General features: G+C 59.7%; 43 protein-coding genes, 1 tRNA gene and 1 rRNA gene (1 of these 45 only partly in view). 22 read left to right on the forward strand and 23 right to left on the reverse strand.

All coding sequences use genetic code 11. The annotated features are described in order from the left end of the window. The 4 genes from CRO59_RS25075 to CRO59_RS25090 form a co-directional block, all read left to right on the forward strand. Positions 1 to 162 carry the 3' end of a dihydrodipicolinate synthase family protein gene (locus CRO59_RS25075; protein ID WP_027613817.1) on the forward strand. It extends 786 nt beyond the left edge of the window, so 162 of the gene's 948 nt are visible here — the last part of the coding sequence; its start codon lies off the left edge, out of view; its stop codon occupies positions 160 to 162. 58 nt (positions 163 to 220) lie between these two features. Further along, entirely contained in the window at positions 221 to 1,798 is a 1,578-nt protein-coding gene (locus CRO59_RS25080) for an aldehyde dehydrogenase (NADP(+)) (protein ID WP_097089975.1), read from the forward strand. A gap of 2 nt (positions 1,799 to 1,800) precedes the next feature. Further along, on the forward strand, positions 1,801 to 3,066 hold the full coding sequence (locus tag CRO59_RS25085) for an FAD-binding oxidoreductase (RefSeq protein WP_097089974.1): 1,266 nt from the start codon (positions 1,801 to 1,803) through the stop codon (positions 3,064 to 3,066). 68 nt (positions 3,067 to 3,134) lie between these two features. Continuing rightward, positions 3,135 to 4,097, forward strand: a complete 963-nt coding sequence (locus CRO59_RS25090; RefSeq protein ID WP_097089973.1) for a Dyp-type peroxidase — start codon at positions 3,135 to 3,137, stop codon at positions 4,095 to 4,097. 27 nt (positions 4,098 to 4,124) lie between these two features. Here the strand turns inward: CRO59_RS25090 and CRO59_RS25095 are convergent, their stop codons facing one another. The 13 genes from CRO59_RS25095 to CRO59_RS25155 all read right to left on the reverse strand — a co-directional run bounded on the left by CRO59_RS25095 (position 4,125) and on the right by CRO59_RS25155 (position 23,638). Beyond that, on the reverse strand, positions 4,125 to 6,113 hold the full coding sequence (locus CRO59_RS25095; RefSeq protein WP_097089972.1) for a U32 family peptidase: 1,989 nt from the start codon (positions 6,111 to 6,113) through the stop codon (positions 4,125 to 4,127). 217 nt (positions 6,114 to 6,330) lie between these two features. Continuing rightward, positions 6,331 to 6,711: a RidA family protein gene (locus CRO59_RS25100; RefSeq protein ID WP_003224376.1), complete on the reverse strand. Its 381-nt coding sequence runs from the start codon at positions 6,709 to 6,711 to the stop codon at positions 6,331 to 6,333. A gap of 172 nt (positions 6,712 to 6,883) precedes the next feature. Then, a tRNA-Gln gene (locus CRO59_RS25105) sits at positions 6,884 to 6,958 on the reverse strand. A gap of 137 nt (positions 6,959 to 7,095) precedes the next feature. Then, a complete protein-coding gene (locus CRO59_RS25110; protein ID WP_097089971.1) occupies positions 7,096 to 7,479 on the reverse strand; it encodes a DUF1801 domain-containing protein in 384 nt (127 codons plus the stop codon). A gap of 24 nt (positions 7,480 to 7,503) precedes the next feature. Continuing rightward, positions 7,504 to 7,899: a hypothetical protein gene (locus CRO59_RS25115; RefSeq protein ID WP_097090104.1), complete on the reverse strand. Its 396-nt coding sequence runs from the start codon at positions 7,897 to 7,899 to the stop codon at positions 7,504 to 7,506. Positions 7,900 to 7,948: 49 nt separating this feature from the next. Continuing rightward, positions 7,949 to 8,188 (reverse strand): hypothetical protein, encoded by a 240-nt coding sequence (locus CRO59_RS25120; protein WP_238547102.1) that lies wholly within the window; start codon positions 8,186 to 8,188, stop codon positions 7,949 to 7,951. Further along, positions 8,188 to 12,891, reverse strand: coding sequence for an RHS repeat-associated core domain-containing protein (locus CRO59_RS25125; protein ID WP_097089970.1), 4,704 nt, complete (start codon positions 12,889 to 12,891; stop codon positions 8,188 to 8,190). Before CRO59_RS25125 ends, CRO59_RS25120 begins: the two co-directional genes overlap by 1 nt. 124 nt (positions 12,892 to 13,015) lie before the next feature. Next, positions 13,016 to 13,279: a PAAR domain-containing protein gene (locus tag CRO59_RS25130; RefSeq protein WP_097089969.1), complete on the reverse strand. Its 264-nt coding sequence runs from the start codon at positions 13,277 to 13,279 to the stop codon at positions 13,016 to 13,018. A 59-nt stretch (positions 13,280 to 13,338) separates the two neighbouring features. After that, a complete protein-coding gene (locus tag CRO59_RS25135; protein ID WP_097089968.1) occupies positions 13,339 to 13,821 on the reverse strand; it encodes a DUF4265 domain-containing protein in 483 nt (160 codons plus the stop codon). Continuing rightward, positions 13,811 to 18,496 (reverse strand): RHS repeat-associated core domain-containing protein, encoded by a 4,686-nt coding sequence (locus tag CRO59_RS25140; RefSeq protein ID WP_097089967.1) that lies wholly within the window; start codon positions 18,494 to 18,496, stop codon positions 13,811 to 13,813. Before CRO59_RS25140 ends, CRO59_RS25135 begins: the two co-directional genes overlap by 11 nt. Further along, the gene (locus tag CRO59_RS25145) at positions 18,493 to 21,399 is read right to left on the reverse strand and encodes a type VI secretion system tip protein VgrG (protein WP_097089966.1); all 2,907 of its coding nucleotides are present in this window, start codon (positions 21,397 to 21,399) and stop codon (positions 18,493 to 18,495) included. The genes CRO59_RS25140 and CRO59_RS25145 overlap by 4 nt, the downstream gene beginning before the upstream one ends. Before the next feature lie 127 nt (positions 21,400 to 21,526). Beyond that, positions 21,527 to 22,042, reverse strand: coding sequence for an Hcp family type VI secretion system effector (locus CRO59_RS25150; protein WP_027613808.1), 516 nt, complete (start codon positions 22,040 to 22,042; stop codon positions 21,527 to 21,529). A gap of 315 nt (positions 22,043 to 22,357) precedes the next feature. Beyond that, positions 22,358 to 23,638 carry a hypothetical protein gene (locus CRO59_RS25155; RefSeq protein ID WP_049827939.1) on the reverse strand — a complete coding sequence of 427 codons (1,281 nt, stop codon included), beginning with the start codon at positions 23,636 to 23,638 and terminating at the stop codon, positions 22,358 to 22,360. Between the two features lie 110 nt (positions 23,639 to 23,748). On the opposite strand from CRO59_RS25155, the gene CRO59_RS28835 reads away from it, so the two are divergent. The 3 genes from CRO59_RS28835 to CRO59_RS25170 are packed head-to-tail and all read left to right on the forward strand — an operon-like array spanning position 23,749 to position 26,491. Then, complete coding sequence (locus CRO59_RS28835) at positions 23,749 to 24,879, forward strand: perilipin family protein (protein ID WP_218274161.1); 1,131 nt, start codon at positions 23,749 to 23,751, stop codon at positions 24,877 to 24,879. Between the two features lie 11 nt (positions 24,880 to 24,890). Next, positions 24,891 to 25,934, forward strand: coding sequence for a hypothetical protein (locus CRO59_RS25165; RefSeq protein ID WP_097089964.1), 1,044 nt, complete (start codon positions 24,891 to 24,893; stop codon positions 25,932 to 25,934). After that, positions 25,871 to 26,491, forward strand: a complete 621-nt coding sequence (locus CRO59_RS25170) for a hypothetical protein (protein ID WP_143503315.1) — start codon at positions 25,871 to 25,873, stop codon at positions 26,489 to 26,491. The genes CRO59_RS25165 and CRO59_RS25170 overlap by 64 nt, the downstream gene beginning before the upstream one ends. An 89-nt stretch (positions 26,492 to 26,580) precedes the next feature. Here the strand turns inward: CRO59_RS25170 and mug are convergent, their stop codons facing one another. Beyond that, a complete protein-coding gene (gene mug / locus CRO59_RS25175) occupies positions 26,581 to 27,096 on the reverse strand; it encodes a G/U mismatch-specific DNA glycosylase (RefSeq protein WP_097089962.1) in 516 nt (171 codons plus the stop codon). A gap of 87 nt (positions 27,097 to 27,183) precedes the next feature. Between mug and CRO59_RS25180 the strand changes: the two genes are divergently transcribed. Continuing rightward, positions 27,184 to 28,128 (forward strand): LysR family transcriptional regulator, encoded by a 945-nt coding sequence (locus tag CRO59_RS25180; protein WP_097089961.1) that lies wholly within the window; start codon positions 27,184 to 27,186, stop codon positions 28,126 to 28,128. A 44-nt stretch (positions 28,129 to 28,172) separates the two neighbouring features. Here CRO59_RS25180 and CRO59_RS25185 read toward each other — a convergent pair whose 3' ends face one another. The 3 genes from CRO59_RS25185 to CRO59_RS25195 all read right to left on the reverse strand — a co-directional run bounded on the left by CRO59_RS25185 (position 28,173) and on the right by CRO59_RS25195 (position 34,934). Then, positions 28,173 to 28,424, reverse strand: coding sequence for a DUF2790 domain-containing protein (locus CRO59_RS25185; RefSeq protein ID WP_027613803.1), 252 nt, complete (start codon positions 28,422 to 28,424; stop codon positions 28,173 to 28,175). 295 nt (positions 28,425 to 28,719) lie between these two features. After that, positions 28,720 to 34,203, reverse strand: coding sequence for an ATP-binding sensor histidine kinase (locus tag CRO59_RS25190; RefSeq protein WP_097089960.1), 5,484 nt, complete (start codon positions 34,201 to 34,203; stop codon positions 28,720 to 28,722). Positions 34,204 to 34,262: 59 nt separating this feature from the next. Continuing rightward, positions 34,263 to 34,934 (reverse strand): response regulator transcription factor, encoded by a 672-nt coding sequence (locus CRO59_RS25195; RefSeq protein ID WP_097089959.1) that lies wholly within the window; start codon positions 34,932 to 34,934, stop codon positions 34,263 to 34,265. A gap of 198 nt (positions 34,935 to 35,132) precedes the next feature. Here CRO59_RS25195 and CRO59_RS25200 point away from each other — a divergent pair, with 198 nt between their 5' ends. From CRO59_RS25200 to CRO59_RS25230, 6 genes are all read left to right on the forward strand, one after another. Beyond that, complete coding sequence (locus CRO59_RS25200) at positions 35,133 to 36,152, forward strand: GlxA family transcriptional regulator (protein WP_027613800.1); 1,020 nt, start codon at positions 35,133 to 35,135, stop codon at positions 36,150 to 36,152. Between the two features lie 129 nt (positions 36,153 to 36,281). Then, complete coding sequence (locus CRO59_RS25205; RefSeq protein WP_049827937.1) at positions 36,282 to 36,653, forward strand: response regulator transcription factor; 372 nt, start codon at positions 36,282 to 36,284, stop codon at positions 36,651 to 36,653. Between the two features lie 309 nt (positions 36,654 to 36,962). After that, positions 36,963 to 38,165 (forward strand): NAD(P)/FAD-dependent oxidoreductase, encoded by a 1,203-nt coding sequence (locus tag CRO59_RS25210; RefSeq protein ID WP_027613798.1) that lies wholly within the window; start codon positions 36,963 to 36,965, stop codon positions 38,163 to 38,165. 41 nt (positions 38,166 to 38,206) lie between these two features. Continuing rightward, positions 38,207 to 39,136 carry an MBL fold metallo-hydrolase gene (locus CRO59_RS25215; RefSeq protein ID WP_097089958.1) on the forward strand — a complete coding sequence of 310 codons (930 nt, stop codon included), beginning with the start codon at positions 38,207 to 38,209 and terminating at the stop codon, positions 39,134 to 39,136. A gap of 216 nt (positions 39,137 to 39,352) precedes the next feature. Further along, the gene (locus tag CRO59_RS25225) at positions 39,353 to 39,514 is read left to right on the forward strand and encodes a hypothetical protein (protein ID WP_177325658.1); all 162 of its coding nucleotides are present in this window, start codon (positions 39,353 to 39,355) and stop codon (positions 39,512 to 39,514) included. Between the two features lie 358 nt (positions 39,515 to 39,872). Beyond that, complete coding sequence (locus CRO59_RS25230; RefSeq protein ID WP_027613796.1) at positions 39,873 to 40,235, forward strand: DUF6124 family protein; 363 nt, start codon at positions 39,873 to 39,875, stop codon at positions 40,233 to 40,235. A 138-nt stretch (positions 40,236 to 40,373) separates the two neighbouring features. Here the strand turns inward: CRO59_RS25230 and CRO59_RS25235 are convergent, their stop codons facing one another. After that, complete coding sequence (locus CRO59_RS25235) at positions 40,374 to 41,120, reverse strand: SDR family oxidoreductase (RefSeq protein WP_096796887.1); 747 nt, start codon at positions 41,118 to 41,120, stop codon at positions 40,374 to 40,376. 134 nt (positions 41,121 to 41,254) lie between these two features. Here CRO59_RS25235 and CRO59_RS25240 point away from each other — a divergent pair, with 134 nt between their 5' ends. Then, on the forward strand, positions 41,255 to 42,142 hold the full coding sequence (locus tag CRO59_RS25240; RefSeq protein ID WP_177409056.1) for a LysR family transcriptional regulator: 888 nt from the start codon (positions 41,255 to 41,257) through the stop codon (positions 42,140 to 42,142). Between the two features lie 157 nt (positions 42,143 to 42,299). Then, positions 42,300 to 43,268, forward strand: a complete 969-nt coding sequence (locus tag CRO59_RS25245) for an AraC family transcriptional regulator (RefSeq protein WP_097089956.1) — start codon at positions 42,300 to 42,302, stop codon at positions 43,266 to 43,268. A gap of 543 nt (positions 43,269 to 43,811) precedes the next feature. Here the strand turns inward: CRO59_RS25245 and CRO59_RS25255 are convergent. Further along, positions 43,812 to 45,731, reverse strand: a complete 1,920-nt coding sequence (locus tag CRO59_RS25255; protein WP_097089954.1) for a tyrosine-protein phosphatase — start codon at positions 45,729 to 45,731, stop codon at positions 43,812 to 43,814. A 377-nt stretch (positions 45,732 to 46,108) separates the two neighbouring features. On the opposite strand from CRO59_RS25255, the gene CRO59_RS25265 reads away from it, so the two are divergent. Continuing rightward, positions 46,109 to 46,585: a hypothetical protein gene (locus tag CRO59_RS25265; RefSeq protein WP_027613790.1), complete on the forward strand. Its 477-nt coding sequence runs from the start codon at positions 46,109 to 46,111 to the stop codon at positions 46,583 to 46,585. Positions 46,586 to 46,994: 409 nt separating this feature from the next. On the opposite strand, the gene CRO59_RS25275 is transcribed toward CRO59_RS25265, so the two are convergent. Continuing rightward, entirely contained in the window at positions 46,995 to 47,483 is a 489-nt protein-coding gene (locus tag CRO59_RS25275) for an ATP-binding protein (protein WP_027613789.1), read from the reverse strand. 88 nt (positions 47,484 to 47,571) lie between these two features. On the opposite strand from CRO59_RS25275, the gene CRO59_RS25280 reads away from it, so the two are divergent. Further along, positions 47,572 to 47,853 carry a hypothetical protein gene (locus CRO59_RS25280; protein ID WP_027613788.1) on the forward strand — a complete coding sequence of 94 codons (282 nt, stop codon included), beginning with the start codon at positions 47,572 to 47,574 and terminating at the stop codon, positions 47,851 to 47,853. A gap of 507 nt (positions 47,854 to 48,360) precedes the next feature. Here CRO59_RS25280 and CRO59_RS25285 read toward each other — a convergent pair. Further along, complete coding sequence (locus CRO59_RS25285; RefSeq protein ID WP_097089953.1) at positions 48,361 to 50,565, reverse strand: OsmC domain/YcaO domain-containing protein; 2,205 nt, start codon at positions 50,563 to 50,565, stop codon at positions 48,361 to 48,363. Positions 50,566 to 50,804: 239 nt separating this feature from the next. Here CRO59_RS25285 and proP point away from each other — a divergent pair, with 239 nt between their 5' ends. Further along, a complete protein-coding gene (proP, locus tag CRO59_RS25290; RefSeq protein WP_027613786.1) occupies positions 50,805 to 52,307 on the forward strand; it encodes a glycine betaine/L-proline transporter ProP in 1,503 nt (500 codons plus the stop codon). Positions 52,308 to 52,356: 49 nt separating this feature from the next. On the opposite strand, the gene CRO59_RS25295 is transcribed toward proP, so the two are convergent. Then, on the reverse strand, positions 52,357 to 53,223 hold the full coding sequence (locus tag CRO59_RS25295) for a LysR substrate-binding domain-containing protein (protein ID WP_097089952.1): 867 nt from the start codon (positions 53,221 to 53,223) through the stop codon (positions 52,357 to 52,359). A 99-nt stretch (positions 53,224 to 53,322) separates the two neighbouring features. Between CRO59_RS25295 and CRO59_RS25300 the strand changes: the two genes are divergently transcribed. Genes CRO59_RS25300 through CRO59_RS25310 form a run of 3 tightly spaced genes read left to right on the forward strand, consistent with a single transcriptional unit; the run spans position 53,323 to position 56,526 of the window. After that, the gene (locus tag CRO59_RS25300; protein ID WP_256578479.1) at positions 53,323 to 54,255 is read left to right on the forward strand and encodes a DMT family transporter; all 933 of its coding nucleotides are present in this window, start codon (positions 53,323 to 53,325) and stop codon (positions 54,253 to 54,255) included. A 47-nt stretch (positions 54,256 to 54,302) separates the two neighbouring features. Next, complete coding sequence (locus CRO59_RS25305) at positions 54,303 to 55,559, forward strand: MFS transporter (RefSeq protein WP_027613784.1); 1,257 nt, start codon at positions 54,303 to 54,305, stop codon at positions 55,557 to 55,559. Positions 55,560 to 55,596: 37 nt separating this feature from the next. Continuing rightward, positions 55,597 to 56,526, forward strand: coding sequence for an alpha/beta hydrolase fold domain-containing protein (locus tag CRO59_RS25310; protein WP_097090103.1), 930 nt, complete (start codon positions 55,597 to 55,599; stop codon positions 56,524 to 56,526). A gap of 81 nt (positions 56,527 to 56,607) precedes the next feature. Here CRO59_RS25310 and rrf read toward each other — a convergent pair. Continuing rightward, positions 56,608 to 56,723 (reverse strand): 5S ribosomal RNA (gene rrf / locus CRO59_RS25315). Positions 56,724 to 56,789 lie beyond the last annotated feature (66 nt).

A 56,789-nucleotide genomic window follows, 5' to 3' on the forward strand; every position in this document is an offset into this window, starting at 1 on the left:
TATTACAAGCACCTGATGGTGCTCAACGGCGACCGCGAATACGCCCTGCACTTCAACGAAACCGACGCCTTGAGCGATGCCCAGCGCCGTTACGCCGAGACCCAGTACGCGCTGTTCCGCCAGTGGTACAAAAACTGGTCTGCCGAACAGAACCTCGCCTGACCGCAACCCCTGCCCCGGTGTGATGCCGGGGCTTCACCTCTTTTATCAAGGAAGCGTCATGACTCTGACAGGCCACATGTTGATCGGCGGCCGAGCTGTTGCCGGCAGCCGTGAAGCGATCCGCGCGATCAACCCCGCCACCGACGCAGTGCTGGAACCGGCCTATGCCGGTGGCACTGCAGAACATGTCGAACAGGCCTGCGCACTGGCGTGGCAGGCTTTTGATCGTTATCGCGAGACGTCCCTGGAGGCGCGCGCCGAATTTCTCGAAACCATCGCCAATGAGATCGAAGCCCTTGGCGATGCTCTGATCGACCGTGCCGTGGCCGAAAGCGGCCTTCCACGCGCACGGATTCAAGGCGAACGCGGACGCACCTGCGGGCAATTGCGCACCTTTGCCCGCACCGTACGTGCCGGCGAATGGCTGGATGTGCGGATCGACAATGCTCAGCCTGAGCGTCAACCCGCTGCGCGTGCGGATCTGCGCCAGCGGCAGATTGCGCTGGGGCCAGTGGCGGTGTTCGGCGCCAGCAACTTTCCGCTGGCCTTCTCGGTAGCCGGCGGCGACAGCGCTTCGGCGCTGGCCGCCGGTTGCCCGGTGATCGTCAAGGCGCACAGCGCGCATCCCGGCACCAGTGAACTGGTCGGCCAGGCGCTGGCTCGCGCGGTGAAAAAATGCGGTTTGCCTGAAGGCGTGTTTTCGCTGCTGTTCGGCTCCGGCAACGAGGTCGGCATTGCGTTGGTCAGCGATTGGCGCATCAAGGCTGTGGGCTTCACCGGCTCGCGCAGCGGCGGCCTCGCTCTGAGCCGAGCGGCGCAAGCGCGGCCAGAACCGATTCCGGTGTACGCGGAAATGAGCTCGATCAATCCGGTGCTGCTGTTTCCCGCAGCGCTAGCCGCTCGCGGTGAGGCGTTGGCGCAGGGTTTTGTCGCCTCGCTGACTCAGGGTGCCGGGCAATTCTGTACCAATCCCGGGCTGGTCATTGCGCGCCAAGGGGCAGCGCTGGACGGTTTCATCGCGGCTGCCGCCAAACTGATCCAGCGCAGTCCGGCGCAGACCATGCTTACGCCGGGGATCTTCCGAGCCTATGAAACAGGCGTCGGCGCGCTGGCCGAACATCCGCAGGCGCACCGCGTGGCGAGCGGTCTCGCGACTGAAGGGCCGAACCAGTGCCAGGCGCAATTGTTCGTCACTCCGGCGCAAGACTTCATCGCTGACGTGCGTCTGCAAGGTGAAATATTCGGCTCGGCATCGCTGATCGTGCGATGCGCCAACGACGATGAAATCCGTCAGATCTGCGAACACCTCGAAGGCCAGTTGACCGCCACCCTGCACCTGGATGACGCCGATCTGGATCAAGCCCGGGCCTTGTTGCCGACACTGGAACGCAAGGCCGGACGCCTGCTGGTCAACGGCTGGCCGACCGGGGTCGAAGTGTGCGATGCGATGGTGCATGGCGGGCCGTTCCCGGCCACCTCGGATTCGCGCAGCACCTCGGTCGGCACGGCGGCGATCCTGCGTTTCCTGCGGCCGGTGTGTTATCAGGATTTCCCCGACAGCCTGCTGCCGCCGCCGCTGAAACAGGCAAATCCGCTGCAGCTACGACGCTTGCTCGACGGCCAGAGGGAAGCCTGAACATGCCCGACAACCTCACAACGGACAACGCCGACATCGCGGTGATCGGCGCCGGCATCATCGGCGTCGCCTGCGCTCTGCAACTCGCGCGTCAGGGTAAACGGGTGGTGGTCATCGACAAGCAGCCGCCCGGTCATGGCGCCTCGTTCGGCAACGCCGGGCATCTGGCCACCGAGCAGGTGTTTCCGATTGCCGATGCGTCGATCCTCAAGCGTCTGCCAGCGATGCTGATGGACCCGATGGGGCCGCTGCGCCTGGACTGGAAGTACCTGCCGTGCGCCGTGCCGTGGTTCAGCCGCCTGCTGCTGAACCTGCGCCCAGCTCCGTTTCAGCGCACCGTGGCCGGTTTGCGCGCGCTCAACGAAAGCAGCCTCGACGCCTGGAAGCGCCTGCTGCACAGCATCGCCCGCCCCGACCTGCTCAAGGAGGACGGCTCGCTGCTGGTGTTCGAGCGCGCCGAGTCGCGGCAAGCGATCGACGCCTTGCAGACTCGCATGCGTCAGCAACAGGTGCCCGTGGACTTCTGGTCGGCCAGCGCCGTGCGGGACACCGCGCCGCAGCTCAGCGAACAGATTCAGGGCGGGTTGTTCTACCCGCGCACCGGGCATTTTCTCGACCCGTATCAGGTGGTGTGCGAACTGGTGAGTGCGGCCAAAATGGCCGGCGTGCAGTTCATTCAGCAGGAGGTTCAGGGCGGCCAGTTGCAGGCGCATGGCGTGTCACTGATCACCGATCAGGGGCGTTTCACCGCGCGGCAGGTGCTGATCGCCTGTGGCGCGCATTCGGCGAAGCTCACCACTGCGCTGACCGGTAAACGCGTGCCGCTGGACACCGAGCGCGGCTATCACCTGATGTTGCCCCACGAGCACGAGCGACTGCCGTTCGCCGTCACGTCGCTGGAGCGCAAGTTCATCATGACGCCGATGGCCGGCGGCTTGCGCCTGGCCGGCACCGTTGAGTTCGCCGGTCTGGAGCGCCCGCCGTTTATGGAACGCGCCTGGCAGTTACACCGTTTGAGCAAGGGCTTATTCCGCCGTGATTTGAACGCTGAAGACGCGACGCCGTGGATGGGCTTTCGTCCGTCGCTGCCGGACTCGCTGCCGGTCATCGACAAGGTCGGCGACGGTAAAGTGCTGCTCGCGTTCGGGCATCAGCATTTGGGGCTGACGCAGGCGGCGGTGACTGCGCAGATGATTGCTCAGTTGGCGTCTCCCTCGACCAATGCCGGCGTGCCGACGATGGATGCCTATCGACTGGGTCGCTTCTGAGATACCGATGAAACGTTTTTGGTTTCATACTGAGCGCCGACCTTGGCCCCGCGCATATGGAACCGACTATGACCTCATCAATGGATACCCCCGAGCCACAAGCGATCTGCAACCCGATCACCAGCAGCGCGATTTTCATCGTCGCCACGCTGCTGCCCGGCAGCGACGCCGCCAGTCAGGTGCGCGGCTGGTGCGGCGACATCGCCGCCCTCACCCGCTCGGTCGGCAAACGTGTGCCCAACGGCAACTTGTCATGTGTCTGCGGTTTCAGCGCCAACGCCTGGGACGCCTTGTTCGGCAGCCCGCGCCCGGCGTCGCTGCATCCGTTCCGCGAGTTCGGCGTCGAGGGCCGTCGTGCCGTCGCAACGCCGGGCGACATCCTGCTGCACATCCGTGCCGACCAGATGGATCTGTGTTTCGAACTGGCGACCCAGTTGTGCAGCGCACTCAATGGCGCGATCACCGTGGTGGATGAGGTGCAGGGGTTCCGCTACTTCGACATGCGCAGCATCATCGGTTTCGTCGATGGCACCGAGAACCCGGTGGGCCGCAAGGCAGACCACTTCACCCTGATCGGCAACGAAGACCCGGCGTTCGAATCCGGCAGTTATGTGCTGGTGCAGAAGTACCTGCACAAGATGGAGGCGTGGAATGCGCTGAGCGTCGAAGCTCAGGAAAAGGTGATCGGCCGCACCAAACTGGCCGACATCGAACTCGGTGAAGAGGTGAAACCGAGCAATTCCCACAGCGCCCTGACCACCATCACCAAGGACGGCCAGGAGCAGAAAATCCTGCGCGACAACATGCCGTTCGGCCGCCCGGGGGCTGGCGAATTCGGCACCTACTTCATCGGTTACGCGCGCTCGCCGGAACCGATCGAGCAGATGCTGGAGAACATGTTTGTCGGCAAACCCGTCGGCAACTACGACCGTTTGCTGGACTTCAGCACCGCGGTCACCGGGGGGTTGTTCTTTGTGCCGTCAGCCGACTTGCTTGAAGACCTCGCGGAGCGCGAGCCCGAGCAGGCGTGACACCGTAGCGCCACGCCCGCCCGTCACTCAGTGTGGCGCGCGCGGGATGGTTTTCAGCAGGTCTTCGGGGCTGATGTGGCCGACCACGCTGCCCGGTTGCGGCATGTTGAGGATGTGGCCTTTCATCTTGCCGATGATGTGCATCTCGCACGGCTTGCAGTCGAACTTCAGGGTCAGCACTTCGTCGCCGTGGATCAGCTGCATCGGCGCGACCTTGGTGCGCACACCGGTCACGCCTTTGGCCTGTTTCGGGCACAGGTTGAACGAGAAACGCAGGCAGTGTTTGGTGATCATCACCGGCACTTCACCGGCCTCTTCGTGCGCCTCGTAGGCCGCATCGATCAGCTTCACGCCGTGACGGTGATAGAAGTCGCGGGCCTTCTGGTTGTAGACGTTGGCCAGGAACGACAGGTGCGACTCCGGGTACACCGGCGGCGGCGTGGTTTCGGCCTTGCGGCTGCCACGCGGGTGCGCCGCAACGCGGGCGGCGGTCAGCGCTTCGATGACTTCACGGCGCAAGGCTTTGAGCTGCGAGTTCGGGATGAAGAACGCCTGCGGTGCGTCCAGTTTCACGTCGATGGCGTGATATTGGGTAGTGCCGAGCTGGCCGAGCAGATCCTGCAATTGCTCCAGCGCCTGCTCCGGCTTGTTGGCCATCCCGAACGGGCCGTTCAGGGTCACGCTGGCGCTGATGCCCTCTTCACTGGTGGCAGTCAGTTCCAGCTGCTCTTCACGCAGACGCGCCACCCAGCTCAGGGCCACGCGGCGTTCGGCGGAGGTCTTCAGCAGTGCCTGTTGCCAGTTGTGGTCGAGGTTGCGGTTCAGCGGATGGTTCGGGCGCAGCTTGTACAGGCCTTCGGGCATTTCGTTCGGCTCGACGCGGTAGCGGTAGCGCTTCTCGCCGTCTTCTTCGAACTCGCCCTTCGGCTCGGCGATGTTGGCGCGGAAACCCACCACTTCCCGCTTGACCAGCACGTTGAGGCCATCGCCGTTGGACAGCGGCTCCTGCGTCACCACCTGCATGTCACGCTTGCCGACTTTCTCGACGGTGCCCACGGGCAGGCCGGTGAAGGTCGGCGAGTCGAACGCGCCGATGTCGATCTTGCGATCGGTGACGAAGTAGTCGGTGCTGCCACGGTGGAAGGTCTTTTCCGGGTCCGGCAGGAAGAAATGCGCGGTGCGGCCGCTGGAAGCGCGGGCCAGATCCGGACGGTCTTCGAGCACATCGTCGAGGCGCTGGCGGTAATAGGCGGTGATGTTCTTCACGTAGCCCATGTCCTTGTAACGACCTTCGATCTTGAACGAGCGCACACCGGCCTCGACCAGCGCGCGGATGTTGGCGCTCTGGTTGTTGTCCTTCATCGACAGCAAGTGTTTTTCGTAGGCGATCACCCCACCCTTTTCGTCTTTGAGGGTGTACGGCAAACGGCAGGCCTGCGAGCAGTCGCCACGGTTGGCGCTGCGCCCGGTCTGCGCGTGGGAGATGTTGCACTGCCCGGAGAACGCCACGCACAGCGCGCCGTGGATGAAGAATTCGATGGCGGCATCGGTTTCGTCGGCGATGGCACGAATTTCTTTCAGGTTCAGCTCGCGGGCCAGTACCAGTTGCGAGAAACCGGCCTGATCGAGGAATTTCGCCCGCTCCAGGGTGCGGATGTCGGTCTGGGTACTCGCATGCAGCTCGATCGGCGGAATGTCCAGTTCCATCACGCCCAGGTCCTGGACGATCAGCGCGTCGACGCCGGCGTCGTACAACTGGTGGATCAGCTTGCGCGCCGGCTCCAGTTCGTTGTCGTGCAGGATGGTGTTGATGGTGGTGAAAATGCGCGCGTGATAACGGCGGGCAAACTCCACCAGCTCGGCAATTTCGCTCACCTCGTTGCAGGCATTGTGGCGCGCGCCGAAGCTCGGGCCACCGATGTACACGGCGTCGGCGCCGTGCAGGATCGCCTCGCGGGCAATCGCCACGTCACGGGCGGGGCTGAGCAATTCCAGATGATGCTTGGGCAAGGACATAGTTTTTTTAGTCAGGCTGTCACGGTTAAGGCGCGCATTGTAGCCGCGAAACGCCCGAGCGGCACGCCTGTGCTGCCAAGTGGCAGATGACCTCGCTCCAATCCGACACGAGAGTCTCCTGTAGGAGTGAGCCTGCTCGCGATGATGGTGGCACAGTCAACGTTGATGGTGGCTGATTTACCGCTATCGCGAGCAGGCTCACTCCTACAGGGGGCGGTCAGGCCTTGGCGGCCATTGCGGTGACTTCCACACGCATGCCTTCCACCGCCAGCGACGCCACGCCCACAGCGGCGCGCACCGGCCATGGCTTGGCGAAGAAGCGCTTGTAGACTTCGTTGAACGCCGCACGGTCGGCCATATCGGTGAGGTAGATGGTCAGGTGCATCACGCGATCCATCGAACTGCCCGCCCGCTCCAGCGCCACTTTCAGCGCCTGCAGGGTGCATTCGCTTTGCAGGGTGATGTCGCCCAGCTCCAGACTGCCGTCGGCGCGGGTCGGGATCTGGGTCGAAACCAGAATGCCGTTGAAACCGACAACGTCGGAGGAAATCGAATCTGCATCCGGATCAGGGGTGAAGCTGAGGTCTTGATTAGCCATGAAAGTCTCTTGTCTGGAGAGATTGAGGGTCGCCGGCCAATAACCCGCCGGGACTTTCGCGCGGGCAGTTTACATCAGTCCCCCGCTCCGGCTCAGGCAACTGTCAGCCCCAGCCACAAATCGCGCGCATAAAAAAACGCCAGCCCTTTCGGACTGGCGTTTTTTCTGAATATGGCAGGGGCGGCTGGATTCGAACCAACGCATGGCAGGATCAAAACCTGCTGCCTTACCGCTTGGCGACGCCCCTGTATCTCAAGCTCTGTAACAAGCTCTGCGAGAATGGGCCGCAATTTACCAACCTTTTTTTGATCTGGGAAGCCCTGAGTGCAAAAAAATTTGTTTTAAAACAGCCAGTTATTTCTGAGCCGAGGCAAACGCCACGATTCACTTCGACAAATTCAGCGCAATCGCCTCGCGAATCAGCGCTTGCAAGGCCTGTTCATCGATCGTGTCGCCCTCATGAAAATCAATCGCCCGGCGGGTGTTGCCCTCAAGGCTGGCGTTGAACAACCCCGCAGGATCGGCCAGCGCCGCGCCCTTGGCGAAGGTCATCTTCACCGCCGTCTTGTAGGTCTCCCCGGTGCAAATGATCCCGCCCCGCGACCACACCGGAACGCCGCGCCACTTCCACTCCTCCACCACCTTGGGATCGGCCTGATGAATAACCTTGCGAATCTCGCCGAGGATGGCACCACGCCAATCGGCCAGTTCAGCGATTCGAGCGTCGATGAGTGCCGAAGCGTCGGTGGGTGGTATTTCGGATTTCATGGCAAGTGTTCTCTTCGATGTAGTTTACAAGCCGACTTGCTTGAGCCCCTCACGCATCCCTTGATCCGCTTGCTCGCACCATTGCTTGAGGCTCAGATCCGGCGGCAGGTTGCCTTGCAGGCTCTTGTATTGACCGTCGGCCAACACTTCGCCTTTGCGACCGAGACTTTCGTTCTTGTCGCCATCAGCCTTGTCGAACGCGCCCGGCATATTCGCAACGAACGCCACCATCTTGTTGGCGTTTTCCGTGCTGTCCGCTTTCAGGTAGCCCTTGTCGACGCAATGCTTGATCAGGCCCGACATGTTGCGACCGCTGTCATACATGCTTTTCAGGGTAGCGGGATCTGGCGCTTCTGCGCGGGCCAGGGCGCAGAGGCCGAAAGTGGCGGTCAGTGCAAGGATCACAGCAGTGTTTTTCATGCTCATTTCCCAGATTTCCAGTGAAACTTCTCGATTCCAAACCCGCCGCTTACCAGACTTCCAGAGCTGGTGCACAAAACCCGGTAACGATATCCATCACCTCCAGAATCCGATCCTCCAACTCTTCATCGGCATCACCGCGCATTGACCCCAACAGTTCATTAACCGATATCGCCGAAAAACCCTTATCTCGATACTTCAGCAGGATTTCCCGTATCGAAAGAAGATCATCCCCCCTCCTCAATGCGCCGGACAGTTCATCGTCCAACGGTTTATCAAGCGTTTTCATCATTGTTTCTCCCAATGCTCAGCCGTCGACCCTAGTGCCTTCTGGTAATCAGAAAGTGGCATGGCCTTACTAGGCTGAATGGTTCCGTGAGTTTTTTTGTCTTGCACGTAACGAAGACTTTCCGGAAGTGAAGCGGTATTCAATTTGCAGGCGCTGTCTTTGCCGGTTCCGCCGGGTAACGTGGAGGGGCGCCGATGATCCGGCAGGTTTTGCGGAGTATCCGGCGCTACGGACATCCCACCGGTATTGGGATGAACGTTCCCATCTTTATCAACTGGAATATCGACAGGACGTACCCCTAGGCCACGCGCGGTCGAGTCAGCAATGGGCTTTCCTTTTTCGTCGGTTTTCATGGCCCGATAGACATCGACCCCCGTCAGGCCCATCGGATCCACCCACCCTGTAGGGTTCGGACCATAGGTGTAGAAATTCAGACCGCCCGCATAACCGATCGGATCCTGGCTGACGAATCGCCCCACCGCCGGGTCATAGTAACGATGCCGGTTGTAATGCAGCCCGGTCTCATGATCATGGTACTGCCCCGGAAATCTTATAGGATTTCTCACATCACTTTGTCGGGCCGATTGCGATTGCTGCTCCGATATCGCCCCCCATGCCTTGTACTGAGCCGTCCAGACCAACTGCCCCTCAGAGTCGGTCAGTTCCTGAGGCGTACCCAGGTGATCGCACTGATACCAGAGCAAAACGTCAATTGGCTGAACCGTGACCTTGCGATTCCACAACGGATCGTCATCCAGGCTGTACTCTCCCTGATACTCAGGCTGATTCGTCAGTGTAATCGGGGCATGTCGTATGGCCTGTGCTACAGGAATGAAACTCCCGGGCTCGAAAATGTAGTGCACCGTGCGTCCGGCACCGCCATCCAGTTGCGCGGCACTGCTTTCCCAGGCAAGTCGGTTACCGTCCCAGCCGTAGAGCGTGAAGCCACAGCCGTACTCTCGCTGTATGCGTGCATGCTCGTTCCGGTTCCAGTGCGACCCCGCCTCGGGACGCCCCTTGGAATGGGCGACAGAGTTTTTGTGAAGACGACGTCCAAGAGCGTCATAGGCGAATTCAACCGACAAGCGTTGATCTTCAAATCGCACCAAACGGTCAAACAGATCCCATTGCAGGAAGCTCCGCTGATTGTTTTGCAGACGCTCGACCAGGTTGCCGCGCTCATCGTATGTGAACTGATTACCTTCGTACTCGTGTAGCAGGTTGTCTACCTGCCTCTCCTGGCGCGGAGACCGGTCCAGTGGTCGTCGAATTTCACTCGCCCTTTCATCAAGCAGATTACTGGCCGGGTCAAAGGTGAATGTTTCAACCACCTGTCGTGTCGCTGCTTCCAACAGTCGACCGAGAGGATCGTAACGGTATGAAATCGCGCCTCTTCGGGTATCGTTGATCGCAGTCAGTTGACCAGCGGCATCGTATTGATATGTCCGTTTGACAAGCGTCGCACCGTCCTCACTGCGCTCCAGCACCTGCTCCTGCAAACGACCGGCAGAATCCCACTTTTGCGACTGCTGCAGGTGGTTGCCCTGATGCCGGACAATCTCACGATGAAGGTCGTCGCGCTCCAGGCCAATCAGCTCGTGCTCGTCCAGGCGTAGCCCCAACAAATGACCGCTGCCATAGGTGAGCCAGCTGACACGGTGCCCGTCCGGACGAACTGTCGCGACCCGATTGTTGAGCACATCGTACTCGTGCTGCCACACGCCAACTACCGGGGGCTGGTCCAGCCCAAGGTAATGCTGATGCTCGCGCAGCACATTGCCGGCCAGGTCGTGAAACCACTGTAAACGACTGTCTGCGTTGGCGGCTTCAATCAGGTTACCGTTGCCGTCATAAATGAAGCGCTCGCTTTGCGATTTCTCACCTTGACTGGCGCGCCGCTCAATCAGGCGTCCCATGGCATCAAAGCTCACGCAAATCACACGCTCGCCGTTGACGATATGACTCAAATGGCCCGTATCAGAATCATACCGATAGCGGGTGATACGACCATCAAAGCTCTTTTCTTCCAGCAGGCGACCCATCGGGTCGTAGAGGAAATGCGCCCGGCTCTCGTTTTCGTTGTCCAGCGCCTGCAAGCGCCCGAGACGATCCCAGCGGTAGACCAATGTATGCTCATCAGCATCGATGCGCTCGGCTACAAGACCGGCAGCTGTATATTTCCAGGTAGTGCAGCGGCCAAGACGATCCGTGTGCGCGAGCAACCGGGCTTCAGCGTCTCTTTCAAAATATTCCTCGGACTTGTCCGGGTGCCTGATCCAGGCCAGATGGCCCAGTCGATACCCGTACTCGGTACTCTGGCCGGCCGCGTCGGTAGAACAGATCATCTGTCCGAGTTCGTTGTACTCCCAGGCCCTGGTCTTTCCTGAGCAGTCGACATACTCGATCAGTTGACCGGCATCGTTGTAGTCGAGCTTCTTCTCATTGCCGGCGGCGTCTTTGATCGCTGTCGGCAACCCTGCCACGCTGTAGGCAAACTCCGTTACGTTACCAAGGGGATCGACTGCTTCCACAAGGTTGCCATGATCGTCATAAGCACGCTGCCACTGCCCCCCTTCTGCATCGCTGGTCTTGATCAGTTGATCCAGATCGTCGTAGGCAAAATGCAGCACGCTGTCGTCGGCACGCAAATGTTCGACGACGTTGCCACGCGCGTCGTAGATGAAGCGATCAGTTGTGCCGTCAGCATGTACGTGTCGAATCAGGTTTTTCGCTTCGTCACGGAACAACCATTCGGAACGTTCATCCGGATGGCGAATGCGGTACGTATAACCAAGAATGTCGTAGTAGTGCCAGGTTTCGTTACCGTACGCATCGGTGACATAGGTCAGGCGAATATTCTCGTCCCACTCAAGGCGCGTGTCGAAACTGCCGTCGTCCGCCCACTCGCGAACGGCCCGCGCATCAGCGCCTGTGCCCTGCCATTCCAGATTCATGCCCCGTCCGGTCCGGTCGGTGTAACGACGGATCAGATGATGCTGGTACTCATAGCTCCAGGCCGCACCGTTCTCGTCCTGAGCCTGAATCAAATCACCGACACTGTCGTAGTGATAGGCACACAGTTGACGCTGAGGAACACCGTCGCTGATCAGCCAAAGCCCCTTCACGCGACCGTGCTCATCAAGCAGGGTGCCGAGGTGATATCTGACGTCGGCCATATCACCCTGATAGGTAATCAGGTCGGACAGCACCGGCATTCCTTCGTGGCGATGCTCGTAGTGCAGCATGATTCCCGCACCGTTGCGCAAAACCACGCCGACCAGCACGAAACATTGTCCACGACGCAGATAGGTTTCCTTGCGTTCAAACCCTCTGCACAACAGAAGCTGGTCATCGGTCACCCGTACCAGCGTCATGTTTTCAATGGCATCGTAGTGAGTCTGCCCTGTCTCGGGCAGCACATAGTCGTGGCTGCGACCATCAGCGTCATGGAACACCAGACTCCCGCCAACACAGTCAAAACGGGTAGTCAACGACGTAATCCAGCGGGCGCCCATCTCGCTGGCGTCATACGCATCCAGACGCGAACAGTAGGTGCGTGTCCACTCGAGAGGGAATGCACCAGGCAGGTTGAAATCCGTATGGCTCAGCGATTCAGAGCCCAGGGCAAAACTGATGCTATGCACCGTGCCCGGCATGACGCCGTTTTTACATGTTTTGCAGTTATGCGTCGCTGGCGCTTGTTGGCTGCTGGCTTCAAGCCGCCCCTCTCCAGCCCTGTGCTGAGTCTTTGAAGTAGTATCCGGCTTGACGCTGGCCCCTTGACCATGTGCTCGACGCTTGCGCCAGGTCATGACAGAACCTGCCAGCATCTGCAGCAGCCAACCGATTGAATGCTGAACAGCGGGATCACCCAGCTTGTTCATTTGAGTGCGCAACTCCACACCCATAGTACGAAGCATGCTGGTATTGCTCAGCACCAAAGCCTTGGCACTGTCCGGCAACAGATTCTTTGCCGCACTGTTGGCAACACCTTTACCGGCAGCCTTGTAGGCGCTGAAGGCTGCGCCGAAAATATTACTGATGGCTGCCTTCGGGTCATGCAACAACTGACCTCCGGCCGCACTCATCTTGGCACTCGCCGACTTCATGTCGCCTTTTGCATCAAGCTTGCCGTTGACGACCGTTTCCAGGCCCTTGGCGATTTCGTTGACCGCGTTCTGGCCAAGCTTGCCGCCGTTGTCGAGTATTTCAACCAGCTTCGGCTTGGCCTGCTCTACAAAGTCATCGATCGTACCGACAATGGTGGCATTCAAATGTCCGATCAGGACTTCGATCAGCGAATCGCCCAGCAGCATCTTGGCGCTGTTACGAAGTTCTTGACGCACCAGCGACAAGGTCGGACGCAAGGTCATACGCGCCGAGGCCATTGTGGGTGGCGCCGGTAAAACACCGATCAGATTGATACCCAGGCTGACCCAGTCCAGAATCTGGCGTTGCTTGCTTTTGGCAAGGACAACAATGTCTCCGAGCGCATCCACCAAGGCCATGATGTTGCCCACCACCGGCAACGCTCCGGCAACGTTCTTGACGCGCTCAAGAGTGACTACTCCACCACTGATCGATTGCAGCCAGGCATCGAATCTGGCTGCACCGCGTCCGACATCCTTGATGTCAATGGTGTTGAGCGGAACGATCGCCACTTGAGGTTCACGTACTTTCGCGACAGGCGTTTCAGTCGTCATGACTGCATCTCATCCGTAAGATAGTTCGAGACTTTAAAGAAATGATTGATGGCCTGGGCCTGCCAACACTCATGCAACAAACATCAGGTGATGCCCGGCATATGCCGATGCGGTACATGTTGATTCAACTGATCACAGCCCCTTTCGGGCCGCTTGCAATCAGCGCAGCGCCGCAAGCGGTTTTCATACCGTCCAGAGCGATGGGCGTGCCATCAACGGTGTAGGTGCTGCTGCCCTCTGCAATCGGGAAAACCCCTTTGCACAGTGGACAGCTGACCTTGTGACCGACTCCGGCAACAGGCTTGCCGTTGAGATCGGTTTGGGAGAAGGCTTCGAGCACCTTGCCACCGTGGGTGGTGGCGTCGCCCAAGCGAATGGCGTCTTTCATGTTGTCACTCCTTTGACTTGATCCTCGTCTCGTGAACCTGCCGTCTGCTGGTCTATCAGTCAGCTCTGCAACCACCAATTGAGCAGCGTTTCATCATCTTCATCATCAATGTTTTTATAGATATTGGCGTAATACCATTCGAGTCCGGTTTTCTCGCGGAACCGATCAAAAAACGCATTGATGCTGTCCATGCCATTGCTTGACGGCACAGCCAGTGACAGGTTGCCTTCGAAAACACCATCCAGCGTTCCACCCAGTTCATTGCCGACATCAGTTTCCAGTTGTGCAATGACGTCCTCGGGGATGTAGTCGGCGTAGATATGAATACAAAAATTCCCTCCGCGCTTCAGGACTTCAGCGTGGGTGTTTTTGTTTTTTATCGAGATGACATCACCTCGAGCCAAATTCAACGCAAGACCAGGTGAGGACAGCAGCTGATAAGTATCCTGCCCCATCGCGATTGCAGGGAGCTCCTCGAATACAGGGCCATCGTCATCTGATACAAACACCTCAATCAGAACAGGCAATTCTTTATCGTCCATATGGCGCTCCACAACTTCCACGTTCGACACACGACATCCCTTCTTTCACGTAACCGCTGTTTCCAGCACTCAGGTTACACGATGCGCCCTCAAGATCTACGTTGACATCGGCCAGGTTGCCGCCATTCGAGGTCGCCACATTTTTATGCCCCAAGTGCATGTCATCAGGATTGCTAGAGGTATGCCCGCACCGCCAGCACTTGTACACACCCACCGGTTTGCTTTTGGCAATAAGTTTTTTGCGACATGCCGCTTGTCCTTTCCGACTACCGCCGCCGACCTTGCTCGCAGCGATGTCTTTAGCGGAGGCTCCAGCACCGTCCTTCAGCGCGCGCTTGGATGGCGGCTTTCTGACCAGACCTAAAGGGTCCACCCACTGCGTCGGGTTAGGCGCGTATTGATGAAGGTTGATACCGCCCATCAGACCTATCGGGTCTTTCGAGATGAAGCGACCTACATGGGGGTCGTAGTACCTGTAGCGGTTGTAGTGCAAGCCTGTTTCGTGATCGTGGTACTGACCCTGGAAACGAATGGGATTAGTCAGCCCGCGCCGCACTGCCGAGGCTGATGTCTGTTCTTTCACCTGCCCCCACGCTTTGTATTGAGCGCTCCAGGCGATCTCACCGTCTTGATCGGTAAGTTCCAATGGTGTGCCTAAATGGTCACACTGATACCAGGCCAGGGCATCGAACGGTTGTGCTTCAGGAGCGTGACTCCACAGCGGATCATCTTCAAGATTGTCGCCGCCGACATATTCAGGCTGACTCAACAGATCAATCGAGGCGTGTGTGAGGGCTTGAGCCACCGGTACGAATGTGCCGGGCTCATAAACGTAATGGACGGTGCGACCTGTCCCCCCATCAATAGGGGCGGGACTGCTTTCCCAGGAAAGGTTGTCCCCGTCCCACCCGTACAAGGTCAAGCCACAGCCAAGCAAGCGCTGAATGCGCCCCTGCTCATTTTTATTCCAGTGCGAACCTGCTTCAGGACGGTTCACATAATGGGCTGTCGAGTGCTTATACAACCGGCGACCCAAGGCATCGTAGGCGTATCTGACCGAAAGACGATCATCCTCAAAATGCACCAACCTATCGAACAGGTCCCATTGCAATCGACTGCGTTGACCATTGTGCCAACGCAATGTCTGGTTGCCACGATCGTCGTACTCGTAATGAGTACCGACGTATTCACGTAAAAGATTGTCTACCAACCGACTACGTGCCGGGGCCTGATCAAGAGGCCGGCGCACTTCTGTCACCTTCTCGTCGAGCAGGTTGCTGGCAGGATCGAACGCGAAGTTTTCAACGCCGAGGCGACTTGCTGCGCTGATCAGTCGCCCGACCGGATCATAACGGTAGGTAAGCGGTCCGCGACGAGTATCGTTCAGCTCGGTCAACTGGCCGACCGCATCATATTGGTATTGGCGTTTGAGCAACGTCGAATTGTCGTCGCTTCGACCGAGCAGTTGCTCCTGTAGCCGCCCTGCCGGATCCCACTTTTGCGTCTGGCGCAGGCGATTCCCTTGATAACGAGCGACTTCGCGATGTAAATCATCTCGCTCATAGCCGACCAGTTCGTGATCATCCAGTTTTAACGCGAGCAAATGCCCACTGCCGTACGTCAACCAACTCACCCGATGACCATCCGGACGAGTCGTGGCGACACACTGATTGAGGGCATCGTACTCATGCCTCCAGATGGCAACGAGCGGTGCATCCAGATCCTGATAATGCTGGTGCTCTCTGATCAGATTACCGGCCGAATCATAGAACCACAGCAACCGGCTCTGGTCGTTCGTGGCCAAAACCATGTTGCCATTACCGTCATACGCAAAGGATTCGCTTTGAGTCGCATTGCCCAGGCTCGCATGGCGTTCAACAAGCCGCCCCATTGGGTCAAACGCCATCGAAATGATGCGCTCACCGCTGATGGCGCTCGCCAACCGCCCGCTCTCAGCGTCGTATTGATAGCGTGTGGCAAGACCGTCGAAGCCTTTTTCCTCGAGCAATCTTCCGACAGGATCATAGTGAAACTGGGTGCGCTGCTCGTTTTCGTTTTCGAGTGCTATCAAACGGCCTAGCAGGTCCCAACGGTAACGAAGCGTTTGCTCGCAGGCGTCTACTCGCTCGGCAACCAGACCGGCCGCGTTATAGCTCCACGTCGTACAGCGATCCAGACCGTCAACATGAGCGAGCAGACGCCCTTCGGCATCACGCTCGAATTGCTCCTCGGTTTTATCCGGATGCGTTATCAAGGCGACATGCCCGGCCTTGTACTGATACTCGGTGCTTTGCCCCGCTGCATCGGTAAAGTAGATCATCTGACCGCGATCGTTGTATTCCCACTCGCTGGTCTTGCCAGAGCAATCGGTATATTTGAGAAGCTGACCAGCAACGTTGTACTCAAGCGTTTTCTCGTTGCCAATTGCATCCTTGATAGCGATCAACTGACCTGCTTTGTCATAGGCGTACTCAGTCTTGTTGCCAAGCGGATCGACTGACTCCACCAGATTGCCGGCATCATCGTAAGCTCGTTGCCACTGACCGCCTTCTGCATCACTTACCTTGATCAGTTGGTTGAGATCATCGTAGGCGTAGTGAGCGACACTGCCGTCGGGGCTGATGTGCTCGAGCAAATTACCGCGCTCGTCATAGCTGTAGCGATCAGTGGTGCCATCTGTATGAACGTGACGAATCACGTTCTTCGCATCATCGCGAAAGAACCACTCTGAACGTTCATCGGCATAGCGAATCCGGTAGGTGTAGCCCTTGATGTCGTAGTAATGCCAAGTCTCGTTGCCATGGGCATCAGTGACGTAAGTCAGACGGATGTTTTCGTCCCATTCAAGGCGAGTATCGAAACTGCCGTCATCCGCCCACTCGCGCACAGCCCTGGCGTGCGATGTGTGGCCATCCCACTGCAGATTTAAACCGCGGCCGGTGCGATCGGTATACCGAGTCAGGAGGTGATGCTGATACTGATAACTCCAGGCCGCACCGTTTTCATCCTGCGCCTGGATCAAGTCGCCATGGAGGTCGTATTGGTAATGGCACAATTGCCGTACAGGCGCGCCGTCACGAATCTCCCAGAGACCGGTCAAGCGTCCTTGATTATCAAGCAGCGTTCCGACGTGCAAGTGGACTTTCGTGACGTCACCTTGATAGGTGATCAGGTCGGATAATACGAGGGCGTCCCCATGACGATGCTCGTAATGCAGCATCAGCCCGGCACCACTGCGCATTTTGACATCCGTCAGCCAAAAGGAACGACCACGACGGACATAGGTTTCCTTGCGCTCGAAACCGAAGCAAACGAGCAGTTGATCCTCAGCGGAACGAACCAGCGTGAGATTTTCAACGGGGTCATAGTGAAAGAGGCCTGGCTTGGGCAGGGGGAAATCGATGCTACGACCATCGGCTCCAAAAAAAACCAGTCCATCGTCCTTGCAGTCGAATCGGGTCGTGAACTCTGTTACCCACCGTGCCCCTAATTCGCCATTGTCAAAAGCATCGAACCGGGAGCTGTAGGTGCGCACCCACTCGATAGGAAATGGACCCGGCAGGCTGAAATCGGTATGGCTCAGTGACTCGGATCCCAACGCAAAACTGATGCTGTTGCAAGTACCCGCACAAGCACCATTTTTTTTGCCATTGGCGTTGGCGCTCGCAGGAGCCTGATGGCTGCTGGCCTCGAGTCGTCCTTCACCTGCCTTGTTCTGAGCCTTACTGGTGGCGTTGGGTTTAACGCTGGCACTCTGTCCATGCCCACGACGCTTGCGCCACGTCAACACAGCACCGCTGAGCATTTGCAACAACCAACCAATCGTGTGACGCGTTCCCGGGTCACCTAACTTGCTCAATTGGGTTTTGATCTCAGGCCCCATCGCTCTCAATGAGCCGGTGTGCGTCATCACCAGTTTTTTGGCCTGATCCGGCAGAAGATTCTTCGCCGCGCTGTTGGCAACCCCTTTACCCACGGCTTTGTAGGCACTGAATGCCGCCCCGAAGATATTACTGATCGCCGCTTTGGGATCGCTGAGCAGTTGATTGCCCGCCGCCGTGATCTTTTGTCCAGCCGCGCGCGCATCGCCTTTTGAATCAAGCTTGCCATTTACAACGGCCTCAAGACCCTTGGCAATTTCGGTGACTGCGCTTTCGCCGAGTTTTCCTGCATCGGCGAGAATGCCCGAGAGTTTGCCTTGAGCCTGTTTCACGAAGTCATCGATCGTGCCGACGATGGTTGCGTTCAAATGCCCGACCAGCACTTCGATCATTGAATCGCCCAACAGCATCTTGACGCTGTTACGCAATTCCTGACGTACCAGAAACAAGGTCGGACGCAAACTCATGCGAGCAGCCGCCATGGTCGGAGGCGCAGGTAAAACACCGATCAGGTTGATCCCCAGGCTGACCCAATCAAGCAACTCCCGCTGCTTGCTTCTGGTAAGCGTGACGATGTCGCCCAGCGCATCGACCAGCGCCATGATGTTGCCGACAACCGGCAGCGACCCGGCAACTCCTTTGATTCGATCGAGCGTGACGACACCACCGCTGATGGATCGCAACCAGGCATCAAACCGGGCGGCACCACGACCTACGTCCTGCACGTCCAGCGTGTTGAGCGGAACGATAGCGACCTGCGGCTCGCGCTTCTTGGTAACGGCTGCCTCAGTCATGAGAGCACCTCCCCATTCAGCAGGCCAGGCGTCTTGAGCGATGGTTTGGGCAAGGACGGGGCCGGGAGGCTTGGCAGTTTCCCTGCCTTGCTCGCCGCCCCCAATATCACCGAAGCACTCGGCAACGCCGCGCTAGCAAGTTTCGGCAACCCGGCCGCCCCACCCTGCACCGCCCCTTTCATCTGCTGCGCCGTCTGCATCGCGCCCTGTGCGGTCTGCATGGCGCCCATGCCGCTCTGCGCCAGTTCCTTGCCCTTCTCCAGCATGTCCCAGTTCTTGTTCGGCAGAACCTGCGCAACCATCGCCTGCACCTGGCTCGGCACGTCTTCAGTGGCTGGCGGTTTTAGCGGCCATTCCGCTTTGCCGATGTAGCTGCCCTCACTCCAGGTGTCCGCCGGATCCTTGCCGAACACCACTCGCGCGGGGCCTGGGGCGGCGCCGGCGACGCTGGCGAAACCCTTGGCGTCGAGCTTGCCCTTGATGCTTTTGCCGAGGGCGTCGATAACTTCGTAGTCGCCTTCCTTGATGCCCTGGCGCCCGGCGTACTGGTTGAACAGCTCTAGATTGCCTTTGCCCGGTTTCGGCGGTTCCGGGAATACCCCGGCGAGACTTTTCGCCCCGGTGTAGGCGAAGTTCGCCGCGTGCGCGGTGTACGGGCCCGTAGTGGCGTGGGTGATGCCGCCGGCGTTGTAGGTGGTCGCGCTGCCGCCGCCCTGGATCACCAGTTCGGTCTTGGCGGTGATGGTGATGCGGTCGGCGTTGGCAGTGATGTTGAGTTTGGCCAGCAGGTTGATGCTGTCCTTGAGGGCCTTGACGTCGATGTCGCCGGACGCCGCGACCAGGCGCCAGCCCATGCTTTGCACGAACAGACGCATGCCACGGCTGGCACTGGCCAGCAGGCGTTTGCCAATGGAAAAACTGGTGTGCCCGGTGCTGCTCAGCGCCAGGTGTTCGCCGGTGGCGATATGGCTGGAGCGCGGCGTGGTCAGGGCGATGCCCGCGGGGCTGGCGAGCACCAGATGTGGCTCGGTGAATTCAGGGAATTCATTGGCGGTCATGTTCGCCGGGCCACTGCCGAGCACGCCTTGATGCTGCGCGTGCAAGGCCTTGGCCACGTCGTCCTGATCGCCCGCCTCCTGCGCTTGAAGCTCTTTGGCCTGGGTGGCGAAACCGTCCTGCTGATCGCTCGCGGTGGCGAGGCGCTCGGCGGTTTCCGGCAGGTCTTTGTGGTGCTTCGATTCGTTCGGGCGCGGCTCGGTGGTGATCAACAGACCGGCGCCAGCACGCACCGCGCCATGGCGGTCGGTGCGCAACTCGAAACCTTCGCCACGCGGCTGCCCGCCGCTCGGGCGCGGGTGTGTCAGGTAGCCGAGGTTGATCGCACTGGCGCCGTGATCACTGCGCAGCGCAATACTGATCTCACTGGTGGTGTCGTCGATGCGCAGTTCGTTGGCGCGGCTGCCCTTGTATTCCTTGCTCTTGACCGTGGCCAGGGTCTTGAAGTCCGGCAGTTTGTACGGCGGCAGATTCGCGCCGTGGTACAGGCAACCGGTGATCAGCGGCTGATCGGGATCGCCTTCGAGGAAGGTGATCAACACCTCCATGCCGACCCGCGGAATGTTGATCGCGCCAAAGGTTTCCGCGGCCCAGTTCGAGGCCACACGCATCCAGCAACTGGTCTTGTCGTCGTGCTCGCCTTCGCGATCCCAGAAGAACTGCACCTTCACCCGACCGTACTGGTCGCAGTAAATTTCTTCGCCCTCGGGGCCGCAGACCACGGCGCTCTGGGTGCCGAGGACTTTTGGTTTCGGGTGGTCGAGCGGCGGGCGGTACGGCACATCCCACGGGATCGCGTTGAAGCGGTTGCGGTAGCCCTGGTGGAAATCGTCCTTGTTATCGGTGGTGTCGCTGGTCACCGACTCTTCGAGCACTTGCGGCTGCTTGCCTTCATGGAAGATCTCGGTCAGCAGCCACAGATCGTTCCACGTCGGGTTGGCGTGTTCGGTGAGGGCGAGGAAATGCCCGCTGACCAGAATCGGCTGATCGCTGCTGCCCTCGGCCAGACGATAGTCGCTGCGATGGCGCTCCAGTGCGCGATTGGCCAGGTGCTTGCCGCGCTCGCGATCTACGAAACGCCCCGGGTAATCGTAATCCTCCAGATCCGGCTGGGCGCTACTCTTGGCATCGCTTTCGAGCTCGATCTTCGGTTTGACGAAGTCGTAATCACGTCGTGTGGTGCGGCTGGTGCGGGTCGCCAGACGCAGGCCGAAACGCTTGACCACTGGTTGATCGGCGACCAGTCCGGAGTCCTGCTGATAAGCCACTGGCGCCAGTTTCGGGAACACCGTCTGGTCATCGCCGAACATCAGTTTGTGGCCGCTGGCGGTGTGCTGGAAGTGGTAGTGAATCCCCTCCTCCTCACACAGGCGCTGGACGAAATGCAGATCGCTTTCGTCGTACTGCACGCAGTAGATGCGCTCCGGATAAATCGCGCTCAGTTGGAAGTGATAGTCACTGGCGAGAATGCCGTGTTCTTCCAGCACCTTGCTGATGATCTGTTGCACGGTCATCTGCTGGAAGATGCGCTGGTTGACCCGATGCGCGAGGTACGACAGCTGCGGGCGCAGGGAGATTTTATAGCGGGTCAGGCGCTTGCCGGCCTCGCCCTGGGCGATGCTGTAGATCAGCCCGTGAATCCCCGTGCCGCTGGGCGACAGCTGCAGGAACGCGAGTTTGTGCAGCAGGCTTTCGAGGTTGATCGAGGCTTTCTCACTGACCAGTTCCAGCTCGAACTCGAAGGGGGTGTTGAGCGCCTCTTTCCCGGTGAACGACAGCACCTGGAAATCGCTGTCCGCGCCATCGATGGTCAGATTGAAATGAGGCTGATTGGCCGGTGAGAACATCCCTTGTTCCTCGCGCAATGCTGCGACTGACGCCATTCCATGAAGCGTGGCGCACGCAAAAAAATCTGTAGGTACAAGCCACCCCGGCCAGCCGCACTGGCCGGGGTGGTACAACCATCAGTCGCGATTAAACGACTGGAGCACGCCAGTCATCAGAACCCGAAGTACCGGATACTTCGTGGGTCCAGGTGATTTTGCGGTAGGTGAACTGCACTTCTTCCAGGTGGGTGAAGTGGGCGTTCGACGGGTCCTGGCAGTTGTGCATCTTGTTGTTGATGGCGACGATGATCGCGTCTTCCAGTTTGGTGGTGTAGTAGTGCTCTTGAGTACCTTGAGCAGAAGTGCGGTACCACTGGATAACGATTTCGCTCATGCGCTCGCCGGAAGTCAGCGCCGCTTGCAGCAGAGGCGAAGCCTTGTCGTAGACCTTGGTGATGACCACTGGCTTGTGTACGCGCTGACCGGTTGGCTGACCGGATTGCGGGTCACGCGGGATGATCACGTCGTGGGTGAAGGCCTGAACCATGACCTGGTCTTCGTGGCCTTCCTGGAAGGTGTTGCCCACGGAGTCGGCGGTGAACGCACCGGCAGTGATCAGACCTTGTTTTTCGCCAGTGACGGACATGTACGCTGGTGTTGCCATGGGGATGCTCTCCTTGCTCGAAAATACACAACCGACAGGCACCATTGCCTGCCCGGGTGCCTGCTCGGATATCAAGTTCCGTGCCAGCCATCTTCTAGCCATTTCGGATCAATGGGTTGGCGGCAATACCTTCGCGTTCCGGCGTTTTAAACTTCGATAAACAGAAAAAAGTGCGCAAGAAGTTGCGCAGTACTGTGCAACTTCTTGCGCACTTGGCTGGAGGGCTTGATTTAGAGAGGCTTGAAGGGAATTCTCGGGTGAAATTGGCGAAGCAACTGCGCAACTTTTTGCGCAGTTGCAAAATCAACTCAATGTTTAGGTTTTCAAGGGCCTGCCAAGTTTCTGTGCTTTCAGTTCCATCAGCCGAAGCCGATCCTGCGCCAGAACTCTCTGTACATTTTCCACACTCCTGAAATCGGCGCGGTGATTGAAAGCCTCTTCCTGAAGATTTTCAGCAAAGGCGGCCATGCGCCTGTGGCCGATCAACCCTGCCAGCCAGCCGGTCAACTCACTATTGAAGAACGGATAGGCTCTATGGGAACCGAGGTGAACGGCGACAGCGCGCAACTCCGTCAGGCGCATAATATCCGCGAGGTCCTCATCGAAGGTGATCAACCGATCCAGGCAGAAATCAGCTCCCTTCAATCGTTGGGGATTAGCCAACGATTCCATGATTCTGAGTATGTACAGATCCCAGGCGCAATTATTGATAAAGAGCAACGGGTCTTTTTTGTCCAGAACCGAATTGAGCTTCCTGGACAGTGAGGTTTTTTGGGTATGAAAGAGAATATCCGCGCAAACAATCAGCTCACGCAGCATGAAGATGCGCAGTTCATCGTGCATGAATTTGAGCAACGCCTCCATCTTCGCTTCTGGCGATGCGGTTGAGCTGTTTTCCAGAATTTTCGCTCGCAGAATCATGCACTCGGCCGCAGCAACTTGCTGAGTCAGGGCAACATCCAGCCCCCCCTCCCGAGTCTGTTCAAAACCTGCGATCCAGTTCTCCGCCCAGGTTTCGGCCTGATCTTGGTATCGATTACGATAACGCGTCCCCCAGCCTTCACTTAGCGGGGCCTCATCAAGCGAGAGAGCGTATACAGCGGCGATCGTTTCCTTGCAGCGCTGGCGGGTTTTCGGTATCCATTTTTTCTGTGCTTCGCACAGGTAAATGTAAGAGTTCAACCGCGCGAGATCGTCTGCGCAGAATGTGCGTTGCAAGTCTGCACGAATGGCCTCGAGCTCCTCGGAAACAGACTCGACATATGACAGCTTCCGGATATAACTGGCCGTGTTTGAATCCATGAACAGCGAACTGACCAACATGTAGTTCACCCGCGTCTCGGACAATGCAGAAGTCTTGTCGATGATCCAGACGGATTTGCCACGCAGCATGGTAGAAACGAATCCCTGGCCACTGAATTGCTCTCGCTCCAATGCAAACGGCCCGCCTGATTCAGCCGATGCATACATGATGCGCCAGTCACCGAGCAACTCGACTTCCTCTTTGAAGCGCTCCAGTGCTTGCGTGTGACTTTCGGCCGAGCATACGTAATGCAGCGCCCGTTGAACTTCGTACTCCGCGTACTCTTTCGTCATCGATTCCTTCCCTTGAAATTGCAATAGACCATTACCCAATAGGCATATTGACATCAAACAGCCATCATGGAGAATCTCCTCTCTCTTTTTCAACCATGGATGGCTTACCTGTGTATCGACGCAATTTCCTGCAATCCGGCCAAGGCTACGGCGCCAACGTTCTGAGTCAGGATCGCGCACAGATGCCACGCGATGCGCTAGGCACTACCTGGATTTTCTCGAGCATCGGTGACGCCTTGTCCAAGGCGTACAACTCGACAAAAGAAACTGTCAGCGAAGTCGCTGACAAGGTCGTCGATACCGTATCCGATGCTTACGAGTCCACCAGCCGCACCGCGTCAAATGCCGCTGATGTGCTCAGTGATGCCTACGACACAACGCGCGAGTCAGTCGCCAACGTTGCGGAGCTTGTCGCCGACGTCGTTTCCGAAACCGCTTCCAACGCCTATGAGGCCACCGTTGAAACGCTGTCCCAGGCAGCAGAAACCGTCGGGGACGCGGTCTTCGATGCCTATGACACAACACGTGAAACCGTGACAAAAGGCTTTGATGCCACCTGCGATTACGTCGATGACGTCGCGTCTGGCGAAAAGGAACTCAATTACTGGAAGGTGCTCGGTGGTGCGGCCATCGGCGTCGGTGCCGTCGCTGCTGCCCCGTTTACAGGGGGAGGCTCGCTCTTGGGTGCCGCGTCATTGGCTGGTTCCCTTGCAGGAGCAGGCACCCTTGCTGCCGCAGTGGGTGTCGGTGTCGCCGGTGCGATGGTTGGGGCAAACCTCGATGGTGACGCCCAGTTGCGCAAGGCGAGCTACGAGGAGGGTCGCAAAGACGCCAAAGCCGAGCACGTGGCAGAAGTGAGCGTACTTCAGGAAAATCTGGCCAGCGCCCTTGAGAGTCTCAAGGTGGCCGGCAAGCATTTCAACGCCATTATCGCCTTGCATGCCGTAGCCGTCGCAACCGCCCACTGCGACGGAGGCATCGGTGATGATGAGCGCGAAGGTATTGAACTGTTCATTGCCGGGCTTGCTTCGGGCACCACGCCGCCGGTCGTGCTTGAACGCATCGAATCGCTCTACCGCGAGCCTCCCACCGTCAGTGAAGCCTATGCCCTGGCGCAAGACTCAGGGGTAGATATTGCGATTTTCGACGAAATCATCAACCTCGTCGTGCACGCTGACTCCACCGTACATCCTCAGGAAGCTGCGTTCATGCAGGCCTGGAACGAACTGAAAAGCGTCTGAGGAACACGCCAGTGAGTAAACTCGAACAGTTTAAAAAGCAGCAAGCCTTGCGCACGCGACTTGCAAACCGCCCATTGATCCACGTCGCCGCAGCGCCCGAAGACGTGGCCGCTCTCCTCGCTGCCGAAGGCAACGCTTCGCGCTTCGCCAGCCTCGACTACCACGCGTCGCTGTCCGTCTCGATAAAATCAGCCCCTGATGAGGCACGCTTACTGCTCGAACAACTCGAGCAGCAGTTCGAAAGTGCCCGGGTTGATGCCCTTCTGACCAAGGCGCAGAGGGATATCGTGGGTGCCATCGCCGGGCCGCTCGGTCTGGGTAAAGTACTGTCGGTGTACGACAAACAAGGCGGCAGCGTGACGACCATTCACAATGCCCGGCAAGGCATTTATGCCCGTACCGATGACGAGTACAACCGCAAGGACTACACCCACACCAAGAACTCCCAAGAGAAGCAATTCGCCGGAAAATCGAAGCAATCCGTGGGCGCAACGTTCACCAAGGATCAGTTGGGTAAAGACGAAAATCAGTCAGACACTTACAATAAACTGGTTGATGGATATACCGGTGAAACGGTCCTTGGCAGCGAGACCAGCCCCGACCACATCGTGCCGTTGCACACCTATCACAAGGACGGCGGCTTCATGCAATCGAAGACCCGGCGCGCCGACTTTGCGACCGATACCGAAAACCTGATCTCGACCCGGCGCATCATCAACCAATCCATGAGCGATGTCGAAAAGCAGGAATGGGCCAAAAGGAAAGCCAATGGCCGCGATGAAACCAACGAAAAGCACTACGGCATCCAGGAAGACAACCTCAAGAAAGCCGTAGAGCGCGGTGAAGCGACCGCCGAGAAACACCAACCCACCACCGGCGAAAAAGCCGCTTTCTACACTACGCATGCCGCACAGACCGGCGTCACCGAAGGGTTGAAAATGGGCGCCCAGCAGGCTTTGGCATGCTCATGGTCGAGCTTTTCAGCAGTGCCTTGGACGAGATCAAGGATCTTTACCGTAACGGTCGTCAGAACGAAACCCTGTTCGCCGATTTAGGTGAGCGACTGAAACGCGTCGGCGCGACTGTCTCTGCAAAATGGGAGCAAATGCTCGATAGCTTCAGCGGCGGTTTTGTCTCGGGTTTCGTTTCCAATGCGGTAACGGTGCTGATCAACCTTTTCGTCACCACTGGCAAGCGTGCCGTGCGAATGATCCGTGAAGGCATTTTCTCTCTGCTCAAGGCGCTGAAGACGTTCCTGTTTCCTCCCAAGGAACTGAGTTTTTCGCAGGCTGCGCATGAAGCGTTAAAGCTGCTCGCGGCAGGCGGTGTCGTCGTGGGAGGTGTAGCGCTTGAAGAAGCGGTCGAGAAGCTCATCCTGAGCGTGCCCTTGTTCACCCCCATCGCCGGGATGCTTACGGCCATACTCGTCGGCGCAGCCACCGCACTGAGTATGACGTTCGTCTGTTATCTGCTGGACAAGCTGGATCTGTTTGGTGCCATACGTACCGAGAGAGACAAGCAGATTATTGGAGAGTTGGATACACGGATCAGCGCACAACGGGCCGTATCGATGAGCGTTATCGACGAATTGGACAACTACCTGCTGGTATAGCTGCACCGGGCTGAGTCGCAAACCTTGCACTTGTACGGAACCGATTCATGCCCGGCCTCGCGAGCCGGGCTTGAATCCCGATCGCGCAGTTATTGGTGCTCTACCACCCTACGCAACTGCCGATAATCCACCACCAATTGTTCAAGCGTAAACGCGCGGTTCCGGCCGCTGGGATTGGGCAACACCCACACGTGCGCGCCACCGAAGGTCTTCGCCTGCGGCCCCCACGCCACCACCTTCTGCCCCGTCAACGCCGCATACGCAGCCTTGCCGAGAAACGCCACAAAGCGCGGCGCATGGCGGCTGATCTTCTGCTCAAAACTCAGGGCGGCAGCGGCGAACTCTTGCGCCGCCAATTGATCCGCCCGCGCCGTGGGCCGATCGACCACCGCCGTTAAACCGCAGCCAAATTGCAGGATGCTTCGATCCTCCTCCGCCGGCACCTCATGCGATGTGAACCCGGCCAGGTGCAAGGTGCGCCAGAAGCGATTGCCGCGCCCGGCAAAATGATGCCCCTGCGCCGCCGCGAGCAATCCCGGATTGATCCCGCAGAACACCACCGCAAGCCCCGGCGCCAGAATGTCCTCAAGCCCTTCACCCGCCATGCGCGCGCCACTCGTTCGCAAACATTTGCAACACTCCCCACAGCAAACCCTAGAATGGCCATCCCAGCCACAGAGCCAACAACAACGATGGACGTCATTCAGACCCTGCGCTGCTTCGTCGCCGTCGCCCAGAGCGGCAGCTTCACCGCTGCGGCCGACGTGCTCGACACCACCACGACCAACGTCTCCAAAGCCGTCTCCAGCCTCGAAGCCCGGCTGCACACGCGCCTGATCAACCGCACCACCCGCCGCCTCGCCCTGACCGAAGCCGGCGTGCGTTATTTGCAGCGCGCCGAAAAAATCCTCGATGACCTGCGCGAGGCCGATGACGAAGCCGGCACCGCGCAGACCTTGCCGGTCGGGCGTCTGAAGATCCACGCCATGGCCGCCATCGGCAACCACTATGTGATCAATGCGATCGCCCGCTACCGCGAAATTCACCCCACGGTGATGTTCGACCTGACCCTGAGCAATCGCCTGCCCGATCTGCTCGAAGAAAGCTACGACATGTCGATCGTCCTCGCCCGCGACCTGCCGGATTCCGGCTTCGTCGCGCAACGCCTGGGCACTACTTACAGCATCCTCTGCGCCTCACCGGCGTACCTGGCCAAACGCGGCCACCCCGCCACACCCGCCGACCTCGCAGCGCACGACTGCCTGCGCATCGTCAACACGGTGATGCCCGCAGACAACTGGGTGTTCGAAGGCCCGCAAGGCATGGAAACGCAGAATATCCCCGACTCACCCTTCCACATCAACACCGCCGACGGCATGGCCACGGCGATCAGAAATGGCATGGGCATCGGCATTCAGCCGCTGGCATCAGCCGTCGAAGGATTGGTCGGAGGAACGCTGGTGCGGGTACTGCCGCAGTACCGCCTGGAGGAATACAACCTGTTCGCGATCTACCCGTCGCGCAAATTCGTCGACGCCAAAATCAAGACCTGGGTGGAGTTCCTGAAAACCGCCATCCCGCAACTGCTGGCATCCGATGAAGGCATGGCCGGCGCCAAGGAACTTGCCAACGCTTAGTGCCGCAGACCCGGAGTGTCGACCCTCCAGCGCCTGCACCGACATCAACCGTTGGAACAACCGCTGCCCATCACCTGGTATTGCACGACATGCCGTGCACCGGTCGAGTCGTCATAAGTCATCTGCACCGGCACCGCGCCGCACTGATTGGCCGCTTCGGAGATCGACACCACGTGGGCGATGTCTGCTTGAGCGGCGGCGTTGTAGGCCTCGACTTGCGCGGTCTCGTCAGCTGCAAACGCTTGCGCGCCGATACCACCGAAGACCAGAAGAAGAGCGATTTTTGCCAGTTTCATGATGTTCACCGTCTCGTGGGGGAACCGTGTTTGTTCACGGAGTGGAGACGATGTTAGGGGTTCAAGCGCACGGCAAAAATCGGTCGGTTGGACAAACACTGTGTCCAGAATGGTGATGAATAAATCCACACACCGTGGATGCCCTTTTCGCGAGCAAGCCCGCTCCCACAGGTTTTGCGTCCGCCACACTATTCGCGAACACCGCCCCCCCCTGTGGGAGCGAGCTTGCTCGCGAAGAGGCCAGCCCAGTCAACAAAGATCCCGAGACGACCGTCACCTGCCTCCCCGGCTATGACTACTGGAGAGTTGCGGCGCTCTTGCACGCAGCCAGCGTAAATAACACTCGCGCACCCAACGGCAAATTGGCCTCCGCCCACAAGCGTCCACCATGGGCTTCGATGATGCTGCGGCAAATCGACAGGCCCATGCCCAGACCGGCCGATTTGGTGGTGTAGAACGCGGTGAACACTTCCTCCGCACGCTCGCAGGCGAATCCCGGCCCGGAGTCGCTAACCATGATCCGAACGTCATCTGCAACGGATTCGCTGGTAATCAGCAGTCTGCGCTCGCCCGCCTCCATCACCTCCATTGCTTCCAGGGCATTGATGATCAGGTTGAGCAGGACCTGCTGCAATTCGACCCGGTCGGCCAATACCGCAGGCAAATCGCTGGCCAATTGTGTGCTGACCACTGCCCCGCATCGCGCCGCCTCACCGCGCGTGAATCCGACCATTTCGCCCACTACCGCATTGAGGTTCAGCGCCTGGCGTTGCGGTGGCGTCTTGCGGATCAGTGCGCGGATGCGTCCGAGCACCTCGGCCGCGCGGTTGCCATCGTTGATGATGCGCCTGAGGCCCTGCTCAACCTCGTCGATGTTCGCCGGTTGCGCACCGAGCCAGCGCAACGCGGCGTTGGCATTGGTCACGGTGGCCGCGATCGGCTGGTTGACTTCGTGGGCGATGGACGCCGCCAACTGGCCCATGGTCGCCACGCGATTGGCGTGGGACAGTTCCGCCTGGACCTGGCGATATCGGCGTTCGCTCTCGCGCACTTGTTCTTCAGCCTGTTTACGTTCGCTCAGGTCGAGGACAAACGCCACTCCCTGCTGCTGACTGGCTTCGAACGCGGCCAGACCGACGATCACCGGCAGGCGGCTGCCGTCCTTGCGGATGTATTCCTTTTCGAACGGCTGGGCACGCCCGGTGCGGATCGCGGTCACCAGCGCAACTTCACTTTCCGCGCGCGATGGCGGCGGGGTCATGTCCCGCCAGTGCACCTTGCGCGAGAGCAAATCTTCGCGTTCGTAACCGACCATGCGCAGAAACGCGTCGTTGGCTTCAATAATCTCCCCTTCAATATTCCAGACGATGATGCCGATGATGTTGGCGTCGACCAGCCGACGAATCTTCGCCTCACGCTCGGCGACGTCGCGATACAGCCGCGCGTTGTCCAGCGAGATCGCCGCCTGTGAAGCCACCAGTCGCAGCACGGCAAAACGCGCCGGGCTGAATACACCGGCAGACAGGTTGTTTTCCAGGTACAGCGCCCCGGCAATCCGCCCCTGATTCATCAATGGCAGGCACAGGATCGAACGCGCGCCGCGCTGATGAATGTACAGGTCAGCGGCGAAGGCCGGATCGGTGACGGCGTCGTCCAGGCACAGACTTTCGCCGGTGCGCAGGGTCTGATAGAGCACCGACTCGGCCAACGCTGTGGTGCTCACCGGCTCATTGCACAATTGCGTGCTGTCGTCGCCGACGCTGGTGCGTGCAGCGATATAGGGCGTCTCACCGTCAGTCAAAATCAGCAGGCCGTGCTCGGCGCCGGCCTGCTCGATGGCGGTGCGCATGACCATTTCGATCAGTCGATCCAGGACAATTTCGCCTGAAACGGCTTGGGACACCTTGAGCACCGTGGCCAGATCCAGATGCTCGACCGGGGTGATGATGGTCGCGGTCGGGCTGGGTGACGCCTCTTCATTGCGCAAATAGCGGTGGCATCGCTCCAGATGTCGCACCTTACCCTCGGCGCCCCAACGCCGATAACCGTAGCGCGCGTCCTGCATGTACAGGTGGGCGATTTTGTCCAGACCACGGGCGCTGTAGAAGTGCGCGGCGAGTTCGTTGGCCAAGGCTTCGACATGCACAAAACCGCTGTCCTGGGCCAGTTGAATCGCCTGCTCGTACAACGACTGTGCTTCGATCAACTGCCCTGCAACCCGAGCGATTTCAGCAGCGACCAGCGCCGTCTGACTGGCAAAAGTCTGCGCAGACTGTTGCGCCCAGACTTGCAGTTGATCGAGATGTTCACTCAGGCGTTGCCGTTGATCAGGGTCTGATTCGGCGGCAGCGGCCAGAGTCAAGGCGGCGTAAAAGTGATATTCGGCCTCTTCAAAAAACGAGGAAATCACCCACAACAGCGCCTGTGCCTGCGCTGCGCAGACGGCCGCCGCCGGATAATCCCCGGCCAGATAGCGCGCCTGCAGTTTGCGCACCCAATATTTGCCGCGAGCCAGTGCCAGATCCGGGGCAGCAAGGTTCGTCTCAAAACTTGCCTCGTCAAAGTGCTCGTCGTTGAAACAGCCAAACTGCGGCGTCTGCCCGCGCAGCATGCGAATCAGCGCGCGTTGGCAACTGATGAAGCTCACCACCAGACCGAAGCGAATCTTCTGCGCATAGGCCAGCCCCGTCTCGGCCTGATCCTGCACTTGCGCCAGCGGCTCGCCAATAAACAACAGATCGGAAATCAGGCTGTTGCCAGCATAGGCCGCATAAGGCAAATCGCCGATGCGGTTGCCGGCGCTGAGTGCTCGGCGCAGCAATTCGCGGCACTCACGCACCGGTCGCATCCAGCGCACCACAAAAATCGAGAAGCACAGGTAGGTACGCGCTTCGTATCGCGTCAGTCCACGGCGGTCGACCAGATCGCAGCCCAAACGGCCAAAGCGGTAACCGGCGGCATAGTCGCCGAAGCGCGGGCCGGCGACTCGCATCACGTTGGCGTAGAGCATGCAGGAGGCATCGCAGTTGCCGTGTTGCAGACTCAGACTGACGGCCTTGCAGATGGTCAGGCAGGCCAGATTGGCATCCGACTGCAACGCCGGTGCGAAGAGTTTGCTCAACGCATCCAGCGTGACCAGCGCGGCCGGGTCTTCCATCAGTGGCAGGTCGATCAACTGCTCGATGCTGCGCTCACCCAGTTGCGTCCAGATCTGTTCGTACTCGAAACGCACTTGCTGATCGTCCGGATGCGCCGTCCAGTCGATGCCAACCTGACGCAAATACGCCAGGCACACGCTAACTGCGCGATCACTGCGATCGAGCAGCAAGTAGACATCCATCTGCAAACAGGTGACTGCCGCCCGTTCCACGGTGGTCATGGCGCGCTCGGCCAGCGCGGTCAAACGCGCCTCGGCCAGCGGCAGTTGCCCGGTGAGGAACTCGCACTCGGCGCGGTTCAGCGCCAGGGCAAACCCCAGTTCATGGCGACTGTCAGCGTCCTGCTCGCCGAGCATCGCCGCGCCCGCGCCCAGGTAAGTCAGCGCTGACGTGTAAGCGGTCGACGCCTTGGCGCGCTGGCCGGCGAGCAGGTTGAATTCGGCCAACTGTTCGCGTTCGGCGCGGGCGCTGATCAGGCTGGCGCCGCGATTGAGTTGACCGACGATTTCGAAGATTGCCTCTTCGCGCCCTTCGCGCTGCGTTTGCAAAGCGAGCAACCGGCCGATGCGCAGATGGCGTTGCGCGCGTTCGACGTCAGCGATCAGCGAGTACGCGGCCTCGTGAATGCGGTCATGGGCGAAGGCACAGGTGCCTTCGTGCAACTCGATCAGTTCCTGACGCACCGCCGGCCACAGCACCGCGCGTACGCGCACCGTCGACAGGTCGAGCACGGTCGCCAACGTGTCGATCCGCGCCACGTTGCCCAGGCAGGCCAGTTGTTGCAGCGCCTGACGAGTGTCCAGCGGCAGGCGCGCCAGTTTGCCGAGCATCAGATCGACTACGTTATCGGTGTAGCCCTTGGCGTTGATGAGTGACAGATCCCAGCGCCAGCGGCTGAACTGATGGTCGTAAACCAGCAACTGCTCCTCGAACAGGGCGTGCAGAAACTGGATGACGAAAAAGGGATTGCCATAGGTCTTGTCCAGCACCAGCCGCGCCAATGCAACGATGCTTGCGGGAGGACAGCGCAGGGACTCGGCAATCAGTTGCTCGATGTGCACACCGGCGAGCGACGCCAGGCGGATCTCATCGATGTGCACGCCGGCAGTGCGCATGGCCTGGAGCTTGCCATTGAGCGGGTGATCGGCATCGACCTCGTTATCGCGGTAAGCCCCCACCAGCAACAAGTGCCCAAGGTCCGAGCGAGTCAGCAGGTCTTCCAGCAGATCGAGCGTCGCCGCATCCAGCCATTGCAGGTCATCAAGGAACAGCGCCAGCGGGTGCTCGGGCCGGGCGAACACGCCGATGAAACGTTGCAACACCGCCATGAAACGCTGCTGCGCTTGCTGCGGCTCAAGATCCGGCACCGGTGGCGGTTCGCCAATGATCAGTTTGAGTTCCGGGATCAGCTCGGTCATCAGCCGCGCGTTCGGTGAAAGTGCCTGCAACAACGCCGCTCGCCAGTCAGCGAGCACCTCACGCCGCTTGCCCAACAACGTGCGCACCAGTCCCTGAAAAGCCTGAACCAGCGTCGCATAGGGAATGTCGCGCTGGTATTGATCGAACTTGCCGGCAGCGAACAACCCCCGCGACGGCACCAATACCTTGTGCAATTCACTGACCACCGAGGACTTGCCGATGCCCGAATAACCCGACACCAGCACCAGCCTCGGCGAAGAAGTCTTTACCACGTGGGCAAAGGCGTCGACCAGCGTTTGCACTTCGCGCTCACGCCCGTAGAGCTTCTCCGGGATCAACAAGCGGTCGATCGCGCCCTGCTCGTTCAGCGTGAACACCTGGATCTGCCGGGTCCGCCGCCACTCGTCCAGACAACGGCGCAGATCATGTTCGACGCCGGCGGCCGTTTGATAGCGCGCTTCGGCCGTCTTGGCGAGCAGCTTCATCACCACACGCGAGAGCATCACCGGTAACGTGGCGACCCGTTCACACGCAGGCATCGGCAGCCGTGCGATGTGGCAATGCACCCACTCCATAGGGTCATTGGCGCTGAACGGCAACGAGCCGGTGAGCATCTGATACAAGGTCACGCCGAAGGCATACAAATCGCTGCGTGAGTCGATCGAGCGATTCATTCGCCCGGTCTGTTCGGGCGCCATGTAGGCCAGCGTGCCGGCGATGGTTTCCGGCGGCGCAGGCGCCTGACGTTCGCGCGGCAGACGCGAGGCCAGACCGAAGCCAGTCAGACGAGCCTGCCCGTCGTGGCAATTGACCAGAATATGCTGCGGCTTGAGATCCTTGTGCACCAGCCCGCACTGATGCACATGGCCGAGCGCGACGGCGATGTTGATCGCGTGCAACAGGCAGGTTTCCGTGTCCAGCGGTGCGACCAGCAAGCGTGACAGCGGCTCGCCGCCGGGGTCGTCGAACACCAGGCGCGTTGTCCCGCCGGCACGCTCCAGGGTTTGCGGCGACAACGCCCATTGATCGCCGAGATAATCCCTGAGGCTGTATTCGTGTGCCAATCGGTCGAGAGTTGCAGGCAACGGCTGATCAAGGGTCGGGCGCATCACCAGCACACTGGGACTGCCCTCACCCTTACCGCGCCCACGGGAAAACACCCGCTCGCCGTCACTCCACAAAATCTGCTGTTTGCTGGCCATACGGGTCGACACCGTCAAAGGGTTTTTGCCACGCGGTGAATCTCCCCCGCGTATTCAGCTCAACTGGAGCGCCGCACCGGCTCGATGCCCAACGCCTCGGCGATACGCACCAGATCGGCCACCGAACGTACGGCAAGTTTCCTCATGACCTGGCCGCGATGGACTTTAACCGTCACTTCGCTGAGGTTGAGTTGAGCGGCAATCTGCTTGTTCATCAGCCCGCTGATGACGAAACCGAGCACCTCGCGCTCACGCACCGTCAGTGTCTCGTAGGCCAGGCGCAGGGCTGCGCCGGATTGTTCGGCGATCAGTCGCGCACTGTCACGGGCCAACGCGCTGGCCACGGCGTCGAGCATGTCCTGATCACGAAAAGGCTTGGCCAGAAAATCCACCGCCCCGGCCTTCATCGCCTTGACTGTCATGGCAATGTCGCCGTGGCCGGTCATAAACACCACGGGAATGCGCAGACCGTTTTTCTCCATCTGTTCCTGAACGATCAAGCCGCTTTCGCCGCGCAAACGCACATCGAGCACCAAGCAGCCGGGGGCATCACGTCTGGCCGACGTGAGGAAGTCCCGGGAGGTTTCGAACGTCTGCACCTGCAGCCCGATCGAGCGCAGCAAACCGTCGAGGGCCTGACGCATGGACGCGTCGTCGTCGACCACATAAACCACCGGCTCCCCCAACGCGGGCGGTGTTGTGCTGGGGCTGGAATGCGACCACAGGGTCATCGTGAGTCCTCGGCGAGATCGCAACGCGTGCGATGTGCAGGTGAATAAATCTAGTCCATGATGGCGAACGCAGCCAGAGGCCAGCCAAACGGTCGCGCAACAGGCTAGCAGCCGTAACGCATTGCCGACAGGCCAGAAACCCCTGAAAATCGGCCACGCCGCCGCCCCTCTGCCACCGTTTGAACAGGCCCGATTTCCATGTCCAGCGTTTCTCTGCAAACCCTCACCCGGCCCAAATCCGAGCCGCGCGACGTGGTGTTTATTGCCTATCCGCGAATGAGTCTGCTCGACCTCAGTGGCGCGCAAACCGTGTTCTGGGCGGCGAGCAAAGCCTTGGCCGAACGCGGCCAACCCGGTTATCAACTGCACACCGCCAGCCTTGAAGGCGGCCTGGTCAACACCATCGAAGGCCTGGCCGTGGACACCCGGGCGCTGCGCCAGCTCGACATGGCCGCGCTGGACACCCTGGTCGTGCCCGGCGCGCCCGATATTTGCCAGACCCTCGACGATCACGCCGGACTCACCGCGTGGCTACGGCATGAAAGCCAGGCCGCGCGACGTGTGGTTTCGGTGTGCAGCGGCGCCTTTCTGCTGGCTCAGGCCGGTTTGCTCGACGGTCGCCGCGCCGCCACGCACTGGGCCATGTGCGACACGTTGCGCGAGCGCTTTGCGGCGGTCGAGGTGGATGCCGATGCGATCTTCATTCAACAGGGCGCGGTCTGGACATCGGCCGGGGTCACGGCAGGAATCGATCTGTCTCTGGCGCTGGTCGAGGCAGATTGTGGCCGTGAAGTGGCGTTGCAGGTAGCCCGCGAATTGGTGGTGTACCTCAAGCGTCCCGGTGGTCAGGCGCAATACAGCACCTTGCTGCAATCGCAGATACACGGCAGCCCGCAGTTCGATTCGCTGCACCTGTGGCTGATGGATCACTCAAGCGATCCGAAACTGACGGTGGAACGCCTCGCCGAACAGGCCAAAATGAGCCTGCGCAATTTCACCCGGGTCTACAAACAGAGCACCGGTCACACGCCCTCCAGGGCCATCGAGCTGTTTCGCCTCGAAGCAGCCAGGCGTTTGCTGGAGACCTCGACGCACAACATCGACCAAGTCGCGCGTCTCAGTGGCTTCGGCGACGAAGAGCGTTTGCGCACCTGCTTCCAGCGTCATCTGTCGATTTCACCGCGTGACTATCGCAGCCGCTTCAGCCGCGAAGGCTGACGCCGTCAGCACTGACTGGCAAAGGGGCTGGCCGCGCTATACCTAGGTATAGTTTTGCGCCGCTGCCGACGGCGTATGGTGCAAGAACGACAGGAGTCGCCATGCGTGCCCATCCGGCCAGGGAGCCCTATGCAGCATAAAGTTGTCATTGCCGTGGTTGACGACGACGAGGCCATTCGCCGTGCGCTGGAAAGCCTGTTGCGCGCCAGTGATTATCAAGTGCTTGGCTATTCGGGAGGTCAGGCTTTCCTTGAGTCGGAAGGTCCGGCGCAGACGCACTGTCTGATTTCCGATATCCAGATGCCAGGCATGAATGGCCTCCAATTGCACGAAACGTTATGCGCACAAGGCTGGCGCATTCCGGTGATTTTTGTCACCGCCCGTCCCGATGAAATGAAGAATTCCCCCCCCGGCGTCATCGCCTGCCTGACCAAACCCTTCCGCGCCGAAGACCTGCTCAGGCACATTGACATCGCCCTGCACCGTACACCTCCCCTGTAGGAGCTGCCGAAGGCTGCGATCTTTTGACTTTGATCTTTAAAAACAAGATCAAAAGATCGCAGCCCTCGGCTGCTCCTACAGTTTGGCGTACCTGCCCGATACCTTCGTATAACCCCCTTCGACCCATGCGTAACCCGCACACACCGATGGACAACTGCGCCCGCAGCTTCTGCGCCATAGCATTGCTTTCGACAGCGGGCGATTAAGCGCCATGCAGTACGGCAAGCAGTTTGCGGCGGCCGGTGATCGTCACGCCAGAGTCGCAATCACGACTCGGTTTATCCATCCATCTGCGTCAGGGAGCACATTATGAAACAGCAATTATTGGTGATCGGTGCAGGGTTCGGCGGGCTGTGGAGCACGTTGAGCGCCGCGCGCTTGCTGGATATGCATGACCGCCACGATGTGCAGATCACACTGCTCGCACCGCAAGCCGAACTGCGCATTCGTCCGCGCTTCTACGAGCCCGATGTTCAGAGCATGTACGCGCCGCTGGATGCGCTGCTCGATGCCGTGGGCGTGCGCTTCGTCAAAGGCAGCGCCGAAAGCGTCGACAGCCAGGCGCGGCGTGTCGGGTATCGCGATAAGGCCGGCCGCCCCGGTGAACTGACGTATGATCGCCTGGTGCTGGCCAGCGGCAGCCAACTGGCCCGTCCACCGGTCCCCGGCCTGAAAGAGCATGCGTTCGACGTCGACCAGATCGAATCGGCGGACCGCCTCGAGCGCCACCTCCACTCGCTGGCCAAGCAACCTGTCAGCGCTGCGCGTAACACCGTGGTAATCGCCGGTGGGGGCTTCACCGGTATCGAAACCGCGACCGAAATGCCCAGCCGTCTGCGTGCCATTCTTGGTACGGAGCAAGACGTTCGGGTGATCATCGTTGATCGCAGCAAAGACATCGCCGCAACCATGGGCGACGGTATTCGTCCGTCCATCATTGAGGCGTCAAAAGACCTGGGCATCGAATGGATCGTCGACGCGACGGTCGCCGCCGTGGATGCCAACGGCGTCACACTCGCTGACGGTCGCTACATCGAAAGCAACACCGTGATCTGGACCGTGGGTTTCCGCGCCAGCCCGCTGACCGAACAACTCGACGCCGAGCGCGATGGCCAAGGGCGTCTGCACGTCGATGGCAACCTCAAAGTACAAGGTCTCGATCACGTATTCGCGGCCGGCGATGTCGCCCGCGCCGCCACCGACGACGTCGGCAACTTCTCGGTCATGTCCTGCCAGCACGCCATCAGCCTCGGTCGGCATGCCGGCAACAATGCCGTCGCCGATCTGCTCGGTGTGGCGCCAACCACTTACCGTCAGCCCAAGTACGTGACCTGCCTGGATCTGGGTGCCTGGGGCGCGGTGTACACCGAAGGTTGGGATCGCCAACTGAAACTGGTGCGAGCCGAAGCCAAGGAACTGAAGACGCAAATCAACAGCGTGTGGATCTACCCGCCAGCCGCTGACCGGCGCACCGCCCTCGCCGCTGCCGACCCGATGATCCCGGTGGCCTGATCGCCCCCCGGATTACCTTGCCTGATAAAAAGGAGAACACCATGACCTTGCCTCTGGATTCCTTCACCGCCAACAACGCAACCCTGCAAACCCCGACCGAAGAACTGGTGCCGTCGCGCTATGCACTGCGCCTCGGTGACATCGACGTCATGGTCATCAGCGACGGCGTGCTGCCGCTGCCGACCCAGACCATGTCGACCAACGCCGATCCCGCCGACCGCGCCGCGTGGTTCAAAGAGATGTACCTGGGCCCCGACGCGTTCGACTGGGCACTCAACGTGCTGGTGGTGCGCAGCGGCGAGCAGGTCATCCTCGTCGACGCCGGCCTCGGCGGCCAGTTCCCCGGCTTCCCGCGCGCCGGGCAGTTTCCCAAACGCCTCGCGGCGGCCGGGATCGACCTCGCGGATGTCACCGATATCGTGATCACCCACATGCACATGGACCACATCGGCGGCCTGCTCGTCGATGCGGTGAAAACCCGTCTGCGCGACGATGTGCGTATCCACGTCACCGCCACCGAAGTCGACTTCTGGACCTCGCCGGACTTCACCTATACCGACATGCCCGCGCCGGTCCCGGACGTCTTGCGCTCCACCGCCAACGCGTTCATCGACCAGTACCAGAGCAAGCTGCGGATCTTCGAAGACCAATACCAAGTGGCGCCGGGCGTGGTCGCCAGGCTCACCGGCGGCCACACCCCGGGTCATTGCGTGATCTACGTGACGTCCGGCGCCGAACGCCTTACCTTTGCCGGCGACGCCCTGTTCCCGGTAGCCTTCGACCACCCGGACTGGCACAACGGCTTCGAGCACGACCCCGAAGAAGCGGTGCGCGTGCGCGTACGGCTGCTGCAGGAAGCCGCCGCCAGCGGCGAACTGTTTGTCGCCACGCACCTGCCCTTCCCTTCGGTTGGCCGTGTCTCCGTCAACGGCGAAGCATTCCGCTGGATTCCGGCAATCTGGGATTACTGATCGCGATGGCCCAAAGCATCTTCGCCCGGCGTCCGCCGAGCGAAGATGCAATCCCACTCACTTCAACCCAAGCCCCGCACGCCCCAGCGAGTTCAGACCCTCCACCGGAAAACGCTCCACCCACGACCGCTCATAATCCTCACGTGGAAAATCATCCGGCGAAGCACCCTGCTCGAATGCCCTGAACACATCCCGCGCATAAGCAGCGAGGCCCCCATGCAAACCCCGAGACAACGCGCCGCCGAAGTCAGTGTCGTCAACGAACAACACATCACCGTGCTCGAAGCCATCACCATCAGCGTCCTGGCCGGCGCAACCGAACGCGAATACATGAGACAACTGCTCGCCGAGGGCGCCCCTGGCAACGGCGCGCGATGAAGCGTTTAAACAGTGTTGTTTATACGACACCCGGTGTTACGCCCCCGAGGCTACAACGCCTTGCGCCATTGCCTACGACTACGCCAGAATCCGCCGGCTTGTGCGCCCAGAGTGCGGGTTCTATCGTGGGTCGGTCGCTGAAAAGCAGCGATCGGGTTTGGTAGCCCGGCACTTCCAGGTCGCATAGCTCCCCTTATGCAGAGGTCGATTTCTCGTCCCTGTTTTATGGTGGTCATGCGTAGGGCGTCCTAGGGCGCGCCGGGCTCCTGGGCCGGTCTACCAACCTGTGCATGGCCGCCACCCTTCGTTTGGTAGCGAAGCGTGATGGCTCCTTAATCGCTTTCCCAGGAGTTTCATCATGTTCAAAGTCACACCGAACCCACCCGAAACCGAAACGGTCTCCCCCTACGAATCCCCCGATTCCCGAAAACTTAGCGAAGCCGCCGAACGCGCCCTCGATCACTACCTGAATCCCGCCAGCCAAATCATGGCCACGCCCTACACACCCAACGCCATGTTTCTAGCCAACCCAAAAATCGCCACCGAGGAATTGCTGGCGAACGCCAGTGAATCACTGGGTTCGGCGACGGTGATGTTGGGGGATGTCGCGGCGCTGGTTGAGGGGCCGATTCGCAAGACGCTGCTGGGCATTGCGCAGGTGGTGATGCTCGGGGAGTTGGCGGTGAATCAGGCGTTGGATAATGTTGTGCCGATGCAGTAACTCGTAAGGCCTCTGTGGCCGCTAGCTAGCCTGGTGCCACGGAGGGTATTGCCTAATGGACATCAACACTGTCATTTCGACAACTCCCGCTTCCGGGCAGGAAGCGGGATGTACAGACTCGAAGACGCGCCTATTTCGTTAAAGCGCGCGACCACCATCAACAATAATTTCCGTTCCCACCGTCCAGCGAGACTCGTCCGACGCGAGGTACAGCACCGCCTTGGCTACTTCTTCAGGCGTGCCAAAACGGCCAAATGGGATAGTCGCGACAATCTCCTTATTGACCTGCTCGCGGTAGGCATCGGGTATACCCGCCTTGTCGTACAGCGGCGTGTCGATCGGACCAGGGCTGACCGCATTGACTCGAACACCACGCGGTAGAAGCTCGCCAGAGAGCGTTTTCGACATATTCAGGAAGGCAGCCTTGGTTGCGGCGTAAACGGATGAGTTCGCGGCGCCCAGATGTGCACTGATCGAGGTGTTAAGAACCACCGACGCAGGATTAGAGAACGTCGGCAGCAGTGCTTGCAGAAGGAAGTAAGGGCCTTTGACATTGATGTCGAAGGAGCGATCAAACATCTCCTCGTTCCAGTCTTCGATTGGCCTCCAGACGGATACGCCAGCATTGAGGAAGGCAACGTCCAACTGCCCGTAATGAGACTGAACGGCCTGCGCCAGCTCCTTCTGGGCTGCGACGCTAGCTGAGTCGGCGCGCAACACCAGGACTTCGCTACCTAAAATTGCTTGAGCATTTGCCATGGACTCAGGATTGACACCGGTGACGATCACACGTGCGCCTTCGGCGAGAAATTGCTTGGCAGTTTCCAGACCGATGCCGCTCGTACCGCCAGTGATCAGGGTACGCTTGCCTTGTAAACGGGACATCTGAATTTCCTCTCTTTTTGGGCCGCCAAATGGACGACTGGCCCTCTGAGAGCAACTATGTATTCATGCCAGCGCACTGATAAGATGGGCAAATAGAATAGATCTCATGCGAAATCCGCATGAATTGGGGTGTGATGGACCGGTTGTTACTGATGAGCTGTTTTGTGCGCGCTGTCGAGACAGGCAGTTTTTCTGCTGCGGGGCGTGATCTGGGACTAGGGCAACCGAGCGTCAGTCGTTACGTCGCTGCGCTTGAAGACCATTTGCAAACCAGGCTGCTTCACCGATCCACACGAAAGCTGATGCTCACGCCCGAGGGTGAACGGTACTACGCAGATGCGCGGCGTATCCTGGACTCAGTGGAACAGTCCGAGTCCTCACTGAGAGGAAACGTAGCGCCGTCCGGGTTGCTGCGCGTCGCTTGCCCGACCGCATTGGCTCACACGTTCATCGTACCGCACGTCGCGAGTTTTCTAAGCCGCTACCCCGAACTGTCGCTCGATCTTCAAATCAATGATCGCTACGTCAATTTGGTCGACGAGGGGGTAGAACTCGCGATTCGTATCGGTCACCTGGAGGACAGTGCAATGCGAGCCCGGCCACTGGCTTGGTTCGAGCGTGTGTGCGTTGCCAGCCGTGCGTATTTGGAAAAACGTGGCACTCCCTCTTCGCCTGATGACCTGAAGAAACACGACTGCCTCATTTATACCCTTCTATCCACTGGAACCAACTGGCGGTTCAGGGATACGGATGTCCCGATCTCCGGACGACTGCGTGTCAACTCGCCTGAGGCGATCCGTGAGTACGTCAATGCAGGGTTGGGCATCGCGCAGGGGCCGCAATGGCTTTATGAGGAAGGGCTGAGAAGTGGCAATCTTCAATTGCTGCTTAACGAATACGTGGCGCCCCCCGTCCCGATCCAAATTGTCTACCTGGCTAATCGGCTGCTGCCTCAGCGAGCCATCGTTTTCATGGATTTCATGGCGGATATTTTTGCTGAATTCCATGAGCGCCCTGAATAGTTTTTTAGACCACGGCCAAGTTGCGAACGAAGCAGCATCAGCATGCGGCCCCTCCCTCGACTCAATTCCCGTCACAGACCTGTCACCCCAAGCTGCTAACCTCCCCTGCGACTAGCAATCCCCCTATCCAAGAGCCCCAACCAAAGGTGCCCTCAAGGTGTCCCCAAACCCCCGCCAAAAAATCATCCTCCGCTCCGAAAACCTCCACTCCGAAGACTTCGGTGCCCTCTTCTCCCGGCTCTTCGGCAATCGCTACGCCGACACCCCGCCGATCCCCTCCAACATCATTATCGGCGGCGTTTACGGCAGACACGATGGCGTCAGTTTCCGTCGCATGCATTACCACGGCGATTTCACCGTGACCTTCCCCGACCCGCAGGACGAGATAACTTTCGTGATTCCCACGGCGGGCAAGATTGTGTTCAACCACCGTACCGAGTCCGTCGGTGTGGCGCAGGTGGGGTTGGCGATTGATAAGGCGGATATCCGTTCGATGCGGTTTCTCGACAATCATGCGCAGCACGGGATTTCGGTGAATCGGGGGCAACTGACTGAGCGGTTGGCGGCGTTGTTGGGGCGGCCGATTGTGCAGAAGATTGTGTTTGAGCCGGTGGTGGATCTGCACACGTCGGCGTTCCAGGGGATCAAGGCGTTGATTGATCTGGCGACGGGGACGGAGTTTGATTTGTTGCTCAACAGCGGGACGCTGATGCCGTCGCGGTTGCGCGAGATGTTGATTGATGCGGTGCTGGAGGCGTGGCCGCACAATTTTACCGAGGCTTTGCACCAGCCGGCGCCGAGGGTGGCGCCGCGGCATGTGAAGTTGGCGATGGAGTTTATTCAGGCGCATCCCGAGCAGTTGGTGAGTGGGGTTGAGTTGGCGCGGTTGAGCAATGTCAGTCAGCGCGCGTTGCAGGATGGGTTTCGACAGTTTGTCGGGATGTCGATTGTGGCGTATCAGCGGCAGGTGCGGCTGGAGCGCGCTTTCGAGGCGCTGGGGCAGCGGCATTCGGGGTCGGTGACGGAGGTGGCTTTGCGCTTTGGCTTCAGTAATGTCGGGCGGTTTTGTCAGTATTTTCAGCAGGCGTATGGGGTGAGTCCGGCGCAGTTGAGGGGGCGTGGTTGATTGGTTTATCGGCGGGGATGCTGGTGGGTCAGTTGATGGTGATGTGGGCTGACATGACGCCTTCGCGAGCAGGCTCGCTCCCACAGGGTTAGTTGGTGGACTCAAGATTGCGGCTGGTCGGTGCCGTGGGGTTATGTGCTGGGCTCAGGGTTGGCGGCTGGCCGGGATCCAAATGTGGGAGCGGGCTTGCTCGCGAATGCGGTGGGTCAGTTGATGGTGATGTTGGCTGTCATGACGCCTTCGCGAGCAAGCCCGCTCCCACAGGGTTAGTTGGTGGACTCAAGATCGGCGGCTGGTCGGTGCCATGGGGTTATGTGGCGGACTCAGGATTGACGGCTGGCGGGGATCCAAATGTGGGAGCGGGCTTGCTCGCGAATGCGGCGGGTCAAGCGAGGTGATGGTGACTGACACGGCCTCTTCGCGAGCAAGCCCGCTCCCACAGGTTTTTGCGGTGACTCAGAGTTGGCCGTTCCCTGCTCCACCATATTTTGCTGGTGCTTTGTCAATGGTGGTCATCCTTGACCTTGCGCGGTTGTCCCTGCTTCAGAACGCGTAACTGGCCTTCAGACTGCCACTGAAACCGTGGCTGTCACCGCCGCCGCTGGCACCGACTTCTGCGCCGACGCTGACCGCGCCGAGGCTGGCCATCAGGTTGACGCCGCCGCTGAACTGGTCGCGGTTGTCGAAGGCGGCGCGTTGTTCGATGTCGAGGCCCAGCAGGTGGCCCTGGCTGTTGACGTCGTTGTTGCCCAGGGTGCGTTCATAGCCGACTCGTACGCCCGGCACCAGTTGCCAGGCGCCCATCGCCACTGGGGCAAACGCCACGTTGAGGTTGGCGACGGCACTGCGGCGGGTGGCGGTGTTGTCGTCGACGTCGAGTGCCAGTTCGCTGCCCTTCTCTTGGAAGCCTTTGAGGTCGAGGTGGCTGATGCGCAAGCCGAGGCTGGGTTCGAGGATCATGCCGTTGACCGGTGCGCGGTAACCCAGCGCCAACGTCGCGCCGGTGAGGTTGCCGTGAGTGTCGCCCTTGGCCGCTCCGAGGCCGCCACCGAGTTTGCGTTTGCTGTCGTAATCGATGTAGCCGGCGCTGGCGTTGGCGTCGACGAACAGGCCACGTTCCAGGCTAGTGAAGCCGTAGCGCGCGCCGAGGTTGAAGAAGGTGAAATCGGTATCGGCCTCGCCGCCCGCGCCGCCGACGGTGCCTTTGCTGTAGCCGAAGCCGCCGCGCGCGCTGAGTTGTTCGGAGAAGCGCTGGGTGAGGCCGACCATCAGGCCCTGACTGTGTTCGTTGCTGCTCTCGGCGTGGGACGAGCCGTCGGTGCCGAGGTAACCGGCGAGCGCGGTGGTCCACAAACGGTATTGGCCGACTTTCAGATCGGTGCCGCTGGCGTACGGTGCGGCGGCTTGTTCGATCAACGCGTTCTGCCGCAGCAGGTAGCTGGCGGCGTCGGCGTGAACCTGGCCGCCGACCTGGGACTCGACACCGTCGAGGGTGCCAGCATCAATCGCCGATTGCAGGTAGTAGTTGTAGGCGCTGTAGGTGCCGGACAGGCTGGTGTTCTGCAACTCGCGCAACAATTCGGCACCGGCAGCGGCGTTGCCGATCAATCCGGCCTGACCCGGCAGGCTGTTGTACTCGACCAGTTTGCCGCGCAACACGTAGATGGTTTCCTGGGACAGGCCGAGGCCTTGTTTGAGGTAGTTGTCCATGCTGCCGTATTCGGCGGTGACCTCATCCAGACCGGCCTGGAGGTAACTGGCCTGCACCCCCAGCAGCGGCGCGTACACCGAAGCCATGCTTGGCGGCATTGCTTTAAGAGTCGCGGCGACGCGGGCGGCGGTGTAATCGTTGGTCGCCAGGTAGTTGGCCATGATGGTCGCGTTATCGACCCCGGCGATGCTCTGCAGCACGGCGGCGGTCCAGCCGGTGCGGTCCTTGCCGGCGGTGCAATGGAACAATTGTGCGCCGTCGGTGGTAGCCAGTTCGTTGAACAGCTTGCCGAACTGATCGCGCATCCCCGCGTCGCTGACGAAGGCGCGGTTGGTCTGCTCCATCATGGCGATGGCGTCGGCGGCGCTTTTGAACGACACGCTGGTGATGTTCGCGCCCGAGGTAGTGCTGCCGATAATGTCGATGTTCTGGTAGGTCGCACCGCTCAGCATCGTATCCGGCGTGCCGGCGATTTCGCTCGGCGTGCGCAGGTCGTAGACGGCTTTGATGCCGAGGATGTTGAGGGTCGCCAGATCCGTTGCCGACGGCGTGATCGCGTTGGAGCGGTAAAACACGCCGCTACGCATGGTGCCGTCGTGGGCGGTGGAATACGCAGTAGTCAGGCCGGCGACATCACGGAAGTTGTCGATGCTCTGCAGGCGCGGCGTGTCGAGCACCACAGGCTCGGCAGCGTGGGCAGCGGCGATGGACAGGCTCAGAACGGACAGCGAACACACAAGACGTTGAAACACAGTGCAGCCTCATTGGAATTAGCGTTGGGCTGGCTACTATCTGCAATCAATTGATACCGAATATGACAGAACGACTGCGCAAGGAAATGGTTGCGCGATCGGGCCGTGGGCTGCGTTTTTTGTCCGTCAGGGATCAGTTTGTTTCGCAAATTCCGGGAGCAACAGATAACCCTGTGGGAGCTGGCTTGCCAGCGATGGCGGTGGATCAGTCGGGAAGGATGGAGACTGACACGGCCCCATCGCTGGCAAGCCAGCTCCCACAGTTGTTTGTGTTGGCCACAGGAATGATGTCTGGCGGTGATGAGTCTGGGGTTTTCGGTTAAAGGAGATTCCGTCCATAATCTCTCCCCCAAATGGACTGACACAGGAAATGTGAAATGGACACCACTCAATGGCTCGGTTTGTTCGAGCGCGCCTTTCAAGGCATGGAGAAGAATCTTGAGCAAGTGCTGCAACTCAACAGTTGCCGCGAGCATTGGATTCAAGCCCAGATCAGTCTGCAAGCCTGGTTCGAAGATGAGATCGAGATCTGGACGGATCTGCCGATAGGCGACCGACGCAAAGCGGACCTGTACTCATTGGACGACAACGGCGCGCCGAGGATGGTCGCCGAAATCAAATGCCTGGGCGATGTCTCGCAGGCCAAGTGCCTGGAAGGCGATTGGTCGGTGCGGGCCGATGTTGACCGGTTGCGCTCTTTCGAGTGTCCGACCCGCCTGTTCGTCCTGGTCATCGCCAAAGGCGAGCGCGAAACCAATACCGGACGGCGCCTTCGCGAAGATGAATGGGTGGATGGCCGGACATGCGTCACTGTGGATCTGCAATTTGCCCTGGTTCGGATGTGGGCGTTGTAGGTCAAGTTCTTCATCCACTTCTGCACGCGACGTGGGCCGACATCGCGGCTCGCTCGGGAGCGCCGTTGCTCAACATCGAAGTGATTTGCTCGGATCGACGTGAGCATCGTCGTCGGGTTGAGCAGCGGCAATCAGACATCACGGGGCTGACATCACCGATGTTGGTTTTCTGTTGTGAATCACGAATATGAGGCCTGGACGCAGCCGATTCTGTGCCTCGACACCGCGAATGTCAGCGTGGATCAGGCGGTGGATATCATTGTGGGAGCTAGCCTGCTGGCGATTGGGGCGAGCCTGCCAAAGTGATGGCCACTGACACGGCCCCATCGCTGGCAAGCCAGCTCCCACAGTTTTTTGCGTTGAGCTCAGGGTTGGCGGCTGCCAGAGATCCAAAGTGGGAGCTAGCCTGCTAGCGATTTCCGTGCATGACGATCTCCAGCCCCTCGCCCACTTCCGGCACCTGAAAGTAGCTGGAGATCAAATCAAACTCCGCATCCGACGCCGCAAACTCATGTTCGGCCAGCGCATTGCGTGCATGTAGCCGGACGCGGCAAGTATCGTCATCCACCGCGAGATAGTGCAGGCAATGCGGCACTTTTGCAGTATCCGCCAGCCCTCGCAGCCACTGCCGATCCGCCACGGTATTGGCCGGAAAATCCAGCACCACACTCACCCCCGCGCTAAGCACATCGATCACCAACGGCCCCAGCACGCCGCGAATCTGCCGCGCACATCGAAGGTAATCCGCCACGGATTGGATCTGCTCCGGATACAGCCGCGACAGCCACTGATCCTCACTGAGCACCAGCGCGCGGTGCTCCTCAGTCAGTGATTTGGCCAGTGTCGATTTGCCCGAGGCGATCTTGCCGCACATCAGGTGTAGTGTGGGTGCACGCATTGGGGACGCTTCCTTATGTCGATTGCTGGATAATGCCCAACGCCTGTGGGCGAGGCAATTGATGCGCATGACCCAACGAGGAACCCAGATGACCACAATCACCGCACGCCAATGCTCGTCCTGGGTGCTACTTACCCTGCTCGCCACCACCCTGGCGCTGACAGTCGGCTGTTCGAGCAAGCGCTACGCCACCAACGGCTCGAACTGCTACGCCAAAGCCGTGCCCACTTCCGGCGAAGGGGGTCTGGCCTGGGGCGATACTTTGAGCATGGCGCGCAAGAAGTCGATGAATAACTGCATGCGTTATGCGAGCCGCTCCGGAGGGACGCCGAACACTTGCCAGGTGGTGCAGGCGCAGTGCAAGCGCTGACGGCACCGATAATGATGTTGGCTGAAACGGCCCTATCGCTGGCAAGCCAGCTCCCACAGGGTTATTGGGTGGACTCAGGATTGGCGGCTGCCAGAAATCCAATGTGGGAGCGAGCCTGCTCGCGAATGCGATCTGTCAGCCAAAGCGATGGCGACTGACACGCCCTCTTCGCGAGCAGGCTCGCTCCCACATGGGGTTGTGCAGTGGACTCAGAATTAGCGGCGGGTTCCCGCAGGTTTTGCGGCGGAGACGGGATTGGCGTCCAGTGTGCCGTCCTGAACCATGCGGTTCATGGCGTTGGCGTTCAAGTACACAGCAGTATTCGTGAGAGTCATTTTGCCGACTCCATGTCCCCACAATACTTATTTGTGGTGAGGGGATTTATCCCCGATGGACTGCGTAGCAGGCCCGCTTCTTTATTGGTTGAAGAAGCCCGGCCCACTTTGCGCGCCATCGGGGATAAATCCCCTCACTACAGGTTTACTCAGCAGAAGTGACCGTCTGCTATCAGCGATTCAACGCCGCCGCATTAGCCCGCGCCGCGTGCAGCTTCTTATAGCTGTCGATCAGACGCAGGTGACGATCCAGCCCTTCGAGTTTCATGCTGGTCGGTGTCAGACCGTAGAAACGCACGCTGCCATTGACCGAACCGATCGCCGCGTCCATGCGCTCGTCGCCGAACATGCGGCGGAAGTTGGTTTCGTAATCGGCCAGTTCCAGGTCTTCGTCCAGCTCCATTTCCAGACACACGTTCACCGCCTGATAGAACAAGCCGCGCTCGACGGTGTTGTCGTTGTATTGCAGGAAGGCTTCGACCAGATCCTTGGCCTGCTCGAATTTCTGCAGGGCGAGGTAGATCAGCAGGCGCAGTTCCAGAATGGTCAGCTTGCCCCACGGCGTGTTGTCGTCGAACTCGATGCCGATCAGCGTGGTGATGTCGGTGTAATCATCCAGCTCGCTGTTTTCCAGGCCCTGGGCCAGGTTGCGCAGACCGACCTTGCTCAGGCTGTGCAGATTGAGGATGTCGGCGCGGAATTGCAGGGCCTTGTTGGTGTTGTCCCAGATCAGGTCGTCCACCGGATAGATTTCCGAGTAGTCCGGCACCAGGATCCGGCAGGCATTGGCGCCGAGGTCGTCGTAGACCGCCATGTAGGCTTCTTTGCCCATGTCTTCAAGGATGCCGAACAGGGTTGCGGCTTCTTCGGCGTTGGAGTTTTCGCCTTGACCTGAGAAGTCCCATTCGACGAATTCGAAGTCAGACTTGGCGCTGAAGAAGCGCCACGACACCACCCCGCTGGAGTCGATAAAGTGCTCGACGAAGTTGTTCGGTTCGGTCACGGCCTGGCCCGAGAAAGTCGGCTGCGGCAGATCGTTCAAGCCTTCGAAACTGCGGCCCTGCAGCAGCTCGGTCAGGCTGCGTTCCAGCGCCACTTCCAGGCTCGGGTGCGCGCCGAACGAGGCGAACACGCCGCCGGTGCGCGGGTTCATCAGGGTCACGCACATCACCGGGAATTCACCGCCCAGCGACGCGTCCTTGACCAACACCGGGAAGCCCTGCTCTTCCAGGCCCTTGATCCCGGCGAGAATGCTTGGGTACTTCTCCAGCACTTCCTGCGGCACGTCGGGCAAAGCCATCTCGCCTTCGAGGATTTCGCGTTTGACCGCGCGCTCGAAGATCTCCGACAGACATTGCACCTGGGCTTCAGCCAGGGTGTTGCCGGCGCTCATGCCGTTGCTCAGGAACAGGTTTTCGATCAGGTTCGACGGGAAGTACACCACCTCGCCATCCGACTGGCGCACGAACGGCAGCGAGCAGATGCCGCGCTGGGTGTTGCCGGAGTTGGTGTCGTACAGGTGCGAACCTTTGAGCTCGCCGTCGCGGTTGTAAATGTCCAGGCAGTATGGGTCGAGAATCTCTGCCGGCAGCTCGTCTTTCGGGCCCGGTTTGAACCAGCGCTCATTCGGGTAATGCACGAACTCGGCGGTCGCGATGTCCTCGCCCCAGAACTGGTCGTTGTAGAAGAAGTTGCAATTCAGGCGCTCGATGAACTCGCCCAATGCCGAGGCCAGCGCGCCCTCTTTGGTCGCGCCTTTACCATTGGTGAAACACATCGGCGAATGCGCATCGCGGATGTGCAACGACCAGACGTTAGGCACGATGTTGCGCCACGAAGCGATTTCGATCTTCATCCCCAGATCAGCGAGGATCCCCGACATGTTGGCGATGGTCTGCTCCAGCGGCAGATCTTTGCCGGCGATGTAGGTGCCCGCTTCAGAGGTCGAATGCGGCATCAGCAAGGCCTGCGCATCGGCGTCGAGGTTCTCGACTTCTTCGATCACGAACTCGGGGCCGGTCTGCACGACTTTCTTCACCGTGCAGCGATCAATCGAACGCAGGATGCCCAGACGATCCTTCTCGGAAATGTCTGCCGGCAATTCGACCTGGATCTTGAAGATCTGGTTGTAGCGGTTTTCCGGGTCGACGATGTTGTTCTGCGACAGGCGAATATTCTCGGTCGGGATGTTGCGGGTTGCGCAGTACAGCTTCACGAAATAAGCCGCGCACAAGGCCGACGACGCCAGGAAGTAGTCAAACGGCCCCGGTGCCGAGCCATCGCCCTTGTAGCGAATGGGCTGATCGGCGATCACCGTGAAGTCGTCGAACTTGGCTTCAAGTCGAAGGTTGTCGAGAAAGTTGACCTTGATTTCCATGCGGGTTTACCAGAGAGCAGAAACGAATTGGCGGCCATTATCCGGGTTTTCAGCCTGACGTCTTGTGCTTTTGCGTAATCGCCGCCGGGTGGGAGCCGCTGCTTGCGCCATGCATCTGCACGGGCAAACGACAAAAATGCCCTGAGCAGTGAATTTTTTCGTGTCTTCTTGTATCTGACGGAAAGAACCCATGCCAGCAAAACAATGGCATCGAATCCGTTCAGCTATGAGTGACCCGCATGAAATCAAGGAAAAACAAGGTCAATCCCATCGGATTGAAAGACATCACGATTGTCGACGACGCCAAGATGCGTAAGGCGATCACCGCCGCCGCACTGGGCAACGCCATGGAATGGTTCGACTTCGGGGTTTATGGCTTCGTCGCCTATGCACTGGGCAAGATCTTCTTCCCCGGCGCCGATCCTGGCGTGCAGATGATTGCTGCATTGGCGACCTTCTCGGTGCCGTTCCTGATTCGTCCGTTGGGCGGGCTGTTCTTCGGTGCGCTGGGCGACAAATACGGGCGACAGAAAGTGCTGGCCGCGACCATCGTGATCATGTCGCTGAGTACCTTCGCCATCGGCCTGATACCGTCCTATGAGTCAATCGGCATCTGGGCGCCGATCCTGCTGTTGCTGGCGAAAATGGCCCAGGGTTTCTCGGTCGGCGGTGAGTACACCGGCGCCTCGATCTTCGTCGCCGAATACGCGCCCGACCGCAAACGCGGCTTCCTCGGCAGTTGGCTGGACTTCGGCTCGATTGCCGGCTTCGTCCTCGGCGCCGGTGTGGTGGTGCTGATTTCGACGATCATCGGCGAAGAGAAATTCCTTGAATGGGGCTGGCGTCTGCCGTTCTTCCTCGCCCTGCCGCTGGGCATGATCGGCCTCTATCTGCGGCATGCGCTGGAAGAAACGCCGGCGTTTCAACAGCACGTCGAGAAACTCGAAGAAGGCGACCGTGAAGGTCTGGCGGGCGGGCCGAAGGTCTCGTTCAAGGAAGTCGCGACCAAACACTGGCGCAGCCTGATGACCTGCATTGGCGTGGTGGCGGTGACTAACGTCACATATTACATGCTGCTGACCTACATGCCGAGCTACCTGTCGCACAACCTGCACTACAGCGAAAACCGTGGCGTGCTGATCATCATCGCGATCATGGTCGGCATGCTGTTCGTACAACCGGCGATCGGTTTTATCAGCGACAAGATCGGCCGCAAGCCCTTCATTGTGGTTGGTAGCATCGGTCTGTTCCTGCTGGCGATCCCCGCGTTCATGCTGATCAACAGCGGCAAGATCGGCCTGATCTTCTCCGGCTTGCTGATCCTCGCGGTATTGCTCAACTTCTTCATCGGCGTCATGGCCTCGACCCTGCCGGCAATGTTCCCCACGCACATCCGCTACAGCGCACTGGCCGCCGCGTTCAACGTCTCGGTGCTGATTGCCGGCCTGACCCCGACTGCCGTGGCCTGGCTGGTAGAAAGCACCAACAACCTGTACATGCCGGCCTACTACCTGATGGTGATTGCCGTGGTCGGCCTGATCACCGGCGTGACCATGAAAGAGACCGCCAACAAACCGCTGCGCGGTGCCGCACCGGCGGCGTCGGATCTTGAGGAAGCCAAGGAACTGCTCAAGGAACATCACGACAACATCGAGCAGAAAATCGAAGACATCGACGCCGAAATCGCCGAACTGGAAGCCAAGCGCAAGGAGTTGGTGCAGCAGCATCCGCGCATCAACTGATGTAATGACTGACGGCGGCCCTGCCCGGAGGCCGCCGTCGCTCAACGCGTCACAACACGAAGCCGTCACCGATCAAGCGCACCAGAACCTCCCCCGCCTCACTCAATTCACCCGATGCCTGCATCAGGCGCAACTCGTGCAGCGGCAACTCGGGTAACCCCTCCTCACTGCTCAACACGCGCATGCCGGGTCGCACTTGCGCACGATCAACAATGCCCACCGCCAGTCCGGCCTCGATGGCTGTTTCCAGCGCGCTGGCACCGGCGCTGACAATCACTGCGCGCCACCGGCGTCCCTGCTCGCTCAATGCATCCACGGCAACGCTGCGATAGGGACAACCCTTGCCGTGCAAGGCCAGCGGTACCGGCCGGGTGAGATCCTGCGTGTAATTGTGCGCGGCGACCCACACGGGCTGGGTCAGGCCCAGCATCCTTACGCAACGCGTCGATGGCGGCGCGTCTGCGACGACCACCAGCAACGCCAGATCCAGTTGTCCGCGTTCCAGACGCGCACTCAACCGACCGCTGGCACCTGTTTCGACTTCCAACTCGATGTGCGGAAAATCTGCCGACAGGTGCGGCAACGTACAGCCCAGGACCGCGCCGGCGTATTCCTCGGAAATCCCCAGGCGAACCCGCCCGCTGGCCAGCGGCGTGCTGAAACTCGCCAGCAATTGATCGTGGTGGCGTAGTAAATCGGCGCTCTGCAGGGCGAAGCGTCGACCCAGTGGCGTGAGGTTGACCGTCTGGTTATCGCGCTCCAGCAAGCGCCCGCCCGCCAGCGCTTCCAGACGCCGCACATGCAGGCTGACCGCTGACGGGCTCTTGTTGAGGAAACTCGCGGCGGCGAGAAATTGCCCGAAGCGCACGATTGCCTGAAAGGTGCGCAACAGTTCGATATCAAGGGCTTCGGCCATGCTTGAGAATTCCTGCATCAGTGGTGCGGATCGTATCGTTTGAATGCATCAGTGCTTGATTCATATCATCGAACTCATTCCTCTGTCAGGTGCCATGCGATGAACGTCATGCCTGTTCGTTTTTTACTGCTGATGGCAATGGTGGTCAGCTGGAGTTCGGGGTTCATTGGCTATCGCTACGTCGCCGATCAGGGCAGCGTATACCTGGCCTCGTTGTGGCGTTTTGTATTGGCGGCATTGCTGTTGCTGCCGTTCGCCTGGCCCGGCTTGCGTGGTTTACGCGGCAAGGACATGTGGCATCAGGCACTGCTTGGGCTATTCGCGATGGGTGGCTACATCGGACCGATAGCCGCCTCGATTCAACTTGGCGTCACGCCGGGCATTGCGTCGCTGTTTGCCAATCTGTTGCCACTGACAATTGTGCTGCTGGCCGGCAGCGTTCCGGGGCAGCGCACACGTGGCTGGCAATGGTTGGGTTTGGCGCTGTGCGTGATCGGCATGCTGCTGGCCAGCGCCGCGAGTGTCGAATGGGCCAGTGCGGCGTTGTGGGCCTACAGCTTACCGTTACTGGCGGTATTGTCGCTGGCGGCGGCCACCTTGTTTGAAAAAGCCCGGCCGGGCATTGCAATACCGGCCACCACGGCGCTGTTCATTCAGGTATGCGCGGTGATTCCTGTATTTGCGCTGCTGGCTGGCCTTGAGGGTGAATTGCGCCCGCCCATCACTGCGGATTTCGTCAGTGGCGTGCTGTGGCTGGTGATCTTCTCGACGTTTGGTGGCTACGGATTTTATTGGCTGTGCTTGCAACAATTCAGCATACAGCGCATCAGTGGCGCGCTGTTTCTGACGCCACCGGTGACACTGTTGTGGGCGTGGATGCAGTTCGACGATCCGCTGAGTGCCAGCGCGCTACTCGGTATCGGTCTGACCTTGGTCGGTTTGCCATTGCTGGGGCGAGCGCCGAGCGAAAAAGTGTGTGCCGTCGGCATCCGCCAGGAAACTAAATCCGCAGGTGACAAGTCACTGACTTAGCGGAGGTTGAGGCATTTCGCCGAACCTCGTTTATTGAAGATGCCAGCGTGGTCACTCATACCAATCGTCGCAACAACCTCTCGCTGGACAGCCTGAATTTCTTCCTCGCCGATGTGCGCGATGGTCTCGGGCCGTATCTGGCCATTTACCTGCTGGCGGTTCATCACTGGGAGCCGGCCAGCATCGGGCTGGTGATGACCCTCGCTGGCATTGCCGCCCTTGTCACCCAGACGCCCGCCGGTGCCCTGGTCGACAACACACGCAGTAAACGAGCAGTGATCGCGATTGCCGCGTTATTGGTGACCGGCAGTTGCGTGGTATTGCCCTTCGTGACGTCCTTCAGTCTGGTAGCGATCACCCAAGCGCTGAGCGCCGCCGCGGCATCGGTGTTCGCTCCGGCCATTTCGGCGATCACCCTGGGCATCACCGGGCCGCGCGCGTTCACCCGACGCACCGGACGCAACGAGACCTTCAACCATGCCGGCAACGCCTGCGCGGCGCTGCTGGCGGGTGGATTCGCATACCTGTTCGGGCCGGTGGCGGTGTTCTATCTGATGGCGGTCATGGCGCTGTGCAGTGTAATCGCCGTGAGCTTCGTCGATGCCAATGCGATCAACCATGATCTGGCCCGGGGCCTTGACCCCAGCGACGCTACACACAGTAAAGCGCCCTCGGGATTGGCGGTGTTGCTGACCAACAAGGCGCTGCTGATGTTCGCCATCTGCTGCGCCCTCTTTCACCTGGCCAACGCAGCGATGCTGCCACTGGTGAGCCAGAAACTGGCGCAGGTCAACTTGCAGATGGCGACGCCACTGACCTCGGCCTGTATCGTTGCCGCACAACTGGTCATGGTGCCGGTCGCCTTGCTGGTCGGGGCCAAAGCCGATGTTTGGGGACGCAAGCCGCTGCTACTCGCAGGCTTCCTGATTCTGCCGCTGCGTGGCGTGCTTTATACGTTATCCGCCGACCCTTACTGGTTGGTAGCGGTGCAGATGCTTGACGGCGTCGGCGCGGGGATCTTCGGTGCGCTGTTCCCGGTGGTAGTGAAAGACCTGACGCTGGGCACTGGACACTTCAATATCAGCCTCGGCGCTCTCTCGACGGTGTTTGGTCTGGGCGCAGCATTGAGTGCCAGCGTGGCGGGCATTGTGCTGCAGGAGGCCGGTTACAACGCGGCATTTCTGACCCTGGCGGTGATTGCCGGAGTGGCGTTTGTGCTGTTGTGGCTGGCGGTGCCTGAGACATTGCCGCAGGTGGGGAATATTGAGCCGGCGCTGCAACCTGAGGAGGAAGGATTTGGCTAAGAATGTGCTTGAGTTCAGCGATAGTGATCTGGCGCAGATGCAACGCTTCAATCGCAAGCTCGCCTGGCTGCCGCGTTTTCGCATCCGCAATCGGCTGACGCCGCGTTTGATCCAGGCACTGCTGCGTGCCAGTCAGATTGTCAGCGCGGACAAACCGCTCAAGCATGACCTGCATGCGCAAAACACTGTGGTGTATTCGCAAGGTGTGTCAGTGCCTGTCCGAATCATCCGCCCGCAAGGAAAGGCTCAAGGTGTGGTGCTGGATTACCACGGTGGCGGTTGGGTGATCGGCAATGCACGGATGAACGACGACCTTAATGTCGCCATGGTCAAGACATGCAACGTGGCGGTGGTATCGGTCGACTATCGGTTGGCAGTCAATACGCCAGTTGAGGATCTCATGCAGGATTGTCTGTGCGCTGCACGCTGGCTGCTGAGCGATGATTGCACGGAGTTCGTCGGCCTGCCGGTAATCGTTGTCGGCGAATCGGCAGGCGCGCATCTGGCAGCTGCCACTCTGTTAGCGCTCAAAGCATCATCCGATCTGCTGCAGCGGGTCAGCGGCGCCCTGCTCTATTACGGCGTTTACGATCTCGCCGGCACCCCAAGCGTGCACGCAGCACCTGCTGAAACGCTGGTACTCGACGGCCCGGGAATGGTCGAGGCGCTACGCTTGTTGACTCCAGGATTGAGCGATGATGAACGCCGGCAGGCGCCACTGTCTCCGCTGTACGGCGACTTGAGCGGATTGCCACCGGCGTTGATGTTCACCGGTGAACTGGATCCGCTGCGCGATGACACGCTGGAACTGGCTGAGCGCTGGCAACGATCAGCACCGGTTGAAATCCATCTACTGCCCTCGTCCGCCCATGGCTTTATCCATTTTCCGACCACCATGGCTAGTCGTGTTTTGTCCTACAGTCGGGCTTGGATTTCGCGTCAGATCAGGGCAAAAACAAGCAGTTAGGGCCTGTATTGGCAGGAAAATACTTTTCTGCGGGCAAAACAAAACCCCAACTGCTTTCGCAATTGGGGTTTCGGAATTTAATCTTGACGATGACCTACTCTCACATGGGGAAACCCCACACTACCATCGGCGATGCATCGTTTCACTTCTGAGTTCGGGATGGGATCAGGTGGTTCCAACGCTCTATGGTCGTCAAGAAATTCGGGTACTGACTCGTGACCGGTTGGCCTCGCTTCAGCAAATCGGGTATGTGATACAGGTGT

Origin of the sequence: Pseudomonas sp. LAMO17WK12:I5, assembly GCF_900215165.1 — a bacterium.
In the GTDB taxonomy this organism is placed as follows: domain Bacteria; phylum Pseudomonadota; class Gammaproteobacteria; order Pseudomonadales; family Pseudomonadaceae; genus Aquipseudomonas; species Aquipseudomonas putida_A.

Coding starts and splice junctions, on each gene's coding strand:
- CRO59_RS25080 (WP_097089975.1), top strand. CDS start 221: ATGACTCTGACAGGCCACATGTTGATCGGCGGCCGAGCTGTTGCCGGC.
- CRO59_RS25085 (WP_097089974.1), top strand. CDS start 1,801: ATGCCCGACAACCTCACAACGGACAACGCCGACATCGCGGTGATCGGC.
- CRO59_RS25090 (WP_097089973.1), top strand. CDS start 3,135: ATGACCTCATCAATGGATACCCCCGAGCCACAAGCGATCTGCAACCCG.
- CRO59_RS25095 (WP_097089972.1), bottom strand. CDS start 6,113: ATGTCCTTGCCCAAGCATCATCTGGAATTGCTCAGCCCCGCCCGTGAC.
- CRO59_RS25100 (WP_003224376.1), bottom strand. CDS start 6,711: ATGGCTAATCAAGACCTCAGCTTCACCCCTGATCCGGATGCAGATTCG.
- CRO59_RS25110 (WP_097089971.1), bottom strand. CDS start 7,479: ATGAAATCCGAAATACCACCCACCGACGCTTCGGCACTCATCGACGCT.
- CRO59_RS25115 (WP_097090104.1), bottom strand. CDS start 7,899: ATGAAAAACACTGCTGTGATCCTTGCACTGACCGCCACTTTCGGCCTC.
- CRO59_RS25120 (WP_238547102.1), bottom strand. CDS start 8,188: ATGAAAACGCTTGATAAACCGTTGGACGATGAACTGTCCGGCGCATTG.
- CRO59_RS25125 (WP_097089970.1), bottom strand. CDS start 12,891: ATGACGACTGAAACGCCTGTCGCGAAAGTACGTGAACCTCAAGTGGCG.
- CRO59_RS25130 (WP_097089969.1), bottom strand. CDS start 13,279: ATGAAAGACGCCATTCGCTTGGGCGACGCCACCACCCACGGTGGCAAG.
- CRO59_RS25135 (WP_097089968.1), bottom strand. CDS start 13,821: ATGGACGATAAAGAATTGCCTGTTCTGATTGAGGTGTTTGTATCAGAT.
- CRO59_RS25140 (WP_097089967.1), bottom strand. CDS start 18,496: ATGACTGAGGCAGCCGTTACCAAGAAGCGCGAGCCGCAGGTCGCTATC.
- CRO59_RS25145 (WP_097089966.1), bottom strand. CDS start 21,399: ATGTTCTCACCGGCCAATCAGCCTCATTTCAATCTGACCATCGATGGC.
- CRO59_RS25150 (WP_027613808.1), bottom strand. CDS start 22,042: ATGGCAACACCAGCGTACATGTCCGTCACTGGCGAAAAACAAGGTCTG.
- CRO59_RS25155 (WP_049827939.1), bottom strand. CDS start 23,638: ATGACGAAAGAGTACGCGGAGTACGAAGTTCAACGGGCGCTGCATTAC.
- mug (WP_097089962.1), bottom strand. CDS start 27,096: ATGGCGGGTGAAGGGCTTGAGGACATTCTGGCGCCGGGGCTTGCGGTG.
- CRO59_RS25180 (WP_097089961.1), top strand. CDS start 27,184: ATGGACGTCATTCAGACCCTGCGCTGCTTCGTCGCCGTCGCCCAGAGC.
- CRO59_RS25185 (WP_027613803.1), bottom strand. CDS start 28,424: ATGAAACTGGCAAAAATCGCTCTTCTTCTGGTCTTCGGTGGTATCGGC.
- CRO59_RS25190 (WP_097089960.1), bottom strand. CDS start 34,203: ATGGCCAGCAAACAGCAGATTTTGTGGAGTGACGGCGAGCGGGTGTTT.
- CRO59_RS25195 (WP_097089959.1), bottom strand. CDS start 34,934: ATGACCCTGTGGTCGCATTCCAGCCCCAGCACAACACCGCCCGCGTTG.
- CRO59_RS25200 (WP_027613800.1), top strand. CDS start 35,133: ATGTCCAGCGTTTCTCTGCAAACCCTCACCCGGCCCAAATCCGAGCCG.
- CRO59_RS25205 (WP_049827937.1), top strand. CDS start 36,282: ATGCAGCATAAAGTTGTCATTGCCGTGGTTGACGACGACGAGGCCATT.
- CRO59_RS25210 (WP_027613798.1), top strand. CDS start 36,963: ATGAAACAGCAATTATTGGTGATCGGTGCAGGGTTCGGCGGGCTGTGG.
- CRO59_RS25215 (WP_097089958.1), top strand. CDS start 38,207: ATGACCTTGCCTCTGGATTCCTTCACCGCCAACAACGCAACCCTGCAA.
- CRO59_RS25225 (WP_177325658.1), top strand. CDS start 39,353: ATGCAAACCCCGAGACAACGCGCCGCCGAAGTCAGTGTCGTCAACGAA.
- CRO59_RS25230 (WP_027613796.1), top strand. CDS start 39,873: ATGTTCAAAGTCACACCGAACCCACCCGAAACCGAAACGGTCTCCCCC.
- CRO59_RS25235 (WP_096796887.1), bottom strand. CDS start 41,120: ATGTCCCGTTTACAAGGCAAGCGTACCCTGATCACTGGCGGTACGAGC.
- CRO59_RS25240 (WP_177409056.1), top strand. CDS start 41,255: ATGGACCGGTTGTTACTGATGAGCTGTTTTGTGCGCGCTGTCGAGACA.
- CRO59_RS25265 (WP_027613790.1), top strand. CDS start 46,109: ATGGACACCACTCAATGGCTCGGTTTGTTCGAGCGCGCCTTTCAAGGC.
- CRO59_RS25275 (WP_027613789.1), bottom strand. CDS start 47,483: ATGCGTGCACCCACACTACACCTGATGTGCGGCAAGATCGCCTCGGGC.
- CRO59_RS25280 (WP_027613788.1), top strand. CDS start 47,572: ATGACCACAATCACCGCACGCCAATGCTCGTCCTGGGTGCTACTTACC.
- CRO59_RS25285 (WP_097089953.1), bottom strand. CDS start 50,565: ATGGAAATCAAGGTCAACTTTCTCGACAACCTTCGACTTGAAGCCAAG.
- proP (WP_027613786.1), top strand. CDS start 50,805: ATGAAATCAAGGAAAAACAAGGTCAATCCCATCGGATTGAAAGACATC.
- CRO59_RS25295 (WP_097089952.1), bottom strand. CDS start 53,223: ATGGCCGAAGCCCTTGATATCGAACTGTTGCGCACCTTTCAGGCAATC.
- CRO59_RS25300 (WP_256578479.1), top strand. CDS start 53,323: ATGAACGTCATGCCTGTTCGTTTTTTACTGCTGATGGCAATGGTGGTC.
- CRO59_RS25310 (WP_097090103.1), top strand. CDS start 55,597: ATGCAACGCTTCAATCGCAAGCTCGCCTGGCTGCCGCGTTTTCGCATC.